The 53,927-nt window shown below is 66.0% G+C and carries 60 protein-coding genes and 1 riboswitch (2 of these 61 cut by a window edge); of the genes, 32 read left to right on the forward strand and 28 right to left on the reverse strand.

Features of this window, described 5'->3' with window-relative positions:
• On the reverse strand, positions 1-365 hold the 5' portion of the coding sequence (locus tag ACX80V_RS12930) for a PTS sugar transporter subunit IIA (RefSeq protein WP_485843464.1). 136 nt of this gene lie to the left of the window's left edge; 365 of the gene's 501 nt are visible here — the first part of the coding sequence; the start codon lies at positions 363-365; the stop codon falls past the left edge of the window.
• Between the two features lie 11 nt (positions 366-376).
• Positions 377-607 carry a PTS sugar transporter subunit IIB gene (locus ACX80V_RS12935; RefSeq protein ID WP_485843465.1) on the reverse strand — a complete coding sequence of 77 codons (231 nt, stop codon included), beginning with the start codon at positions 605-607 and terminating at the stop codon, positions 377-379.
• Between the two features lie 186 nt (positions 608-793).
• Between ACX80V_RS12935 and ACX80V_RS12940 the strand changes: the two genes are divergently transcribed.
• The 5 genes from ACX80V_RS12940 (at position 794) to ACX80V_RS12960 (ending at position 7,210) form a co-directional block, all read left to right on the forward strand.
• Positions 794-2,068 carry a PTS transporter subunit EIIC gene (locus tag ACX80V_RS12940; RefSeq protein WP_485843466.1) on the forward strand — a complete coding sequence of 425 codons (1,275 nt, stop codon included), beginning with the start codon at positions 794-796 and terminating at the stop codon, positions 2,066-2,068.
• Entirely contained in the window at positions 2,058-3,344 is a 1,287-nt protein-coding gene (locus tag ACX80V_RS12945) for an N-acetylglucosamine-6-phosphate deacetylase (protein ID WP_485843467.1), read from the forward strand. The genes ACX80V_RS12940 and ACX80V_RS12945 overlap by 11 nt, the downstream gene beginning before the upstream one ends.
• Positions 3,325-4,137: a glucosamine-6-phosphate deaminase gene (gene nagB, locus ACX80V_RS12950; RefSeq protein ID WP_485843468.1), complete on the forward strand. Its 813-nt coding sequence runs from the start codon at positions 3,325-3,327 to the stop codon at positions 4,135-4,137. Before ACX80V_RS12945 ends, nagB begins: the two co-directional genes overlap by 20 nt.
• Positions 4,138-4,225: 88 nt before the next feature.
• A complete protein-coding gene (gene gdhA / locus ACX80V_RS12955) occupies positions 4,226-5,563 on the forward strand; it encodes an NADP-specific glutamate dehydrogenase (protein ID WP_485843469.1) in 1,338 nt (445 codons plus the stop codon).
• A 357-nt stretch (positions 5,564-5,920) separates the two neighbouring features.
• A complete protein-coding gene (locus tag ACX80V_RS12960) occupies positions 5,921-7,210 on the forward strand; it encodes an ammonium transporter (protein ID WP_485843470.1) in 1,290 nt (429 codons plus the stop codon).
• 191 nt (positions 7,211-7,401) lie between these two features.
• Here ACX80V_RS12960 and ACX80V_RS12965 read toward each other — a convergent pair whose 3' ends face one another.
• The 3 genes from ACX80V_RS12965 to ACX80V_RS12975 form a co-directional block, all read right to left on the reverse strand.
• Positions 7,402-7,725: a glycoside hydrolase family protein gene (locus ACX80V_RS12965; RefSeq protein ID WP_485843471.1), complete on the reverse strand. Its 324-nt coding sequence runs from the start codon at positions 7,723-7,725 to the stop codon at positions 7,402-7,404.
• A 110-nt stretch (positions 7,726-7,835) separates the two neighbouring features.
• Positions 7,836-8,423: a glycoside hydrolase family protein gene (locus ACX80V_RS12970; RefSeq protein WP_485843472.1), complete on the reverse strand. Its 588-nt coding sequence runs from the start codon at positions 8,421-8,423 to the stop codon at positions 7,836-7,838.
• A gap of 92 nt (positions 8,424-8,515) precedes the next feature.
• Positions 8,516-10,105 carry an HNH endonuclease signature motif containing protein gene (locus ACX80V_RS12975; protein WP_485843473.1) on the reverse strand — a complete coding sequence of 530 codons (1,590 nt, stop codon included), beginning with the start codon at positions 10,103-10,105 and terminating at the stop codon, positions 8,516-8,518.
• A gap of 87 nt (positions 10,106-10,192) precedes the next feature.
• Between ACX80V_RS12975 and ACX80V_RS12980 the strand changes: the two genes are divergently transcribed.
• Positions 10,193-10,957, forward strand: a complete 765-nt coding sequence (locus tag ACX80V_RS12980; RefSeq protein WP_485843474.1) for an HNH endonuclease family protein — start codon at positions 10,193-10,195, stop codon at positions 10,955-10,957.
• Between the two features lie 13 nt (positions 10,958-10,970).
• Here the strand turns inward: ACX80V_RS12980 and ACX80V_RS12985 are convergent, their stop codons facing one another.
• Entirely contained in the window at positions 10,971-14,423 is a 3,453-nt protein-coding gene (locus ACX80V_RS12985) for a DEAD/DEAH box helicase (protein WP_485843475.1), read from the reverse strand.
• A 191-nt stretch (positions 14,424-14,614) separates the two neighbouring features.
• On the opposite strand from ACX80V_RS12985, the gene ACX80V_RS12990 reads away from it, so the two are divergent.
• On the forward strand, positions 14,615-15,466 hold the full coding sequence (locus ACX80V_RS12990; protein WP_485843476.1) for a DMP19 family protein: 852 nt from the start codon (positions 14,615-14,617) through the stop codon (positions 15,464-15,466).
• A gap of 71 nt (positions 15,467-15,537) precedes the next feature.
• Here the strand turns inward: ACX80V_RS12990 and ACX80V_RS12995 are convergent, their stop codons facing one another.
• Entirely contained in the window at positions 15,538-15,957 is a 420-nt protein-coding gene (locus ACX80V_RS12995; RefSeq protein WP_485843477.1) for a hypothetical protein, read from the reverse strand.
• A gap of 154 nt (positions 15,958-16,111) precedes the next feature.
• On the opposite strand from ACX80V_RS12995, the gene ACX80V_RS13000 reads away from it, so the two are divergent.
• From ACX80V_RS13000 to ACX80V_RS13010, 3 genes are all read left to right on the forward strand, one after another.
• On the forward strand, positions 16,112-16,747 hold the full coding sequence (locus ACX80V_RS13000; protein WP_485843478.1) for a protein tyrosine phosphatase: 636 nt from the start codon (positions 16,112-16,114) through the stop codon (positions 16,745-16,747).
• A gap of 155 nt (positions 16,748-16,902) precedes the next feature.
• Complete coding sequence (locus tag ACX80V_RS13005; RefSeq protein WP_485843479.1) at positions 16,903-17,481, forward strand: RNA polymerase sigma factor; 579 nt, start codon at positions 16,903-16,905, stop codon at positions 17,479-17,481.
• A complete protein-coding gene (locus ACX80V_RS13010) occupies positions 17,474-18,289 on the forward strand; it encodes a hypothetical protein (protein ID WP_485843480.1) in 816 nt (271 codons plus the stop codon). The genes ACX80V_RS13005 and ACX80V_RS13010 overlap by 8 nt, the downstream gene beginning before the upstream one ends.
• Positions 18,290-18,363: 74 nt before the next feature.
• Here ACX80V_RS13010 and ACX80V_RS13015 read toward each other — a convergent pair whose 3' ends face one another.
• A complete protein-coding gene (locus ACX80V_RS13015) occupies positions 18,364-18,891 on the reverse strand; it encodes a COG4315 family predicted lipoprotein (RefSeq protein ID WP_485843481.1) in 528 nt (175 codons plus the stop codon).
• A 190-nt stretch (positions 18,892-19,081) separates the two neighbouring features.
• Between ACX80V_RS13015 and ACX80V_RS13020 the strand changes: the two genes are divergently transcribed.
• Positions 19,082-19,582, forward strand: a complete 501-nt coding sequence (locus tag ACX80V_RS13020) for a sigma-70 family RNA polymerase sigma factor (RefSeq protein WP_485843482.1) — start codon at positions 19,082-19,084, stop codon at positions 19,580-19,582.
• Positions 19,579-20,244: an anti-sigma factor family protein gene (locus ACX80V_RS13025; protein ID WP_485843483.1), complete on the forward strand. Its 666-nt coding sequence runs from the start codon at positions 19,579-19,581 to the stop codon at positions 20,242-20,244. Before ACX80V_RS13020 ends, ACX80V_RS13025 begins: the two co-directional genes overlap by 4 nt.
• On the opposite strand, the gene ACX80V_RS13030 is transcribed toward ACX80V_RS13025, so the two are convergent.
• Both ACX80V_RS13030 and ACX80V_RS13035 read right to left on the reverse strand, forming a co-directional pair.
• Entirely contained in the window at positions 20,245-20,727 is a 483-nt protein-coding gene (locus tag ACX80V_RS13030; RefSeq protein WP_485843484.1) for a type II toxin-antitoxin system RatA family toxin, read from the reverse strand. It abuts the gene before it with no gap.
• Between the two features lie 78 nt (positions 20,728-20,805).
• Entirely contained in the window at positions 20,806-21,684 is an 879-nt protein-coding gene (locus ACX80V_RS13035) for a DUF1206 domain-containing protein (protein WP_485843485.1), read from the reverse strand.
• Between the two features lie 188 nt (positions 21,685-21,872).
• On the opposite strand from ACX80V_RS13035, the gene ACX80V_RS13040 reads away from it, so the two are divergent.
• Positions 21,873-23,465 carry a hypothetical protein gene (locus tag ACX80V_RS13040; protein ID WP_485843486.1) on the forward strand — a complete coding sequence of 531 codons (1,593 nt, stop codon included), beginning with the start codon at positions 21,873-21,875 and terminating at the stop codon, positions 23,463-23,465.
• A gap of 63 nt (positions 23,466-23,528) precedes the next feature.
• Complete coding sequence (locus ACX80V_RS13045; protein WP_058930916.1) at positions 23,529-23,975, forward strand: hypothetical protein; 447 nt, start codon at positions 23,529-23,531, stop codon at positions 23,973-23,975.
• Between the two features lie 72 nt (positions 23,976-24,047).
• Here ACX80V_RS13045 and trmB read toward each other — a convergent pair whose 3' ends face one another.
• Together trmB and ACX80V_RS13055 are read right to left on the reverse strand one after the other, a co-directional pair.
• Positions 24,048-24,971 carry a tRNA (guanosine(46)-N7)-methyltransferase TrmB gene (gene trmB / locus ACX80V_RS13050; RefSeq protein WP_485843487.1) on the reverse strand — a complete coding sequence of 308 codons (924 nt, stop codon included), beginning with the start codon at positions 24,969-24,971 and terminating at the stop codon, positions 24,048-24,050.
• A 116-nt stretch (positions 24,972-25,087) separates the two neighbouring features.
• Positions 25,088-25,483: a hypothetical protein gene (locus tag ACX80V_RS13055; RefSeq protein ID WP_485843488.1), complete on the reverse strand. Its 396-nt coding sequence runs from the start codon at positions 25,481-25,483 to the stop codon at positions 25,088-25,090.
• A 124-nt stretch (positions 25,484-25,607) separates the two neighbouring features.
• On the opposite strand from ACX80V_RS13055, the gene ACX80V_RS13060 reads away from it, so the two are divergent.
• Together ACX80V_RS13060 and ACX80V_RS13065 are read left to right on the forward strand one after the other, a co-directional pair.
• On the forward strand, positions 25,608-26,948 hold the full coding sequence (locus ACX80V_RS13060) for an MFS transporter (RefSeq protein WP_485843489.1): 1,341 nt from the start codon (positions 25,608-25,610) through the stop codon (positions 26,946-26,948).
• Position 26,949: 1 nt separating this feature from the next.
• Positions 26,950-28,332: an MFS transporter gene (locus ACX80V_RS13065; protein WP_485843490.1), complete on the forward strand. Its 1,383-nt coding sequence runs from the start codon at positions 26,950-26,952 to the stop codon at positions 28,330-28,332.
• 67 nt (positions 28,333-28,399) lie between these two features.
• On the opposite strand, the gene ACX80V_RS13070 is transcribed toward ACX80V_RS13065, so the two are convergent.
• Positions 28,400-29,125, reverse strand: a complete 726-nt coding sequence (locus ACX80V_RS13070; protein WP_485843491.1) for an SAM-dependent methyltransferase — start codon at positions 29,123-29,125, stop codon at positions 28,400-28,402.
• Between the two features lie 325 nt (positions 29,126-29,450).
• Here ACX80V_RS13070 and ACX80V_RS13075 point away from each other — a divergent pair, with 325 nt between their 5' ends.
• The gene (locus ACX80V_RS13075; RefSeq protein ID WP_485843492.1) at positions 29,451-31,382 is read left to right on the forward strand and encodes a DEAD/DEAH box helicase; all 1,932 of its coding nucleotides are present in this window, start codon (positions 29,451-29,453) and stop codon (positions 31,380-31,382) included.
• Positions 31,383-31,515: 133 nt separating this feature from the next.
• Here the strand turns inward: ACX80V_RS13075 and ACX80V_RS13080 are convergent, their stop codons facing one another.
• From ACX80V_RS13080 to ACX80V_RS13090, 3 genes are all read right to left on the reverse strand, one after another.
• Positions 31,516-32,166, reverse strand: a complete 651-nt coding sequence (locus ACX80V_RS13080) for an MBL fold metallo-hydrolase (RefSeq protein ID WP_485843493.1) — start codon at positions 32,164-32,166, stop codon at positions 31,516-31,518.
• Positions 32,167-32,176: 10 nt separating this feature from the next.
• Positions 32,177-33,172 carry an aldo/keto reductase gene (locus tag ACX80V_RS13085; RefSeq protein ID WP_485843494.1) on the reverse strand — a complete coding sequence of 332 codons (996 nt, stop codon included), beginning with the start codon at positions 33,170-33,172 and terminating at the stop codon, positions 32,177-32,179.
• Positions 33,173-33,258: 86 nt separating this feature from the next.
• On the reverse strand, positions 33,259-33,897 hold the full coding sequence (locus ACX80V_RS13090; RefSeq protein WP_485843495.1) for a nucleoside/nucleotide kinase family protein: 639 nt from the start codon (positions 33,895-33,897) through the stop codon (positions 33,259-33,261).
• Between the two features lie 190 nt (positions 33,898-34,087).
• Here ACX80V_RS13090 and ACX80V_RS13095 point away from each other — a divergent pair, with 190 nt between their 5' ends.
• The 5 genes from ACX80V_RS13095 (at position 34,088) to ACX80V_RS13115 (ending at position 37,348) form a co-directional block, all read left to right on the forward strand.
• Positions 34,088-34,534: a hypothetical protein gene (locus ACX80V_RS13095; protein ID WP_485843496.1), complete on the forward strand. Its 447-nt coding sequence runs from the start codon at positions 34,088-34,090 to the stop codon at positions 34,532-34,534.
• Positions 34,535-34,637: 103 nt separating this feature from the next.
• On the forward strand, positions 34,638-34,964 hold the full coding sequence (locus tag ACX80V_RS13100; protein WP_485843497.1) for a hypothetical protein: 327 nt from the start codon (positions 34,638-34,640) through the stop codon (positions 34,962-34,964).
• Positions 34,965-34,966: 2 nt separating this feature from the next.
• Entirely contained in the window at positions 34,967-35,650 is a 684-nt protein-coding gene (locus tag ACX80V_RS13105; protein ID WP_485843498.1) for a CPBP family intramembrane glutamic endopeptidase, read from the forward strand.
• Positions 35,634-36,569 (forward strand): ABC transporter ATP-binding protein, encoded by a 936-nt coding sequence (locus ACX80V_RS13110; RefSeq protein ID WP_485843499.1) that lies wholly within the window; start codon positions 35,634-35,636, stop codon positions 36,567-36,569. Before ACX80V_RS13105 ends, ACX80V_RS13110 begins: the two co-directional genes overlap by 17 nt.
• Positions 36,566-37,348 (forward strand): hypothetical protein, encoded by a 783-nt coding sequence (locus ACX80V_RS13115; RefSeq protein ID WP_485843500.1) that lies wholly within the window; start codon positions 36,566-36,568, stop codon positions 37,346-37,348. Before ACX80V_RS13110 ends, ACX80V_RS13115 begins: the two co-directional genes overlap by 4 nt.
• Here ACX80V_RS13115 and ACX80V_RS13120 read toward each other — a convergent pair.
• From ACX80V_RS13120 to ACX80V_RS13135, 4 genes are all read right to left on the reverse strand, one after another.
• Positions 37,326-37,688: a DMT family transporter gene (locus ACX80V_RS13120; protein WP_485843501.1), complete on the reverse strand. Its 363-nt coding sequence runs from the start codon at positions 37,686-37,688 to the stop codon at positions 37,326-37,328. The two genes, ACX80V_RS13115 and ACX80V_RS13120, sit on opposite strands and share 23 nt — an antisense overlap.
• Positions 37,688-38,011 carry a DMT family transporter gene (locus ACX80V_RS13125; RefSeq protein WP_485843502.1) on the reverse strand — a complete coding sequence of 108 codons (324 nt, stop codon included), beginning with the start codon at positions 38,009-38,011 and terminating at the stop codon, positions 37,688-37,690. The genes ACX80V_RS13120 and ACX80V_RS13125 overlap by 1 nt, the downstream gene beginning before the upstream one ends.
• 9 nt (positions 38,012-38,020) lie before the next feature.
• Positions 38,021-38,086, reverse strand: a riboswitch (guanidine-III (ykkC-III) riboswitch).
• Positions 38,087-38,181: 95 nt separating this feature from the next.
• Positions 38,182-38,712 carry a ferritin gene (locus ACX80V_RS13130; RefSeq protein ID WP_248763759.1) on the reverse strand — a complete coding sequence of 177 codons (531 nt, stop codon included), beginning with the start codon at positions 38,710-38,712 and terminating at the stop codon, positions 38,182-38,184.
• 84 nt (positions 38,713-38,796) lie between these two features.
• Positions 38,797-39,462: a HutD/Ves family protein gene (locus ACX80V_RS13135; RefSeq protein WP_485843503.1), complete on the reverse strand. Its 666-nt coding sequence runs from the start codon at positions 39,460-39,462 to the stop codon at positions 38,797-38,799.
• A 73-nt stretch (positions 39,463-39,535) separates the two neighbouring features.
• Here ACX80V_RS13135 and ACX80V_RS13140 point away from each other — a divergent pair, with 73 nt between their 5' ends.
• The 3 genes from ACX80V_RS13140 (at position 39,536) to ACX80V_RS13150 (ending at position 41,570) form a co-directional block, all read left to right on the forward strand.
• Positions 39,536-40,375, forward strand: coding sequence for an aminoglycoside phosphotransferase family protein (locus tag ACX80V_RS13140; protein WP_485843504.1), 840 nt, complete (start codon positions 39,536-39,538; stop codon positions 40,373-40,375).
• Positions 40,376-40,464: 89 nt separating this feature from the next.
• Positions 40,465-41,064, forward strand: coding sequence for a phosphoribosylanthranilate isomerase (locus ACX80V_RS13145; protein WP_485843505.1), 600 nt, complete (start codon positions 40,465-40,467; stop codon positions 41,062-41,064).
• 104 nt (positions 41,065-41,168) lie between these two features.
• The gene (locus ACX80V_RS13150) at positions 41,169-41,570 is read left to right on the forward strand and encodes a YccF domain-containing protein (RefSeq protein ID WP_104061535.1); all 402 of its coding nucleotides are present in this window, start codon (positions 41,169-41,171) and stop codon (positions 41,568-41,570) included.
• Here ACX80V_RS13150 and ACX80V_RS13155 read toward each other — a convergent pair.
• From ACX80V_RS13155 to ACX80V_RS13165, 3 genes are read right to left on the reverse strand one after another with little or no spacing between them, the layout of a single operon-like run.
• Positions 41,567-42,001, reverse strand: a complete 435-nt coding sequence (locus tag ACX80V_RS13155) for a VOC family protein (RefSeq protein WP_485843506.1) — start codon at positions 41,999-42,001, stop codon at positions 41,567-41,569. The two genes, ACX80V_RS13150 and ACX80V_RS13155, sit on opposite strands and share 4 nt — an antisense overlap.
• A 59-nt stretch (positions 42,002-42,060) precedes the next feature.
• Positions 42,061-42,930, reverse strand: a complete 870-nt coding sequence (locus tag ACX80V_RS13160) for a DUF4031 domain-containing protein (protein ID WP_485843507.1) — start codon at positions 42,928-42,930, stop codon at positions 42,061-42,063.
• Between the two features lie 32 nt (positions 42,931-42,962).
• On the reverse strand, positions 42,963-44,297 hold the full coding sequence (locus ACX80V_RS13165; RefSeq protein WP_485843508.1) for an FAD-binding oxidoreductase: 1,335 nt from the start codon (positions 44,295-44,297) through the stop codon (positions 42,963-42,965).
• Between the two features lie 180 nt (positions 44,298-44,477).
• Here ACX80V_RS13165 and ACX80V_RS13170 point away from each other — a divergent pair, with 180 nt between their 5' ends.
• From ACX80V_RS13170 to ACX80V_RS13190, 5 genes are all read left to right on the forward strand, one after another.
• The gene (locus ACX80V_RS13170) at positions 44,478-44,888 is read left to right on the forward strand and encodes a TOBE domain-containing protein (protein ID WP_056341185.1); all 411 of its coding nucleotides are present in this window, start codon (positions 44,478-44,480) and stop codon (positions 44,886-44,888) included.
• A gap of 44 nt (positions 44,889-44,932) precedes the next feature.
• The gene (gene modA / locus ACX80V_RS13175; protein ID WP_485843552.1) at positions 44,933-45,697 is read left to right on the forward strand and encodes a molybdate ABC transporter substrate-binding protein; all 765 of its coding nucleotides are present in this window, start codon (positions 44,933-44,935) and stop codon (positions 45,695-45,697) included.
• A gap of 22 nt (positions 45,698-45,719) precedes the next feature.
• Positions 45,720-46,586 carry an ABC transporter permease gene (locus ACX80V_RS13180; protein WP_485843509.1) on the forward strand — a complete coding sequence of 289 codons (867 nt, stop codon included), beginning with the start codon at positions 45,720-45,722 and terminating at the stop codon, positions 46,584-46,586.
• Complete coding sequence (locus ACX80V_RS13185; protein WP_485843510.1) at positions 46,583-47,644, forward strand: sulfate/molybdate ABC transporter ATP-binding protein; 1,062 nt, start codon at positions 46,583-46,585, stop codon at positions 47,642-47,644. The genes ACX80V_RS13180 and ACX80V_RS13185 overlap by 4 nt, the downstream gene beginning before the upstream one ends.
• 68 nt (positions 47,645-47,712) lie before the next feature.
• A complete protein-coding gene (locus tag ACX80V_RS13190; protein ID WP_485843511.1) occupies positions 47,713-48,387 on the forward strand; it encodes a hypothetical protein in 675 nt (224 codons plus the stop codon).
• 19 nt (positions 48,388-48,406) lie between these two features.
• On the opposite strand, the gene ACX80V_RS13195 is transcribed toward ACX80V_RS13190, so the two are convergent.
• Both ACX80V_RS13195 and ACX80V_RS13200 read right to left on the reverse strand, forming a co-directional pair.
• Positions 48,407-48,745, reverse strand: a complete 339-nt coding sequence (locus tag ACX80V_RS13195; RefSeq protein ID WP_485843512.1) for a YciI family protein — start codon at positions 48,743-48,745, stop codon at positions 48,407-48,409.
• Between the two features lie 98 nt (positions 48,746-48,843).
• A complete protein-coding gene (locus ACX80V_RS13200; protein WP_157768977.1) occupies positions 48,844-49,239 on the reverse strand; it encodes a hypothetical protein in 396 nt (131 codons plus the stop codon).
• 261 nt (positions 49,240-49,500) lie between these two features.
• Between ACX80V_RS13200 and clpB the strand changes: the two genes are divergently transcribed.
• Positions 49,501-52,158, forward strand: coding sequence for an ATP-dependent chaperone ClpB (gene clpB / locus ACX80V_RS13205; protein WP_485843513.1), 2,658 nt, complete (start codon positions 49,501-49,503; stop codon positions 52,156-52,158).
• Between the two features lie 25 nt (positions 52,159-52,183).
• Here clpB and ACX80V_RS13210 read toward each other — a convergent pair whose 3' ends face one another.
• Both ACX80V_RS13210 and ACX80V_RS13215 read right to left on the reverse strand, forming a co-directional pair.
• Positions 52,184-52,579, reverse strand: coding sequence for a VOC family protein (locus ACX80V_RS13210; RefSeq protein WP_485843514.1), 396 nt, complete (start codon positions 52,577-52,579; stop codon positions 52,184-52,186).
• Complete coding sequence (locus ACX80V_RS13215; protein ID WP_485843515.1) at positions 52,576-52,725, reverse strand: ribbon-helix-helix domain-containing protein; 150 nt, start codon at positions 52,723-52,725, stop codon at positions 52,576-52,578. Before ACX80V_RS13215 ends, ACX80V_RS13210 begins: the two co-directional genes overlap by 4 nt.
• Before the next feature lie 67 nt (positions 52,726-52,792).
• Here ACX80V_RS13215 and ACX80V_RS13220 point away from each other — a divergent pair, with 67 nt between their 5' ends.
• Entirely contained in the window at positions 52,793-53,314 is a 522-nt protein-coding gene (locus ACX80V_RS13220; protein ID WP_485843516.1) for a GNAT family N-acetyltransferase, read from the forward strand.
• A 153-nt stretch (positions 53,315-53,467) separates the two neighbouring features.
• On the opposite strand, the gene ACX80V_RS13225 is transcribed toward ACX80V_RS13220, so the two are convergent.
• Positions 53,468-53,927, reverse strand: partial view of a DUF4166 domain-containing protein gene (locus ACX80V_RS13225; RefSeq protein ID WP_485843517.1) — the 3' portion only. It continues 224 nt past the right edge of the window; the window shows 460 of its 684 coding nt (coding positions 225-684); the start codon falls outside the window, past its right edge — the gene reads right to left on this strand; the stop codon is at positions 53,468-53,470.

Consider the following 53,927-nt stretch of genomic DNA (forward strand, 5'->3'; position numbering starts at 1 on the left):
GTGACGTCCACGGTGATCATGGGGTCGCCGGCGCGGACCTGGTCACCCTTCTGCGCGAGCACGGTGAAGCCCTCGCCCTTCAGGCCGACGGTGTCGATGCCGACGTGGACCAGCACGGCGGGCCCGGACGCGTGCTGGACGATGTAGGCGTGCGGCATGACCTTGATGACCCGGCCGTCCAGCGGTGCGACGGCGGTGAGGACGCCGGCGTCGTCGTCGGGAATTACGGCGGCGCCGCCACCTACAAGCCCCTTGGCGAACACGGGGTCCGGCACCTCGTTCAGGGGAATGAGCTGGCCCGGCAGGGGGGCAACAACGCTGATGAACTGGGCCGGCGCTTCCGTGCCCACGTCAGGCGTGCTCACCTCAGGACTGCTCACATCAGGTCCTGGATGTCTTCGGCGAGGCTTTCGGCCTCCGGCCCCACAACCACCTGGACCACCGTGCCGGACATCATGACGCCGTGGGCACCCGCGGCCTTGAGGGCGGCCTCGTCAACCCGTGAAGAGTCCACCACCTCGGTGCGAAGGCGGGTGATGCACCCTTCGATATCTTCGACGTTGTCGGCGCCGCCAAGGGCGGCGAGGATGATTTCTGCTTTGGACATGTCCACTCCTGAGTTCGTTTCGCGGTGAATGACGCCGGGTCCGGAAGCTTTTTTACGGCTTGAGGTTGACAACTGAGGTCGGCGCCCTTCACAGTGATGGTTGTCACTGGTTATAACCAGTTAGCTAGACTCTACTGAATCAAGCAACCCCGCACAAGCACCACCCTCTTCGAGACGAGGAACATTATGACCACGGAAAACCCATCAGCTTCCGCCGGGGCCGGCCCGCTGGCCGCCCCGGCACCGGGCAAGGGCAAGGGCAGCGGAAAAGCGCTGCAGAACATGCAGCGCTTCGGCCGCAGCCTTATGCTCCCCATCGCCGCCCTCCCCGCGGCGGCGCTGCTTTTGCGCCTGGGCCAAGACGACCTGCTGGGCAGTTTCGAATCCCTGACCACCGTCGCCCAGGTCATCGGCGCCGCCGGCGGTGCCCTGTTCGAGAACCTGCCGCTGCTCTTCGCCGTCGGCATCTCCTTCGGTTTCGCCAAAAAGGGTGACGGTTCCACGGCCCTCGCCGCCGTCGTCGGCTACCTGGTCCTGACCAACGTCTTCAAGGTCATGGCCCCGCTGGTGCTGGGAGCCGCCCCGGAGGGCGGCGAGGATCCCGTCATCAATTACGGCGTCCTGGCCGGCATTGTGATGGGCCTGACGACGGCGTTGTTGTGGCAGCGTTTCCACCGCACCACCCTGCCGGACTGGCTGGGCTTCTTCGCGGGCCGCCGCCTGGTGCCCATCCTGACGTCCTTCGCCGCGATCGTGATCGGCGTCGCCATGGCGCTGCTGTATCCGCTGTTCAACAACGGGCTGACTGCCGTGGGCAATACGGTTGCGGACAACACCGTGGTGGGCGGCGGAATCTACGGCGTCATCAACCGCCTGCTCCTCCCGCTGGGACTGCACCATATCCTGAACTCCATCCTCTGGTTCATTGTCGGTGACTACAACGGCGCCCACGGTGACCTGAACCGGTTCTTCGCCGGGGACCCCACCGCCGGCGCCTTCATGACCGGGTTCTTCCCCATCATGATGTTCGCCCTGCCCGCGGCCGCCCTGGCCATCTGGCACGAAGCCAAGCCGTCGCAGAAGAAGATTGTCGGCGGAATCATGCTCTCGACCGGCCTCACCGCCTTCATCACCGGGATAACCGAACCTCTGGAATTCTCGTTCATGTTCGTGGCCTGGCCGCTGTACGTCGTCCACGCCTTCCTGACCGGGACGTCCATGATGCTGGTCAACTTCCTCGGCATCCATCACGGGTTCGGATTCTCAGCAGGAGCGATCGACTACGTCCTGAACTTCGGCATTGCACAGAATCCGCTGTGGCTGATCCCCATCGGGCTGGGCTACGCCGCCGTGTACTACGTGGTGTTCCGCTTTGTGATCCGTCGCTGGAACCTGCGCACCATGGGCCGCGAAGATGAAAACGACGAGAACGGCTCAATGGCCAAAGCCGATGCCAGCTGAACGGCCGGTGACCCTGGACGCCGACACCAACGGCGGGGTGGGGCTGCGGGGCCGCCTCGTCACCGGACTCCCCGGTGCTGCGGTGATCGACGACGGCACCGTGGTGATGGCCGGAGGGAACATCGTGTGGTGCGGCCCGACGTCGGACCTGCCGGAAGGTTTCGACGCCGACCTCCGGCAAGTGCCGCTCATCCTGCCCGGACTCGTGGACGTGCACTGCCACGGTGCCGTGGGGCACACTTTCTCCGCGGATGCGGACGGCGCGCGCTTGGCTGCCGGCCACCATGCAGCGCAGGGCACGACGTCGGTACTCGCCTCGCTGGTCTCGGCGGCGTCGCAGGTACTGCTGGAACAGGTCGAGGCGCTGCGGGACCTGGTGCAGGATGGCACCCTGGCCGGCCTGCACCTGGAAGGGCCCTTCATCACCACAAGCATGTGCGGGGCCCAGGACCCGGCAGCCATCATCGACGGAGACCCGGCGCTCCTGCAGCAGTGGCTTGAGGCGGGACGAGGGGCCGTGCGGTCAATGACTCTTGCCCCCGAAACCCCGAACTTTGCCGAGCTGGTGCAGCTCTGCCGGGATCACGGCGTCGTGCCTTCCCTTGGCCACACCGCCGCTACGGCTTCCCGCACCCGGGAAGTCCTGGGCGGCGCAAATGGTGGGGTTGGCGGCCCGTGGTCGGCCACGCATCTGTTCAACCGGATGCCCCCGCTGGGCCACCGCACGCCCGGACCCATCGCGGTTCTGCTGCAAGCGGCCGAGGAGTCACCCGGGCAGATGGTGCTGGAACTGATTGCCGACGGCGTGCACCTGGACCCGGAGATCGTCCGGATGGTCTTCGGGCTGGTGGGACCCCGCTCCATTGCGCTCATTACGGATGCGATGGCAGCGGCGGGCATGTCCGACGGCCATTACACTCTCGGCAGCCTGGACGTGCTGGTCCAGGACCGCGTGGCGCGCCTGGCCGGTCCCGCCGACGCCGGTCCCAACGCCGGTCCCGGGGCGATCGCCGGCGCGACGAGCCACCTGCTGGAGAACGTACGCCGCTGCGTTGAGTGGAGCGTTCCCCTGGCCGATGCCGTCGTCGCGGCATCCTCCACTCCGGCGCGGCTGATGGGCCTGGATCGGCCTGGCCCCAACCGGGTGGGAGCCATTGCCCAGGGTTTCCGGGCGGACGTGCTGGTGACAACCGAAGAACTTGAACTCGTGCAGGCCTACCGCGCCGGCACACCACAAACACAGGGAAGGAATGACCGTGCAGATAGTTCTGTGTGAGTCCGCCGATCACGTAGGAGCCCGGGCGGCCGACATCATCGAGGCCAGGGTCCGCCAGGGTCCTGCCGTGCTGGGGCTGGCCACCGGCGGCTCCCCGCGATCCACCTACCAGGAGCTCATTCGGCGGCACCGCGAAGAGCAACTCAGCTTCAGCCAGGTCACCGGCTTCACGCTGGACGAATACGCGGGCCTGCCGCCGGAACACGGCCAGTCGTACTACTCCACCATCCGGCGGGAGTTCGTCGACCAGGTGGACCTGCCTCTGGAACGGCTCTTTACCCCGCAGGGAGACGCGTCGGACCTGGTGGCCGAAGCTGACCGTTATGACGCAGCCATCGCCGCCGGCGGGGGTGTGGACATTCAGATCCTGGGCATCGGCGCCAACGGCCACATAGGCTTCAACGAGCCGACGTCGTCACTGGCTTCCCGCACGAGGGTGAAGACCCTCGCCGGGGCCACTCGGGCTGACAACGCGCGGTTCTTTTCCGACGGCGATGTTCCGCGGCTGTGCCTGACGCAGGGTCTCGGGACCATCCGCGAAGCCAAACTGGCAGTGCTGGTGGCGATGGGCGAGAACAAGGCCGCCGCTGTCCAGGCCATGGTGGAAGGGCCGGTCAGCGCCCACTGCCCCGCGTCGGTGCTCCAGCTGCACCGGAGGGCCGTGGTCATCCTGGACCCGGGAGCCGCTTCCCAGCTGAGCCTGCTGGATTACTACCGGGAAGCCCAGGACTTCAACGACAGGCTGGGCCAGACACCCACAAGGCCCTGGCTTCAGCAGCCGGTCAGCCGTTGAGGGGTGTGTGACGCTCGTCGCATAAAATTCCGCAAAATGAAATTTTGCTATCATGACATGGAATAACTGCTGAACTAGAGGAGGCGGCGTGGACGCTCGGCTTGAGGCCATCCGGAATACGGTACTGGCGCGGAACCCAGGTGAAGCTGAATTCCACCAGGCGGTGACCGAGGTCTTTGAGAGCCTTGGCCCCGTCCACGACCGGCACCCCGAGTTGCTCGAAGCCGCCATCCTGGAGCGGCTCTGCGAGCCCGAACGCCAGATCATCTTCCGCGTCCCGTGGACCGACGACTCCGGCCGCGTGCAGATCAACCGTGGCTTCCGGGTCGAATTCAGCTCCGCCCTTGGTCCCTACAAGGGCGGCCTGCGCTTCCACCCCTCTGTCTACCTCGGCATTGTGAAGTTCCTGGGCTTCGAGCAGATCTTCAAGAACGCCCTCACCGGCATGCCCATCGGCGGCGGCAAGGGCGGCTCGGACTTCGACCCTCGCGGCCGCAGCGATGCCGAAGTGATGCGGTTCTGCCAGTCGTTCATGACCGAGCTCTACCGGCACATCGGCGAGTACACCGATGTGCCGGCCGGTGATATCGGCGTCGGCGGCCGTGAAATCGGTTACCTCTTCGGGCAGTACAAGCGCATCACCAACCGCTACGAATCCGGCGTCCTCACCGGGAAGGGCATGTCCTGGGGCGGCTCCCTGGTGCGGCCGGAAGCCACCGGCTTTGGCACCGTCATCTTCACCCAGGAGATGCTGAAAACCCGTGGATCCTCCTTCGACGGGCAGCGCGTGGTGGTGTCGGGTTCCGGCAACGTGGCCATCAACGCCATTGCCAAGGCGCAGACGCTCGGTGCCAGCGTGGTGGCCTGCTCCGACTCCTCCGGATACATCGTGGATGAGGCGGGAATCGACGTCGCGCTCCTCCGCGAGGTCAAGGAAGTTGAACGCGGACGCCTCAAGGATTATGCAGTGCGCCGCCCCGGCGTTTCCTATGTGGAAGCCGGATCGGTGTGGGATGTCGACGCAACAGTGGCGCTGCCCTGCGCCACGCAGAACGAGCTCGACGGCGATGCTGCCGCGCGGTTGGTCCGGAACGGCCTGGTCGCGGTCGGCGAAGGCGCCAACATGCCCTCCACCCGCGACGCTGTCTCGGTGTTCCAGGATGCCGGCGTGTTGTTCGGGCCGGGCAAGGCCGCGAACGCAGGTGGCGTGGCGACGTCGGCGCTCGAGATGCAGCAGAACGCCAGCCGCGATTCCTGGTCCTTCGAGCACACAGAACAGCGGCTCACCGAGATCATGGTGGGAATTCATCACCGCTGCGCTTCAACCGCGGACGAGTACGGCGACCCCGGCAACTACGTGCTGGGCGCCAACATCGGCGGCTTCGTCAAGGTGGCTGACGCCATGCTCGCGCAGGGGCTTATCTAGCGCACACCCCACACTGACGCTCATAGCGGCCACCGACCCAGGAAGGGTCGGTGGCCGCTTGCGTTGTTCCAGCGTCCGGCCACGGAGTTTACCCATCAGGTTCCTGGCCGTGTCCGCCAAGTAACCGGAATTCCCTGAATCCAAAGTTCGTTTGAGTGACCTGTGAAACTCGCGTGCCCGTGACTGAAACGTTGATTTAACCAGCCAGAAACCCATCGCGGAACTGCAGCCATACTGTTGGAATCAGACGGCAATAGCTGCCCTCCGATGAACGTGGTACTGACTCCGCGTCCCTCCTCCGGAGCGGCTCTGACGGGCAATTTCCGTTCTCTCTTCGCATCACGAAAGGGGTTTCCCATGGATTCGGGAAATGTCGCTTGGATTCTGGCCAGCTCAGCGCTGGTCTGCATGATGATCCCCGCCCTGGCCCTGTTTTATGGGGGTATGGTGGGGTCTCGTCGCATTCTCAACATGATGATGATGTGCTTTGGCGGCGCGAGCCTGGTGGCAGTACTCTGGGCGCTCTTCGGTTATTCCATGGCCTTCGGAAACTCCGTGGGCGGCCTCGGACTCATCGGGGACATCACGGAATTCCCGGGCATGGGACAGTTGCTTGCCGAAGACGAGGCAGCCTCCATTCCAGTGGTCCTGTTCGCCGCCTTCCAACTGTTCTTCGCCTGTGTCACTACGGCCCTGGTTGCGGGAGCGGCAGCCGGACGTATGAAGTTCGGCGCCTGGATGCTGTTTGCCGGAATCTGGGCAACCATCGTCTACTTCCCCATCGCACACTGGGTGTTCGCTTTCTCCTCTGCTGACGGCAGCGTCACGGGCGGCTGGATCGCGAGCGGCATCAAGGCAATCGACTTCGCCGGTGGAACCGCCGTGCACATGAACGCCGGCGCCGCGGCGCTTGCACTGGCACTCGTGCTCGGCAAGAGCTCCGGCTGGCCCAAGATGGAGCACACCAAGCCGCACAGCCGGCCGCTTGTGCTCGTGGGCGCGGGACTGCTCTGGGTGGGCTGGTTCGGCTTCAACGCAGGCTCCGCACTCTCGGCCGGGCAGTCCGCCTCCGTTGTATTCCTGAACACCGCGGTGGCAGCGTCGGCCGGCCTCCTCGCCTGGGCGCTGATTGAGCGCCTCCGCCACGGCGCAGCCACCAGCATGGGAGCGGCATCCGGCCTGATCTCGGCCCTGGTTGCCATTACGCCTGCTTGCGGCGCGGTCAGCCCGCTGGGTGCACTGGCCATCGGCGCCATCGCCGGTGCCGTCTGCTCCCTCGCTATCGAACTGAAGTTCCGCCTGGGCTACGACGATTCGCTCGACGTCGTGGGCGTTCACCTCGTGGGCGGCATCATCGGCACCTTGTTGATCGGCCTGTTTGCCACCGACGCTGCTCCGAACGCCGTCAACGGTCTGTTCTATGGCGGCGGCGTTGAATTGCTGGGTGTCCAGGCGCTGGCCACAGTGACGGTCCTGGCGTACTCGTTCGGCATCACGTGGATCCTGGCCAAGATCCTCGACCGCGTTGTCGGCCTGCGGATCAAGCCTGAGGACGAAATGCGCGGTATCGACATCGCCGCGCACTCGGAACTTGCCTACCTCACTGATGAAGACCCGGTGGAGCTCGGTTCGCCGCAGCGGGCCTGATAACCAGTGGGGGCTGAACTCAAATAGGTATGCCCGGGCGGCGCCCATTGGCGCCGCCCGGCGCGAGCCCGGCTAAGGGCCGAACATCGGACCGGTGTCAGCAGCCGCTGGCTTATAGTTCCGCAGTTCGGCCTTTTGTCGTGCCGGCCTCGATACCCTGTGCTCGTGCCCTGGCTTCGGATGCTTCGGCGTCAGATGTTTGTGCAGACGAGGTCGCCATTGTGAACTTCCAAGACGGCCGCCCGAATGTGGCTGAGGTGGTTCTTGGGGTCCGCTGTCATGCCGTCGATATCCTCGCCGTTCCAGTGCGGATGGGTGAAGTACACGATGAGCGCCCGTTCCTTACCGTCTGCCGTGGCCTCCAGCGGCACCACGTCCGCGTGCCGTCCTACTACTGGACCGCCGTCGGCCGTTTCAGGGGCTGTAAGGATGAGCCCGTCAGAATTCTCCTGCCGCGTCCAGCCGCCTGAGGCGTCCTCGGACCGGTAGATCGCCTGGCCACGCCATTCGTCCACGATCATCCAGAACTGCCCGTCGAGCTTGAAGACTTTGGGTCCTTCGTGCGGACGCCCGGCGATGGTCAGGCCTTCAAGAACCCACGACGACGGATCTGTCGGGGTCCTGCTTACCGCACTGTACGTGTCTGATCCCCGGGATTCATCCTTGTACCAGAGCCGATGCAGACCGTCTCCGCAAAGGCCACTGCCGCGTCGATGACCCGCGGAGACTTCAGGTCGATGGAACCGAGGAACTCCCACGTAACCAGGTCCGGGCTGGTCAATTGGACGATCGAGGCGTTGCCGGTCCAGTCAGTCCGCACTCCGCCGAGGACTGTGAGGTACATGATCCATTGATCGCCGATTCGGACGACGTCGGGCGCCCAGAGTGTGGCGGGCAGTTCAGTTCCTGGCGGGACCAGTCCGTCCAACGTGCCCTGATACTGCCAGTTGAGTCCGCCATCGGACGAGCGGGCCATCCCGATTGCCGTGCCGTGCACCCACTCGACACCCGTCAGGCCGGTTTCCGTCGCCCTGCGTTGGGTGTAGAAGAGTACCCATTCGCCGGTCAGGTGGTCCGATACCAGGATGGGGTCTGTGGGGCCGTCCCAGATGGGATCCCGGTAGGGAGTCTTGAAGGCGTCAGCGCCGAGCGGCGAGACGCTGGGTGCTGCAGGTTCACGGGATATACGGGAAGCGGTGGCTTCGGTGTGCACGGGAAACTCCAGGTGGCTGCGAAGTCGGAATTCCCTTCAGCATATGCGGGAAAGTGCTTTCCCGCAGCTGCTTCCCGGCTGCGTGACATGGCTCAGCCGGTGTTAGCGCAGGGGACTGGAGGTGCCGCACCGGCCCCAGGCTGTTGTGTCAGCCAGAGGAAGTCGGGTACGGATGGGTAAGGTGCCGGGTCTGGTTCTTGGAGGCAGCGCAGCCATTTCCGCTCCGGCCCTGGGTCTGCCGGTAGATGGCTTTCGGGCAGGGCAGGGCCAGGTTCCTTATGGGGAGGGAGTTGGTTCAGTATCTGGTTTGGCCAGATTGGTGGTTCCCAGTCGGGGTGTTCGCTGGCGTAGTGGCGGCCTGTGGGTGAAATCCAGCCGGGTGGTTCGGTGGAACTCGCCGTGGTGGGTTTCCAGGGTGTGGTGTGTTTGAGCCGGTGGTGCTTGGGGCAAGGCTGACCGAGATTACTGATCCCGGTGGTTCCGCCCTGGTGCCAGGCGAGGAGGTGGTCGGCTTCGTTGTCCAGGGACTGGTTGTTGCAGCCGGGGAAGGGGCACTTCCCATCCCGCAATCTGAGCCATTGGCGCATCGCTTTGGGGATCCGGTAGCTGTCACGGCCGATTTCCAGCGGCGCTCCGTCGCGGGGGTCCGTCAGGACGCGGTGGAACGAATCGGCGCCGTCGGCGACGAGGGCACGGGCCAAGGACGGCGGGATGGGCCCGTACCCATCGAGCATCGCGGGTTCATCAGTCAGGCCCATCAGCGCAAACACCGGCACAGTCACGAGGACCTGGGCCTTGGGTGACGGGATCAGATCGGCATGCCCGCCCAGAAGCCAAGCCGCGGCGCTGTCGGCGCGGAGTTGGGTGAGGGTCCTGGACTCGCTGGGTCCCTGCAGGGCGCGGGCGGCGGTGGTGGCGCGGTCCCAGATCCCGGAGGCCTGATCGGCCGGGAGGTAGGCGGAGAGCCAGGCCATGCCGTCCCGGTCCGGGGAGTACTCAAGCCGCCGGTCCGCCGCGCTGCGGGTGTGGCGTTTTTCGATGCTGTCCGGGTGGTGGCGTTCGCGCCAGGTCCGGGCCTTGTGACGGAACCGGGACGGGACCATCTCTCCGGCCGGGCCACCCCGTGCCGGGTTGGGTTCGTCCGGGTCCAGGAAATGCGCCTCCAACGCGTGCGCGGCAGCAGGATTCAGGTTTAGGGTTTCGTCCACCATGATCCGGGCGTGCTGCCACGAAATGGTCCCTGCTTCCAGGGCGGCGAGGGTCAATGGCAGAGCGGTGGTCAGGCGGTGTGCTTCGGCCAGCAGCGCGTCACTCGTGCGTTCACTGACGGTCAGGGCGCAGGCGACCTCGGCCACGATGCCCATGTCCTGGGCTGTCTGCTCCTGAGGGGAAGTGATGGGGCCCGCGACGGCCTGTGCGGCCTCGTCGTAACCGCTGGCGGCATGGACCTTCACGGCGGCGAACATGGCTTCCATCCCGACGGTTCCGGACAGGACGGTCAGGCAAAGCTCAGCCTGCCAGCGAGCCAGGTCCCCACACGTCGCGGACGGACCAGGTGCTGAAGGGCAATCAGCCGGACCAGCTGCAGCCGGGCTGGCGGCCGTCCCACGAAGCACACCGGCCATCTGCAAAGCAGAGGCCGCGATGGTCTCCAGAATCTCTGCCGATGCCGTGTTGTCCATACTTCCATCATGTCGAGGGGGTACGACATTTTAGGGTGACAGACTCCACACCCGGCATGACAGATCAGAACGCCCCGCGCTAGTAGCGTGTTCACCTCCGCCGCACTCCTGAAGGACATAACGATCAACCGCTCCGCCGCCACCAAAGCACTGACGCTGTTCACCACGCTGTTTCTCGCCAGCGCCCTCACCGGTTGCGACGCCGCAGCCCAGGCCGCAAACAAGGTGGCCGAAGCGGTCAGGGAAGCACCGCCGTCGGGCAACTCCGGCGAATCATCTGTGAGCCCAGCCGACGTGGCAACGGCCCTCGCCCAGCTGGAGACTATCCCGGTGAAGGGGCGCGCACCCAAGACCGGCTACACCCGCGAGGAATTCGGCCCCGCGTGGGCGGACGTCGACCGAAACGGCTGCGATACCCGAAACGACATCCTCGCCAGGGACCTCGACGGCGAGACGTTCAAGCCCGGCACGCAGAACTGCGTCGTTACGACCGGTACGCTGGCCGACAAATACACCGGCACGACCATCGACTTTGTCCGTGGCAACACCACCAGCTCCGCCGTCCAGATCGACCACCTGGTTGCCCTCAGCGACGCCTGGCAGAAGGGCGCCCAGCAGCTCAGCGCCGAACAGCGCAGGCAGTTGGCCAACGATCCCCTGAACCTCATGGCTGCCGACGGGCCCACCAACAGCGCCAAGGGCGACAAGGATGCGGCCACCTGGCTTCCGCCAAACAAGGCGTTCCGGTGCGAATACGTAGCCCGCCAGACCGCCGTGAAAGCCAACTACAGCCTGTGGGTCACCCAGGCCGAGCGGGACGCGATCGCAGGTATCCTAGCAGCCTGCAGTTAGGCTTTGACCGCGCTCAGTCCTTGAACAGGCCCGCGAGATCCTCGGCCGTGATCGAACCGCTGGACAGGGCGTCGCCTTCCATCACATCCGCGAACAGCTGCGACTTCCGGGCCTTCAGGGCCATGACCTTTTCCTCGATCGTGTCCTTGGCCACCAGCCGGTAGACCATCACATTCCGCGCCTGCCCGATCCGGTGCGTCCGGTCCACGGCCTGCGCCTCGGACGCGGGGTTCCACCAGGGATCGAGTAGGAAAACGTAGTCGGCCTCGGTCAGGTTCAAGCCAAAGCCGCCGGCCTTCAGCGAAATCAGGAACACCGGCGCGCTGCCGTTCTTGAATTCGTTGACGACGTCGGTACGGTTCCGGGTGCCGCCGTCGAGATAGCAGAACTCGATCTTCTCCTCCACAAGCCGTTCGCGGACCTTGCCCAGGAATCCGGTGAACTGGCTGAAGATCAGTGCGCGGTGGCCCTCGGCCACCAGGTCCTCCAGCTGCTCGAACAGCACGTCCAGTTTGCTGGACCGGACGCCGGACAGCGACGGATCGACCAGCGACGCGTCCAGGCTGAGCTGACGCAGCAGGGTCAGGGACTGGAAGATGGTGAACCGGTTCTTGTTCACGTCCTCGATCAGGCCCAGGATCTTCTGCCGCTCGCGCTGCAGGTGTGTCTGGTAGACCTTCTGGTGGCGCGGGTTCAGTACCACCTCTAGGATCTGCTCCTGCTTGGGCGGCAGGTCCTGGATGACCTGGTCCTTGGTGCGGCGCATCATCAGCGGACGGACGCGACGGCGGAGCTTGTCCAGCTGCCCCTTGTCGCCGTTCTTTTCCACCGGCTTCTGGTAGTACTCGGCGAACCGTTTGGGGCTGGAGAAGAGGCCCGGCGCCACGATGGATGTCAGCGCCCAGAACTCCATGAGGTTGTTCTCCAGCGGCGTGCCGGTGATGGCCAGCTTGAACGCCGCGGGCAGCTTCCGGGCGCACTGGTAGGCCTTGGACTGGTGGTTCTTCACAAACTGGGCTTCGTCGAGCACCAGCCCGGCCCAGGTCTTGGAGGCATAGGAATCGTAGTCGATCCGGAACAGCGCGTAGGACGTGATCACGATGTCCGCGCCGGCAAGTTCAACGGCCGCGTCCTGGCTGTTTTTGGCGAACGTTTCGCTCACGATACGGACCGTGAGGCCGGGAGCGAAGCGTGCGGCTTCCGCCGCCCAGTTGCCCACGACGCTGGTGGGGGCAACCACCAAAAAGGGAGTCACGCCGTCGGGCGCTGGAACGTCGGGCGCTGGTGTTTCAGCACCCTCAGACACAGACGCAGCCTGCTCCTTCGCGGCGCACATCAGGGCGAGTGCCTGCACGGTCTTGCCCAAGCCCATGTCGTCGGCGAGGATCCCGCCGAGGCTGTGCCGATACAGGAAGGTGAGCCAGTTGTAGCCCTCGAGCTGGTACGGCCGCAGCTCCGCATTGAGCGAGGGAGGCAGCGGCAGCCCGTTGATCCCGCCTTCGAGCAGCCCGCCCACGGCCTCACGCCAGGCGGCGGCCTGTTCATCGACAATGCCAAGCTGCGCGAGCTCGTCCCAGAGCCCGGCCTGGAAACGGCTGATCTGCAGCGGGGCGTCCTTGTTGTCCTGCAGCGAGCGGGCCTCCTCGATGAGGGCGCGCAGCTGGTGCAGTTCCGGCAGGTCCAGCGAGAAGTAGGCGCCGCTGGGCAGGAGCATCTTGGTCTGGCCCGCGGCCAGCGCGGAGAATACGGCGGCGAAGGAAACCGGCTGCCCCTCCAAAGAGATCTGGATGCCAAGGTCGAACCAGTCGCGCTGTTCTGTGGCCTTGGTGGAGATGGAAACGACCGGCGCTTCCTCGGCCTCGCGGTAGTCGGCGATGTCGCCGGCAGTGTCCACTGATACGTCCGGCGCGTTCCGGAGTTCGGGCAGGACGTCTTCCGTGAAGGCCAGGGTATCCAGGCCGTTCAGTTCGGCGGACGCGGACAGGCGTGGCGTGCCCCAGCCGCCGGTGGCCGATTCGCCCAGGGCCGGAACAACGTTCCACGGCTGGCCGATGCCCTCCAGGATGCGGGCCTCGGCGGTGTCGTCGCGGTAGCCGTGGTCGCCGGGGTGCCGCCACAGCGGTTGGGCCGTGACCAGGTTTCCGGACTTGTAGTGCCATTCCCAGTGCAGCCGGACGCGGTGGTCCGCGCCGTAATTGGCCAGCAGGGAAAGGGTAGGGAGGGCCAGGGCGGGCAGTGCCACCGACTCGTCCGTCGCCGTGACCCGGGCAGCCTGCTTGAGCTTCGGGTAGAAGCCCGTGAGGAAACGCGTCTCGTCCTTCGCCGGAATGTGCAGGGTGCTGCCGGCAGTCACGAAGGTCAGCAGTTCCTCGCTCAGCCCGTTTTCCAGCGGGGCCAGCGTGATCACATTGTCCGCGGAAACACCGGGCAACGCCTCCCCGCCGGTGGTCAGGAAAATGCCGTGCGCGGGGCGGCCAATGGTCCCCACCGACGCCGGATCAACGTCTTCCCCCTCAACGGTGATGGTGGGCGCGAGCTCCAGCCCGCCGTCGTCGTGCGTTGCGCCGGGAGCCGCAGCGTCCCCACTCACAGGCGAGCCGTAACGGCTCAAATTAAGCCCGACGGCGGCGGGAGACTCCGCGAGCCGCACCGGCTCGGTGCCGCGGCTGTGAACCAGGGCGAGGCCGATCTTTTTGGCGTCGACGAGCAGGCTCCACATGTTCTTCCCGGCGAACGTGTTCAGGCCCAGCCACAGCGCGGAGGAGTTATGAACCCGGTTGGCGGCGGCGGTGTGTGCGGCCAGGAACGCCTGCATCCACTCGATGTGCGCCTCGTTGCATTCGCGGCGGAAGTTCAGGTAGCTCAGGGTGTTCCAGGAGACGTCGCCGCGGATCCACTTGCCCTTGGCGCCCATGATCACGGGCCGGGCCTTGAGCTGGCGGACGCTGCGGAGCGGGTCGCGGCGGCCTGTGTAGGAGAAGTGCGGCGCCGGTTCCTCGATCTCGAACTGGAGTGCCAGCGGGATGCCGCTGATGGACTGGGTGATGCCCGGCTGCGAAATGAGCGGGCTGAGTGCCTGCTCCCAGTCGGCCAGGTCCAGGCTGGCGGGCTGGCGGGAAAGCCGGGACACTTCAGCCGGGGCCAGGAGCTGGACGCGGATGGCCGGGTTGTCCTCGGCGGCGAACAGCAGCGCGGCCACGTGCTTGCAGTCCTTGCGGACGGGGCAGCTGCAGACACCCACGGTGCAGCTCCAGCCGCCCGATTTCCGCACCAGCTTGGCCGTGGTGGAGTACGGGACGTCGGCACCTCCCCGGACCTTGCCCAGCATCAGCCCGGTGGCGGCGTCGAACGACATCCCGGAAACCCGGCTGCCCATGGCATACGCCAACCCGGCCGCGAGGGAGCGGTCGTTAATGGCGGGGGTCTGAATTGCCAGTGCCGCACTCTCGTCCGGTTGGGATGGCATGGTGCGCGCTACTTTCAGCTGGCCACGGGGGTGCCGTGTCCGATCGGAGGTTATCTGCTTCATCTTAGTTCGCCCGGACGGAGCCTGAAACTTCGCCTGACGTTCACTTCCGCCTCAACACGGCGCCGCCCCCGCCGACGTAGCGTGAAAGTGTCCCTAGCAGCACCCGGCATTCAGCAGTGAGGAATCCCATGACCAAGAGCCAGAACCCTGTCGTCCTGACCCAGGCCAGCATCGAAGCAGGCAGCGAGGAGGTCGTAGATGCCAACGTTCACGTGGTGAACGCCATGTACGGGAAACTGCTCGACGCCGGCGAGATCGCGCCCGCCGCGCTCGGCAGCTACTACGCTGACTTCTACGTCACGCAGTCCTTGGAGGGCGGCTTCGCCCAGTACGTGTTCACTGCAGACCGCGACGAAGTGGACCCGCTCATCCGCGAGGGCCTCGCCGGGATGGGCGCAACGGCCCACCTGGAGCTCTTCAACCGGACCGTTGCGGCGTTTGATGCCTTGTCCGAGGAAGACGAGGAACGCTACCTCGACGGCGACCTGGACACCGAGGAAGAGTCCAACGACGCCGTGCGCACCATCGAAGAGCTCGACGGCGAGTTCGAGGAACTGTTCGAAACTGAAAACATCACAGCGCTCAACGCCGCGTGGCTCCTGTCCCAGGAGGGCCTGCTGGTGCTCGACGAAGAAGAACTCGACGCCTACATCGAGCGTCAGGTGGCGCTCATCCCCAACCTGGAGGAGCGCCAGGCCGCGGCCGACGAGGAAGCGCTGGAGGACGCCCCGGACTTCGAGGTCATCATCCGCGAACTGTGCGACATCGCCGGCTACACGCTCCAGAAGATCACCATGGGCGACCCCAACTACATGCACGACGGCGAGAAGACGCTGGCCTGGCACTTCACCACGGACCACGGCGACTTCATCATGGTCGAGGACGACGAAGAGGCGTTCATGATCAACCCGGAGACCCAGGAAATCGTCGCCGCCGTTGAGTTCGAGGAAGCGGACGACGACGAGATGATCGACGCGTAGGACCCTCACCACGGCTGCGGGCCGGGTTCGTCGGAGGTTTCCGGCGACCCGGCCCGCTGTTGTTCCTGCCGTTAAGTGTTCTGGTCCAGCGCCCTGGCGAGGATTTCCAGCAGTTCGTCGTCCACCTGGTCCACAGCCGTGAGCCGGACGCGGCGGTCAAAGGGATCATCGGCCCGGAGCGCATCGGCGATGGGCCGCAGCTCCGGGTGGTTGATGTACTGGCCATCGATGAGCTCGTCGGCGTCGCGCAGCATAAAGTCCGGATAGCCGAACAGCTCCCACGAGACGGCGTACTGCGCGTAGCCTGTGACGCCGTGCTCGTCGCGCATCCAGTGGCGGAGCTCGGCGTCGTTCTTCAGCCCGGCGGAGCGTGCCAGCCCTGCCCAGTAGCCGACGTCGTGCCCCGTCTTTCGCAGGAGCAGGGCTTTGTTGCTGTCCACCATGGTCTGCCAGGTCTTGGCCGTTTTCTGCTGTTCCGGAGTGATCGCCATGCCCCGATGCTAGTGCGGTCCATAGGCCGGCGCCGGGCCCTGGAAAAGAAAATTGGGAGGCGCCGTAACTTTCCCGGTCCGGCCAACGATGAAGGGGGTGAAGGGTTCCTCACGGAGCCGGATCTGAATTGTTCTCTAGGTTTTGGAGTTTCATATGTCGTTGTTCACTGTTCTCGCCACCAGCAAAATCGCCGCCGGAGTACTCGCCGCGGGCACCCTGGCCGTCGGTGGAACCGGCGTCGCAGCTGCTTCCGGCGCCCTCCCGGCCGATGCACAGCAGACCGCACACGAACTGCTCGGCGCCCCGGCCCCCAAGCTGGCCGCTGACGCCACCGAGTCGGCTTCCGCAAACGCTTCCGGCGATGCAGCAGTAACCGGCGAAGCAGCCGTCTCCGACGATGAGGTCGCAGCCGAGGCCAATGCCTCCGCCGCTGCCGGCACCGCAGTGGACGCAGCTGGCGCCGCAGCCTTTGGCCTCTGCACCACCTTCGCCAACGGTGGACTGAACGAAGCCTCCGAGGGCTTCTCCTCGCTGGTCATCGCCGCCGAGGGTGAAACCAACGTTGACGCCTTCTGCGCCGATGTTGTTGCGAAGGGTGCCGGTTCCGCTGACGCCGACGCTTCCGGCGAGGGTTCCGCCACCGTAACGGCTGAGCGCCCCGAGCTGCCCGCTGTTCCTGCCGTACCGGCAGTTCCGGGTGTCGACGGCGTGCCTGCCGTTCCCGCCGTGCCTGCTGTTCCGGCCGTGCCGGGCGACGTTGTAGACGTTCCGGCCGTTTCGGGCCACTAGGACCTGCTCAGCTAGTGTGGACTGCGGGAACCGGCTCCGGACGGACCGGATTCCCGCAGTCCACATGGCAGCCAGATAGCTGACCGACCGCAGCTGACCGACAGCAGCGGAGCACGCCGCGCCGAATACCGGGATGAGCGACTACGCTGCCCGGGATGGAGGAGCCACTGGTGCTAGACACTTTGGCCGAAGAAGACATAGATACATTTGCAGACACAGCCGGTGCTGATCCGGCTGTGCTGTTCGGCGCTGTCTATCGAACCTTGTCCGGAGCGGTCCTGGGTTACCTCAAGGCCCGCGGCGTGGATGATCCCGAGGCTGTCACCCAGGATGTGTTCCTGGCGTTTTTCCCCAAGATTGGTGAGCTGACCGGCGGCCTTCAGGGCGCCAAGTCGTTGGTGTTCTCCATCGCCCACGCCCGGATGGTGGATTACTACCGGCGGGTTGAACGCAGGCCGGACTTCACTCCGTACGACCCCCTGCAGGACGGGCGCAGCACGGCGTCCGCGGAGGACCACGCCTTGGGCCACAGCGGCGGCGCGACTGCCCTGCTTGAAGGCCTCGCCGATGACCACCGCGAGGTCCTGACGCTGCGGGTGGTGGCGGACTTATCCATCGAACAGGTGGCCGGCATCATGGGCAAGTCCCAGGGTGCCATCAAGCAGCTCCAACGCAGGGCGCTGCAAAACCTCAAGGACCAGACTCTTAGAAGAAACCAGGCAGATCATGAGTGATACCGCAGGCACACGCATCGGTTCCCGCGACGACGCCTCTGTTGACCGGCTGCTGCTGGAGGCAGGGTTCGACGACGACGGCGGCCTCCGCCCCGCGCTGCTGGAACTCCGTGCGCTCGCAGCCGAGCAGCCGGCGCCCTCCGCTGCCGTTGCCGCGCTCATGATGCCTGCCGTGACACAGACTCCTGCCGTGACACAGACTGTTGTCCCGACGCCTGGACCGAGCCACGCGGCAGCGACCCGTCACCTGGCGGTGGCGGCATCCCCTCAATCAGAGCCCGCCGTAGGCCCCGCCGAGGCAGCCGGCCAGGTCACGGCGGCCACCGACGAGCTTGCCGCCCGCCGTCGTGCCAAGCGCAGAATCACCCTCACCACCCTGTCCGTAGCGGTTTCGCTGGCGGCCGGCGGCGCCGTTGCCGTGGCCTCCGACCAGGGGATCCGGGATTCCATCGACCAGGTCAACCACGCAGTTACATCCTTCGTGTCCACCGTTGGCGGCGGGCCTGCGCCCGCGCCGGTGGAGACCCCGGCTCCGGGACCGGGCCAGCCCGCCGTCCCCGCCGTAGGACCCACCGGCACGGCTGACACTGTGCCGGTTCCGGCCGTCCCGGGATCCGGTTCCAGCCAGGCCACGCAGCCCGCTCCGGCCCCATCAGGTTCAGGTCCGGCAGTGCCCCTGCCGGACCTCCCGCTACCTGAAAACGTCACGCCGGGTATGCCGGGTGGGCCGCTGAACGGCGAGGGACAGCCCCCGGCTCTGCCCCTGCCGGCCACGCCTCCAGTCCCGCTGCCCGGCCTCCACCCTTAGGCGGTTCGTCCATGGGCGGTTCGTCCGTGGGCCCCAGAACTGCCAGTAGCCAGAACTGTCGGTAGCGAGAACTGTCAGTAGCCTGACGCCGCTGTCCGGATCATTTCCCCGGCCGGCGTGGCCAGGTACCAGACGTTGTTGACGCCCTGCCCCAGCACGTCGCCGGGCTTCTTGTCCTGCGCGAAGTAGTACAGCGGCAGTCCATTCAGGGTCACCTGTTTGGCCCCGTCCGGCGTCGTGATTGTCCCGAGCGTGCCGGTGACGCCTTCGGCGGCGGGCTTGGCCGCCGTGGTGAGGAGCGGTGGCCACGCGGTCAGGCACGCCCCCGTGCAGGCGCTGGTGCCGGAATCCTTCACGTCCTTGGTGAAGAAATAGACGCTCATGCCCGAGGCATCCACCACGATGTTGCCGGCGCTGGAGGATGCTGTCTTGAGGTCGACGGCGGCCGCGGCGGTGGGGGAGCCGGCGGTCGGGGCGGCGGACGTGGCGGCCGGGCTGGTGGCCGCCGGAGTGGTTGTGGTGGTTCCGGGGCTGCCGCCGCAGCCGGAAAGTGCGGCGATGAGAGCCGCTGCGGCAAGACCTGTGCACAAATGCTGTTTCATGGGATGCTCCTCGGCTGGGGCCCGGCGTAGGTCACCGGACGCTAACCGGTACGACGCACCAGGGTGAAGAATGGTTCAAAGTGAACCGTTTTCCGTCCGCCGACGTTATATCGCATGAGTGCTCGGAGCTTCAGCGTCGTTGTAGTCGCGCATTTGTAACCGCAGGCCGGATCAGGGACAGGAGGGCGGCATGCCGCTGGACGAGGACGTGGTGGCTGCGATCTACCGCGAACACGGCTCCGCCCTGCGCCGTTTTGTCCTCAGCGCCTCCCGCGACCCACAGCTGGCAGAGGACGTGGTCCAGGAGACCGTGCTGCGCGTCTGGCAGCAGGCCCCGGACATCACCGGAAGCCTGCGCAGCTACCTGTTCCGTACAGCGCGGAACATCATGATCGACAACTACCGCAAAGCCCAAAGGCGCCCGGCCGAAGTGATGGAACGCGAACTCGCCGATCCCGCCGAGGCCGTGGAACGGGTGGATGAACTCCTGAACCGTGTGCTGATGGAAGAGGCGCTGCTGCGGCTCAGTACCGAACACCGCGAGGTCCTCGTCGCCCTCCACTACCGCCGTTTCACCGTCAACGAGGCCGCCGTGCAGCTGAACATCCCCAGCGGAACCGTGAAGTCCCGGGCCTATTACGCCGTTAGGGCGCTGCGGACCATCCTCGACGAGATGGGGGTGGAGCGGTGAACGCCTCTGAGCTGCACCAGCTGCTGGGCGCCTACGTGCTCGGCGGGCTTGACCCCGCGGATTCGCAACGTTTCGAAGCCCACCTCGAGGACTGCGCGGACTGCCGCACCGAACTCGCCGAGCTTGAAAGCCTGCCGGCCCTGCTGGATGCGCTTCCCGTCCCGGACGCGGTGGCGCTCACCGGGAGCGCCCGCCCCGGGGTGGCCCCCGAGCCGGCCAGCTCCGTGCCCCGCAGGGTCCTCGATGAACTGGCCACCCGGCGTCGTAAATTACGACGGCGGTGGGCGGCCGTGGTGGGCGCCGTCGCCGCGGCGTCCCTCGCCTTGGGGGTGGCCGCGGCCCCGCTGCTCAGCCGGCCGCCGGAGCCGGACGCCAGCTACTCGGTCCAGTCCGGCAACGGCCTGCAGTTCAGCATCGACCTTGCCCGGAAAACATGGGGCACCGAGCTTGCCGTGAACGGCAGCAAACTGCCGCTGGACGGAACCCTCTCGCTCTGGATCCGGGACCGCGACGGCGGCGAGGACCGGGCATGTGCCTGGACGGCCACGCCCAGCGGGAGGGTGAAGGTCATGGGCGCCACGCCCGTTCAGCTGGCCAGCATCGCCAGCCTGGAACTGCGGGACGAAACCCAGCACGCCGTGGCTGTGATTACGGTGCCGTGATTATTGTGCAGTGAGGGCGCGGAACTCGGCCACCAGGGCCGGATCCTCGCAGGCGCGGGCAAACGCTTCGATCCTCTTATTGATCTCACGGCCCAGGAGCCAGGCGCCCATCCGCTCCGCCACCGGCCGCAACCAGGCCGGGCGGCACGAAAAGGTGTACTTCCAGACGGCGCGCGTGCCGCCGTCGTCCGCGGTGAAACGCCAGCCGCCGCCGAAATTCCCGAAGAACCACGGTCCGGACACCATGGTCATACCGACGTTCCTGGGTGGCGCATAGGAAACGTACTCGCTCACCATCACCAGGCCCAGGCGGGACACGGTCCGAGTCCGGACGCCCTTTCCGGCGGACGTTGCGCCGTCCAGGAAACCTTGGGCAGAGATGAACGGGTCCCACTGGAGCCGGAACGCGCCCGTGGTCTGGGAGAGGGCAAAGACTGTCTCCGGATCGAGGCGGATGAGGCGTTCGGCGCGTACCTGGGGCATGGACCCACCCTAACCGGAGGCCGGGTGGGCCGGGTGGGGGCGAGTATTCCGGAACGGCCCCGGAGACGGCGTCCAACCCTACATTCTGGCCAGGCGAGCCCGCACCACCATGAACACGCCGTAGCAGATGAGGCCAGCGCCCACTGCGGCCAGTAGGTACACGCCGAAGGGCTGGTCGCGGAGGGCCCTGAGTCCGCCGTCCAGGCCCGTGGATTCATCCGGATGGGCGCCCAGGGTGGCGATGGTGATGAGCATCCCGGTCAGCAGCAGGACTATGCCTTTGGCGACGTAGCCGGTCACGCCCAAGGCGGAGACGGCCGTCCGGGCAGGGGGGGAAACGGGCATCGTGAGGTGTTTCTCGAAGGTCTTCTTGATGCCGCGGATGCCGTAGATGATCCCGGTGATGGCCATGCCCAGACCCACGAGGACCAGCAGCGCTACGCCGCCGGGGGCCTTCATGACGGCGACGGTGAGGTCGCTCGCCGATTGCTGGTTGTCGCCCCCGGACCCTGTGCCCATGGCGAAGCTAGCCAGGGTCACGGCGAGCCCGGCAAACACCACGGCCTGCGCTGCCGCTTTGGCCTTCTTACCGACTTTGGCCTTGGTGGGCAGTCGGTTGTAGTCGAAGACGGCGTCGCTGGCCTGCCAGACGGCAAGGGCCGCGCAGGCGGCAAAGCTTGCCCACAGGAGGAACGGCCCGGCGGGCTGGCTGGCCAGTTCGGAAACAGCGCCGCTGAAGTCAGCATTCCCCGAACCACCCATGGCGAGGCGGATTGCGATGGCGCCCACCAGAAAGTGCAGTAGGCCGCTTACCGCGAAACCCACCCTCGCCAGCAACTCCAGTGCGCGTGAGTTGGTGACGTCCTCCGCCGCGTCTGCGGCGTCTTTGAGTTCTCTTTTGATGGCGCTTCCTTCGGGCCAGCGCCGCAGGGGCGCAGATTTTGCGTGCCCCCGCACAACCCCATCGTGCCACGCGAGGCCGGCCGCGAACAGTAGCAACTTTTGCGCACCGCGGACCGACAGCAACTGCGTGTGCGTTGGTGTGCCCGGCGATGGGGAGTGTTCCCCATCGCGGGAGAATTGCCACCATGCGACGATATGTCCAGCGATAGAACTAACTCGTAATACTCTCCGGGGGAGACACCATGACTTTTTACGGCGCGGACGTCAGCCAGCTGCGGGAGCTGGCGAAGGCCGTTGACAAGGCGGCCGCGCTGCTCAGCAGCCGGGCCAGCTCCCTGCAGGGCCAGATTCAGTCCGCGCCATGGAAGGGTGCCGACGGCGAGCTGTTCCGGCAGGACTGGTCCGGCAACCACCGCCCCAGCCTGGAGCGGGTGGCATCCAGCCTCCGCCACAACTCCAAGCTCCTCCTGCAGCACGCAAACGAACAGGAACAGTCCTCTGCCGCTACCGCCGGCGGCAGCAGTGGCGGTGGCGGGACCAGCGTCCTGGACAAAATCAAGGACTTGGGCAGCCGCGCCCAGAACTGGCTGGAGGAACAGGTAGCGAAGGCAGCAGCGGCTGAGGCCCATCGCCAGGATCTGAAGCAGGGCATGGATGACATGCTCAAGGCCGGCCCGGAAGAGCAAGCCAAGTGGTGGGCCAGCCTGTCCGAGGCGGACCGGAAATACCTGATCGAAGGCGAAGACGAGAACGGCCCGTTCGCCGAGGACCTCATGAGGATGGATGGCGGGATTCCCCTGTCCGCCCAGGATCAGGCGAGCGCCCACCTCCGGGAACTCGCCAAGACAGAAACTCCTGTATACACGGAGTCTGGCACGGCCTCCCTTGATGCCCGGGTTGCCTGGTTCCACGCCGGCGCGGAGGTAGGCACCGTCGTCGTAGAGAATGCAGACGGTTCGGCCACCATGAAGGTCTACGGGAACGTGGGCGTAGGAGTGAACGACACCACCGGAACGGCCGGGGTCACGCTGAACGGAGAGGCCTCGCGCGAGTACAAATTCGGCAGCCTGGAGGAGGCCATGGCCGCCCGCAACCAGATTTACACGGATCTCCCGCCGGACAGCGTCGGTGAGATCAAGGACGTGGCAGGCAACCCGCCTAGCTACGTCCTGGACACCATCAACGATGCTGCGGACGACAACGGCTCCACCGGCCACGACGACAAAGCCAAGGGAACCCTCTCCCTCGAAGCCAAAGGTGAATCCGGCCCGGCTTCGGGCTCGGCGAAGCTGGATCTTGCCTACGAGCGGAACCTGACGGACGGCACGGCCACCGCCAGCGCCGAGGTGTCGGCCCAGGGCAAGCTGGACCTTGACGGCAAGGTGTTCGAGGCCTCGGGCAAGGGCGGCCTGGAAGTGAACCTGGATAAGAACGGCAACATGGAATCGGTCGCCGTATCCATGGAGGGCACGGTTGCCGCGGGCGCCAGCACGGGTGTCGACCTCCAGGGCGCAAAGGCTGAGTCCAGCGTGACAGTGGGCACTCAGGGCACCGTGAAGATCAATGTTGAGTACTCACCGGAGAACGCGCCTGTGATCGATAGCTACATGCGCAATATGGCGTTGGGAGACACGGTTGCGGCCGGCCACGACGCCGCCAAGCTCTACGCGGCAGGTTCCGCCACGGTCCAGGTGAACAGTGTGGTGACAGCATCCAACGAGTTCGGCGTTGACCTCAAGGCCGGCGAGGTGGAGGTCAAAACCGAGAACAAGGCAACCACCAACGTGTCCACGTACTATAAGGTCCCGAACGACACCAAGCTCGAGAAGCTCTGACGTCCCGTGCCGGATCCGCACGTGCCAGCCAGCCCAGCCAAGACTTACCGCTAAGGAGCAACCATGTCAGTTCATATCGAGTCCCCGCTGGGATTCACGGCAGACTTCCCCGAGCACACCCAGGTTCTGGAGGACTCCGCCGCCGGGCCAAACACCGAGCAGTATGGCCTGCTGGGCGGTGTCCTGGTGACGGTCATCAAGGACGACACCTCCGTGACCGGCGCCGCGCAGGCTAACGGCTGGGCACACCTGATGTCAGGCTTCTACCTTGAAGACCGGGCCGGGACCATCCTCACCGAAGGCGAACTGAACGTACCCGGTAAGTCCTCGTACGCCGTCGTGGTTGGATACACGGATCCGGCAGGCGAGGCGAGGGTCGCGGCCACTGTGGGTGTTTGGGAGAACAACCGCTTCATCGGTGTTGTGGTGATCTGGCCGTACGTGAACCCGGAGATCGAGCCGCGGCTGGGGATGCTCAAGGAGATCGTCGCCTCCATCAGCGTGAACTGACCCCAACTAAGTAGCGCTAACTGCCGTTTTGAGCCTTCAAAACGGCAGTTGGCGCTACTTACATTTCAAGGCTCAGCGCCGGCGGTAGCAGAGGTCGAAGATCAGCCGGCCGGCCTCGTGGGCCTTCGCCTCGAAACTCGTGCGGATCCGGCCTTCAAAGCGTGGCGCCCAGCCGCCCGTTTCATCAACACCCTCGTTGGGACCTGTATGCGCGGTACTCACCGGCGCCCGGCCTTCGCGGACGGGCGCGCCGCCCACCAGGGTTTCGACGCCGGATTGCCACACCTGGGTGAGCGGACTTTCCGGGCCGTGGCGCTCGCCGGTGTGGAGGTTTTCGAAGTCTGGGGAGTCCGCGAGGACGTCGCGGACGTGGACAGCGTAGTTGGACCAGTCCGTGGCGACCCGCCACAGTCCGCCCTTGGTGAGTGCACGTGCCGCCAGTTCGGCGAACTCCGGCTGGATGAGGCGGCGCTTGTGGTGCCGTGACTTGTGCCAGGGATCGGGAAAGAACACCCAAAGCTCGCTGACGGATCCTGCCGGCAGCATGGTGGCCAGGACCTCGGGCGCGTTGGCTTCCACCACCCGGACGTTGTTCAGCCCGCGGCTGTTGATCTTGATGATGGTGTTGGCCAGCCCCGGTGTATAGACCTCGACCGCCAGGAAGTTCGTGTCCGGGTTTTCCTCGGCCGCGTGGCAGATGGCATCGCCCAGCCCCGAACCGATTTCCACGATCAGAGGTGCCTTGCGGCCGAACTCGGCCTCAGCGTCGAAGGTGTAGTCCGGGTGGACTGACGTGTTCGCAATGTGCCGGGGGACGTCCAGCGCCCACCGGTCCGAGTGCTCTTCCCAGGCCGTCTGACGGCGCCCCTGGAGGCGGGTTCCGCGGCGCACAAAGCTCACCGGCCTGCCGCCGTAAGTGCCGAAAGACGCCTGGGTACCGGGCGTCACCGGGCGCGGGACATGCGGAGGCTGGGGAGATTCTGGGGATTCGCTCATCCCTTCCAGAATACCCGGGGCCCACGCCCACGGCTTGGGCACTCACCTGAGCCTCGAACGGGACGCGATGGAACGCGAAAATGGTCGCCCTGCGAGGTCGGAAAGGAAATGAAATCTCAGAAGAGGATCATAAAGTCCCCGTCCCTGAGCACGAGCACCAGGCCCACGGCAACCTCGGCCGCCGATATCCACAACGCAGCCACACCAGCCCGCCAACCGTTTGACCGACGCACAAATACGCGGAGCGAAACAATGCCGAGCGTCACTGCGAGCAGGCCAAACAGCGCCGGATAGCTCCACAGCACCAACGGTGCGACCCAGTCCAGCCGGCCAGGCCCTTCCGAAGGCCTCGTAAAGAAGGCCGCCAATAGGCTGAAGGGCACAGTCAGAAACATGCTCGCCGGGGCGATGAGGCTGAAAGCGAGGCTGGCTGTGCCCTCGCCACTGCCATGCGCCTTCGGCGAGGCCGGGGCGGACGCAATGGACGGATCGTGCAATGGTGCGAGGCTCATGGCTTCTCCCGAATGTTATGGCTGGGTACCGCATGCTGATCCCACGGTAGGGTCGCTCCAGGCGGGCATCCAGCCCTTTTCTGGTCTATGTGGATAACTCCGCGTGGCAACGAAGCCTGACAGAATGGGTCCCGTGACCCGTGCTGACAACGTTGACGTGCCTGGACTGCTGATCGACGCCGAAATCGACGACATCCCCCCAGCCGCCCCGACGCGCCTTCCGGGCCAGTCGGGCAGCGGTCCGGAGAGCCCGCAGGGCAGCCGACGCGCGCTCGTGTACCTGGGCCTCTGCCTGGTGCTTATCGGGCTGAACCTCCGCACGGTTTTCTCCAGTTTCGCCGCGGTTCTTCCGGAGATCACGTCCGACGCCGGCCTGCCGGGCTGGGCGGTCGTGGTGCTCACCACCGTGCCCGTCACACTCCTGGGCGTCTTCGCGCCGCTTGCCCCTGTCCTGGCCCGCCGGTTCGGCGCCGAACGCGTCCTTCTTGGTGCCATGGCAGTACTTACGGCAGGGCTGCTGCTGCGGCCCGCGGACATCGGCGGCCTGGTTCCCGCTGCCGGGCACCTCCCAACCTTGCTGGCGGGAACTGCTGCCTGCGGTGCCGCCATCGCCCTGTGCAACGTGCTGCTGCCAGGGCTGGTGAAGCGCGATTTCCCGCACCGGCTGGGTCTCATGGGCGGCCTGTACACCACGGCCATCTGCGCGTCGGCCGCTCTCGGCGCCGGCTTTACCTACCCGGTCTTCACGGCGACGGGGGAGTGGGCCTCGGCACTGTGGTTCTGGGCCGTTCCTGCCGCCGTCGTACTTTTGCTGTTCCTTCCGGTGGCGCTGCGCCAGCACCCCGTCCGGCACCAGGCCGCCAACCTCGGCGTCAACGTGTGGCGTTCGGCGGTGGCGTGGCAGGTGACCATCTTTATGGTGCTGCAGGCCATGATGTCCTTCAGCGTTTTTGCCTGGCTGGCGCCGATCCTGCGCGAACGCGGCGTGGACGGCGGCACGGCCGGCCTGATGGTCTCTGTTTCTATCGTGCTCCAGATGACTGGTTCGCTGTTTGCCCCTGCACTGGCGGCGAGGTTCCGTGACCAGCGGGCCATCGCTGTAGTGGTGGCGCTAATGACCGGCGGCGGGTTTGCGCTGAGCATCTTCGGACCCCTGGAACTCATTTGGGTGTGGACCGGGCTGCTGGGCCTGGGGCAGGGAAGCCTCACCGCGGTGGCCCTGACCATGATCATGCTGCGGACCCGCGACGGGCACACGGCGGCGCACCTGTCCGGGATGATGCAGGGCGTGGGCTACGGGCTGGGTTCCACCGGCACGCTGATGGTGGGCCAGCTGCACCAGGCCACGGGATCGTTCACGGCCGCCGGGGTGCTGTTCCTGGTGGTCGGTTCGCTGGCCGCGGTGTTCGGTTACCGCGCGGGCCGGAACCGCTACATCGGCGGCTCCAGCCGATCGGGCCATTAGCGTGCCCGATTCCGCCCTGCCGGCCACGCATTCCGCCACCACAGCCGGGATCCTGCAGCGACCGTACCTGTGGGTGACCATCGGCGCATGTGCCCTGGTGTTCCTCGCGGCCTTCGAATCGCTCGCCGTGACCACCATCATGCCCGTCGTCAGCCGCGAGCTCGACGGCGCCAGCCTGTATGCGCTGGCCTTCGCCGGTCCGCTGGCCACGGGCGTGATCGGCATGGTGGCGGCCGGAAACTGGTCGGACCGCCGCGGCCCAACAGTCCCGCTGTACGCCTCCGTGGCGTTGTTCGTGCTGGGCCTGATCATCGCGGGCACGGCCGTGTCCATGCCCATGCTGGTTGCGGGCCGCCTGGTGCAGGGGCTTGGCGGCGGTGCGCTGACGGTTGCGCTCTACGTGGTGGTTGCCCGCGTCTACCCGGCCGTCCTGCACCCGGGGATCTTTGCCGCCTTCTCGGCCGCGTGGGTGATCCCGTCCCTGGTGGGCCCGTTCGCGGCCGGCATCGTGGCGGAGGTCCTGAGCTGGCACTGGGTGTTCCTGGGCGTGGTGGGCCTGGTAGTGCCCGCCCTCGTGATGATTGTTCCGGTGCTCCGCGGCATCGACCGGCCTTCTGAGCAGGCCACGGTCCCGCCCTGGGCGCTGGGCCGCCTGGCCTGGGCGGCGCTCGCCGCGCTCGCTGTGCTGGGCCTGAACCTCTCCGCCGGAGTCACTATCGCGGGCATTCCCGCAGCCCCGGCACTCCTGGCCGCGGCCGCCGTCGTGAGTGCCCTCGTAGCCGTGCGGCCGCTGGTACCGCACGGAACACTGCTCGCCCGCCGCGGCCTGCCCAGCGTGATCCTGACCCGCGGCCTGGCGTCCGCCGCATTCTTCGGCGCCGAGGTCTACCTGCCGTACCTGCTGATCGAGGAGTACCAGTTCCCGCCGACGTTCGCCGGCCTGGCACTCACCGGAGGCGCGTTGTCGTGGGCAGCCGCGGCCGCCATTCAGGGCCGCCTCGGCACCCGGCTGAAGCACCGGGCGGCGGTGCGCATCGGCTCAGCGCTGGTGCTGGGAGCCATTCTCCTCACGTTGGCGACGTCGGCGCTCCACTGGCCTGCCGCCGTCGCGATTGCCGGCTGGCTCTTCGCCGGCGGCGGCATGGGGCTGCTGTATCCGCGGCTCAGCGTGATGACGCTCGCCATGTCCACCAAGGAAAACGAAGGCTTCAACAGCTCGGCGATGTCCATCTCGGACTCGCTGGGCGGGGCGCTGGCGCTCGCCGCCACGGGCATCGTGTTCGCGGCATTTACGACGACGGCGGAATCGTTCGCGGGGGTCTTCGCACTGACGGCGGTGGTGGCCGTCGCCGCGGTTGCGGTGGCGCCGCGGGTTTCCCGCTGACCGCCGGAGTTTTTGTCCACATAATCCGAGTTGCGCGCCCGGGAAGGCGCTTTATCTGGACAAAAACTCAAGCCAGCCGGGTGGCGCGGAGTACGGTGTCGCCGATGATGGCTTCCTCGCCGTCCGGACCCGAAGCCGTCCGCTCCCGCGTGGTGTTGACCTCCAGCTGCCAGTCCGGCGAGTCCAGGCCGAGCTCCGCCACGAGCTGCGCCGGGGTGTAGAACATCTCCGGTCTGGTGTGGTTTCCCCACGGCGGCAGGTGGTCCGGATGATGGCCCACGATCAGCAGCGTGCCACCCGGCTTGACCGCCGCAGCCGCCGTCCGCAACGGACCCTGCCACGCCAGATGCGGGGAATGCAGGAACTGGGAGGTCACCAGATCGAAGGTTGCCGTGGGCTGCCACTCGTTCAGGTCGCACTGTTGCCAGTGGATGCGGCTGGGAATTTCACCGGCGCCCTCGGCGTGCACGCTCTCGCGGTCCAAGGCATCCTTTTCGTGGGTGGCAGCCCGTTCCAGCGCGACGGCGGAAACGTCGACGGCGGTGACGGTCCAGCCCTGCTGGGCGAGCCAGATGGCGTCGGCACCTTCGCCGCAGCCCAGGTCCAGGGCCTTGCCCGGCCTCAGTCCCGCGCCTTCGCGCAGCAACTGGGGGTTTGGCTTGCCGCTCCAGAATTTAGGCTTACTCCGGTACCTTTCGTCCCACGCCTCGGCGGCACTGCGCTGCGGTGTATCCCCCAGCCGGGTGCCGCCGTCGTCCGTTGTGTGGTGGTGGTCCGCGCCCTGTTCAGTCATGCCTCAAGCCTGCGCCTGCCGGGCACCCAAAGGCAACGCCAGCCCCCCAGCACCACCTGCCTGAAAGAGGCCAAGGCGCGGGGATGGTACGCTTAGGGGACTTGATGTGCAGTGATGCCCGCTCGTCCCTTCATTTGGGAAGCGGGTTTTTTCATGTGAGAGGCACATCCTGCGTCGATGAACGCGTTCCATTTGGTCCCAGCCGCCGCCCAGAATTGGGCAGCAGCACGGTTGATCACCTGACTTTTCTTCGGCGAAACCCTTGAGCCAACCGGCATCGGGGGCCGATATCCGCACGGATACCGCCTGAAAGACCATGAAATATATGACTACTTTTGCTGCCCTCGGCACGCCCAAAGAACTTGCCGACACCCTCACCGCACAGGGAATTGTTGAGCCGTTCCCCATCCAGGTCAAGACCCTCCCGGACACCCTGGCCGGACGCGACGTCCTGGGCCGCGGCCGCACCGGCTCCGGCAAGACCATCGCTTTCGCCATCCCGCTTGTAGCACGACTCGCTGAGCGGGAAGCGAAGCACTTCCGCAAGCCCGGCCGCCCCATGGGCCTGGTCCTTGCGCCGACCCGTGAACTGGCCACCCAGATCAATGCCACCATCGAGCCGATGGCCAAGGCCATGGGCCTGACCACCACCGTGATCTACGGCGGCATCTCCCAGGCCCGCCAGGAAAAGGCACTGCGCGCCGGCGTCGACATCGTCATCGCCTGCCCGGGCCGCCTGGAGGACCTGATCCGCCAGCGCATCCTGACCCTCGAAGGCGTCGAGATCACCGTACTGGACGAGGCCGACCACATGGCCGACCTCGGCTTCCTCCCGGTGGTCAAGAAGCTCATGGACATGACCCCCAGCCAGGGCCAGCGCCTGCTGTTCTCCGCCACCCTGGACAACGGCGTGGACAAGATCGTCCAGCGCTACCTGTCCAACCCGCTGACCCACGCCGTGGACGAATCACAGGCCGCCGTGACCACCATGGAACACCACGTCCTGGTGGTCAACGACCAGACCGTCAAGAAGCAGCTGATCGTTGAGCTCGCCTCAGGCGCCGGCCGCCGCGTCCTCTTTATGCGGACCAAGCACCACGCCCGCAAGCTGGCCAAGACCCTGACCGACGCCGGGATCCCCGCCGTCGATCTGCACGGCAACCTCTCGCAGAACGCCCGGGACCGCAACCTGGCCGAGTTTTCCTCCGGTGACGTCCGCGTCCTGGTGGCCACCGACGTCGCAGCCCGCGGCGTCCACGTGGACGACGTCGAACTGGTGATCCACGTGGATCCGCCCACAGAGCACAAGGCATACCTCCACCGCTCAGGCCGTACGGCCCGCGCAGGTTCGGACGGCACCGTTGTCACGCTGACCCTCCCGGAGCAGCAGTCCGACGTCAAGAAGCTGATGAAGGCTGCCGGCGTCGAGGTTAACTTCGAGCGCGTCACCGCCAACTCCCCGCTGGTTGCTGAGCTCGTGGGCGAAATGGCCGACAAGATCGATCCGCGCACGCGCGCCGCTCTTCTCGCCAAGAAGTCCGCACAGCAGGGTGGCGGCACCTCCACTGGTGCCAACGCCGAGCGCAAGCGCGCCCGCCGCAGCCAGGAAGGCCCCACCGCCGGTGGCCGTGGCGGCCGTGGTGGACGTGGACGCGTCTCCGCTGAGCCGACCCGCACCGATCTTCCGCGCGCCGAGCGCCGCGCTGTTGCCTACGAAGGCCGCACCGAGGCACGGGCAGCATTTGACCGTGTAGCCGAGCAGAACGAGGACCGCGCCATTGCAGCAGCTGCTGCTCGCCGCAATTCCCGCGGCCACGGCGCCACAGGCTCCACGCACCGCAACGACGTCCCCGCAGCAGGTGGCCGTGCAGCGGCTGGCCGCGGTTCAGACGGCCGTTCCGATTCACGCGTTACCCGCAGCGATGCCCCCCGTGGCGGCACGGGACGTCCGGCTACCACTGGCGGACAGCGCGGCGGACGTCCGGCAACGGGCCAGCGCGCAGCCGGGGCCCGCACCGCAGGCGCCGGTGCAGGTGCCCGCACGGGTGGATCCGGCCAGCGCGCCGGAGCCTCCACAGGCAACTCGGGCAACGGCGGCAACGGCGGCAATGCCGGCAACAAGGCTGTTTGGTCCTCCAACACCGGCGGCACGTCCGGTGGCTCGTACGCCGGTAACGGTGGCGGCAGTGGCCGTCCGGCACGCAGCGGTCCCCGCCGCGCGTCGGCTCCGGCCTCGAACGAACGCCGCAGCCGCTAAGATTCGTGTTTTCGCTACGTAAAGTAGCTGGCGATACGCAGAATGCCGGCCGCGACGGATATATCCGCAGCGACCGGCATTTCGCGTAGCGCAAATCACGAAGCGCAGCGCCAGCCTGAAAGCGTAGCGAAAGTTACCAGCCGCGGGCGCGCCACTCCTCAAGGTGCGGGCGTTCCGCGCCGAGAGTGGTGGGGCTGCCGTGGCCCGGGTGCACCAATGTGTCATCCGGGTAGGCCTCGAACAACCGCGCGGTGACATCGTCCAGCAGCGACGTGAACCGCTCGGGATCATTCTGGGTGTTGCCCACGCCGCCCGGGAACAACGAATCCCCGCTGAAAATGTGGGCAGGCCCGTCCAGGTCCTGGTACACAAACGCGATCGATCCCGGGGTATGGCCGCGCAGGTGCACGGCGGTGAGCTCGAAGCCGTCCACGGCGCAGGTGTCCCCGTGCTCCAGGAGCCGGTCCACGGGCACTGGCAGCGCCTCGGCGTCGTCCTTTCCGGCAACGGTTGGGGCGCCCGTGGCTGCCACCAACGCCGGCAGTGCCCGGACGTGGTCCCAATGCTGGTGCGTCGTTGCAATCTGCGCCAGTTTGGTTGTGGCCGAGGTATCCGCAGCGGCGTCCTGCAGCATCGCCTGGATGGCCGGAAGGTCGTCCGCGGCATCAATCAGCAGCTGTGCGCCGCTGGCTTTCGCGGTCAGCAGGTACACGTTGTTGTTCATCTCGCTGACGGAGATGCTGCGGATGGTGATGTCGCGGAGGTCGTGAATGAGCGTGTCCATGGGCTTCAGTTTATTCACGCCCCTGTGACACCCAGTTGGGGTCCGCCGAGCGGGAGCCGACGACGGCGTCCGCAGCCTGGTCCAGCGCCTCCAGTTGCGCCGGGGTCAGGTCCAGGGACAGTGCGCCCAGGTTTTCGTCGATCCGGTGCGTCTTGCGGGTGCCGGGGATGGGGACCACGGCCAGTCCCCGCCGTTTGCCCTGCTCCAGCAGCCACGCGAGTGCAACCTGGGCGGGCGTTGCGGACAGCTCGGCCGCGACCGACCGCACGGCGGCCACGACTCCCTGGTTCGCGTCAAAGGCGTCCGCGGCGAACCGCGGGATCCGGCGTCGGAAGTCGTTGGCTCCCAGGCTGGAAGCGTCCACCGTGCCGGTGAGGAATCCCCGGCCCAGTGGCGAATACGGCACAAAGCCCACGCCCAGGCTGGCCGCGGCCGGAACTACGTTGCGTTCCACGTCGCGGCTCCAGATGGACCATTCGCTTTGGACCGCGGCGATGGGGTGCACGGAGTGGGCTTCGGCCAGCTCCTGCGCGGTCACCTCTGACAGGCCAAGGTGTTTGACCTTGCCCTGCTGCACCAGCCCCGCCATGGCCTCCACGGTTTCCACAATCGGAACGCGGAGGTCACGGCGGTGCATGTAGTAGAGGTCGATCACGTCCGTGCCAAGCCGCTTTAGGCTGGCGTCGACAGCCTGCCGGACGTAGGCGGCATCTCCCCGGACATCCGTGTAGCCATCAGCCGGCGAGCCCACCAGGGAAAACTTGGTGGCGAGCTGCACTTCACCCCGCCGGTCCTTGAGCAGCTGCGCGATGAGTTGCTCGTTGCTGCCTCCGCCGTAGATGTCCGCGGTGTCAATGAAGCTGACGCCGGCATCCACCGCATGGTGCAGGGTTTTGAGGGCCTCGTGCGGGTCAACTTCGCCGTAGACCGGGGTGAGGGCCATGCCGCCGAAACCCAGGGGGCTGACGTTGAGGCCGTCGCCGAGGTGTACCAATGGTGCAGTCATGAGTGCTCTCCATTCGTTTGTGGATTCTCGTCCCAGCCAAGAACCCCGGCCCTTGCCCCAGTATTCCTAGAGGGTGTCCTGTATTCCTAGCCGGTGTCCTGGCCCCACGGGATGATCCGGTCGGCGCCCCGGCGCGTGGCCTCGATCATCACCGCGTTGGCCTCATCCGGGCCCGCCGCCCATGCCTCCGCTGCGGCCCGCTCCATACCGAACTCCACGTGCCGGTCCACCAGCCGGGCAAGCCGCAGCGCGGGAGGGGAATCCATGAACCAGACCTCATCCAGCTGCGCCCGGACATCCTTCCACTCAGGTGTCTCCGCCAGCAGATAGTTTCCCTCGGTGATCACCAGCGGCACGGACGCGGGGACTGCGATGGACGCGGCCACCGGTTCGTCCAAAGTCCGCCGGAACTCGGGCGCGTACACCACCGCCTCATCCCGCCGCACAACCCGCCGCAACAGCGAGAGATAGCCGCCGACGTCGAACGTGTCCATTGCGCCCTTGCGCTGCCGCAGCGGTGTGCCGTTGATGATCGCGTTGCCCAGGTGGAATCCGTCCATCGGCACCACGACGGCGGTATCAGGGCCGAACTCCCGCTGCAGCCGGGCCGCGAACGTGGACTTGCCGGAGCCGGGTGCGCCCGTGATGCCCAGGAGTAGCCGCCGGCCGCCGTCAAGCCTGTGCTGCAGGGCGTCGAGTGCCTGCTGTACTTCGGGGGAGTCCATGGCAAAAGCCTAAACCGGAGGCCGGAATTGGCCCAATGAAGTGAGGGAAGAATGCGTCCTTCTGCCCATATCAAAAGAATCGAGCGAATCGCAAGTCACAAAAACTGCGGTTAATCAAACGTCTTTAGTGATACCTTCAACGAGGTCGCGCCCGACTAATTGATTGAATGTGAATATTTGGGGGAATTACATGTTGAAGAGAAAGTTGCCGTTTGCCCGCAAGGCAATCATTGGCGCTGCACTGATCCCGGGCATTCTGCTCGGCGGGGTTGTATCTGTTTCGGCGGCGCAGGCTGCGCCGGCCATGTCCTCCTACAGCGCGACCTCGCTCGAAACGCGGGAACCCAGGTTGCCGTCAGGCACTGCCTCGGCACTGACAGGCGCCACGGATGTGGCTCCGGGCACCACGGCGTCAGGTGAAAAGCGGATCAACATTGGTCCGGTTGTCAGCTGGATCAAGAACAACGTGGGCTGGCTCTGGAACAGTCTCGTCAACGCTGTTAAAGCCGGCTGGGGTGCCTTCCTGAACTGGTGGAACAGCCTCGCGGGCTGGATCCGCTGGTCGATCGAACAGGTCGCCGGAGCAGGTGTCGGAGCGATCTTCGAGGCCCTGCGGCATTACCTCTTCGGTTGGTAGCCTGCAGGGATTCCCTGCAGGACTGAGGTAAAGCCGGCACGGCGGCGGGGATCCACGCCGCCGTGCCAGCTTGCCCCCAACAACAGCTTCGAACGAAAGCGCTATGAAATTGGAACAGAACAACTGGCGCGGCCAGAGCGACACCATGCAGGTCAATGGCGCCACGGTCGCCAAGAAAACTTCCCTTCGACGGTTCCTGGCTTTCACGGTGCTGGCCGTTTCGGGGGCTCTGACCTGCCTCATCCGCTTTGAGTTCTTCGACCTGATCTACTTCGCTGGGTTCATCGCGGCCATAGTTGGTATTGTCGCCAGCCACGGATACAGGCAGTATTCGCACTGGATTGGCCTTGCCGTTGCCTTGTCCAGCTTCGGGACGCTTGTTTTTGGGACACTGCGCTTCATTGGGCGGCTCATGGGGGCAGCGGCCTGACCATGCGCCCGAAGGCCCTGTACCTCGTCGCGTTCCATGGCGGCACCATCCTCGTCGCCGGGGCCCTCGCAGGGTTCCTGGACCCAGCATCGCCGGTAGCGCCGGAGGCCTGGACCTGGATGGCGGCGACAGTGCTGTTCGCCGGCGTGTGGTGGCTTTACGGGAACGACTGTGGGCCGTCAGCCGGGCGGCACCGTTCCGTGTGGGGGATTCCCGCCGCAGCCGCCGCCTGCCTAATAATCAGCCACCTTATTAGTAACCGCGGAGTGGCAGGAGTTTCCCTCTTCGCCGGGATAATTCTCGTGGCGCTGGGCGAAGAATTGGTTTTCCGCTTTGCACCTTTTGTGTTATTGGCGCACTTCCAGAAAAAATGGCGCAATATGACAACTGCCATATTTGGTATTATTGTTTTTGTTGCCGCCCATATGCCATCACTGGATATCCTGCTGATCGACAAGCTGTGTTTTGCGATAGCCGCCACAGCTTTGGTGATGGCTTCCGGGGGGATTTGGCTGGCAGTTGCCCTCCACGTTTTATCCAATCTGCTGTGGCACGCCATGGTGGTCATCGGTCAGCAGGGCCACATGGGCTACTTCATGGCGGACCTTGTCCTGGTCCTGGCGGCGTTGTTACTGGCGCTGCGCTTACGTATACGGAAGGAATTGTCCATTGGGGTTAGCGTCTGAGGCTGTTTCAGGGATTTCCTTCGCGGGGGTCACCAAGGCATACGCCGGGCGGAACGTGGTGGACTCCGTCAGCTTTGACTGCCCGCGGGGATCCATCACTGGATTCCTCGGGCCGAACGGAGCGGGCAAATCAACCACGCTGCGCGTTGCGGCCGGCCTGACCCGCGCTGACGCCGGCGAAGTCCTTTTCAACGGACACCGGCGCCAGGACCTGGAAAACCCGGGACGCACCATCGGCTTCGTCCTGGACCCCACGGCATTGCACCCGGGCCGCTCGTTGCAGGAGACCCTGAAGCTGAACGCAATGCTGCTGGGCGCGCCGCGCTCCGCCGTCGAAAATGCCCTCAGCGTTGCGGGCCTTGAGTCAGTGCGGAGAAAGCGGGTGGGCTCGCTGTCCCTGGGGATGCGGCAGCGGCTGGTCCTCGGCATGGCCCTGCTCGCCGGACCCCAGTTCCTGGTCATGGATGAGCCCACCAACGGACTCGACGCCGATGGTGCGCTTTGGGTCCGGAACTTCCTGAAGCATTTCAGCGCCCAGGGCGGCACCGTGCTGCTCTCCAGCCACCTTCTCCGCGACATGCAGGCAGTGGCGGACCACATTGTCATTATCGACCGCGGGCGGATCGTCGCCTCCGGCACCGCCGCAGAGTTCAGCGTCAGCTCCAGGACCAAGGCCACCGCCGTCGAACCGGAGCGCCTCACGGAAGTCTGCAGGAGGAGTGGGTGGGGCTTTGACCTTTCCGGGCGGGAATTTCTGGTTGACGCCACGCCCGAGGACATTGGCCGGGCATGCCTTGAGTACGGGGTGGTGCTGACGCATCTGTCCAACATCACGGAGTCAGCGCTCGAGGAGAAATTCCTTGCCTTGACGTCCGGGGAATTCAGCAGCCGCAACAACAACCTGGAGCAGATCCGATGAGCCAGCACACCCTCCAGCAAACGCCCGTCCGGAACGGCAGGGACCGGCAAGTCGGGTTTGCGCGACTGGTTGCTTTCGAAGTCCGCAAGCTGGTGGACACACGCAGTTCGCTGGCGATCTTCGCAGTGCTCGCTGTCATTGCCGTGGCGCTGGTGGTTGGGCTGGCAGTTGTCGGATCCGGACAAGGCACCCCCGTCACCTTCGCCAGCCTGGCCGGGAGCATCGGGCTTTTCACGGCGCTGGCGATGCCGCTCATCGGCATCCTGGGGATGACGTCCGACACCGCGTACCGGACAACGCTGGTTTACTACCCGCTGCTGCGGGGCAGGACCTCGCAGTTCTGGGCCAAGGTCCTCGCTGCCGCCGTCCTGGCCCTTGCCCTCCAGGTTTTTGTGTTCCTGCTGTCCTCTGTTGTGGCTGCCGCCCTGGCCGGTGCCGGACCAGGTGCCGCTGGTGCATTCGACGGTGTAGGGCAGGAACTGGCAACCGGCCTGGCCTCCTGCTTGCTGAGCACCATGTTCGGTGTGGCCCTCGCCGCGGCGATCCGCCGGACCGCGCTGGCAATCGTCGCCGTCATCCTGGTCAGCCTTGTGGGCAACGGACTCATCCTCACCCTCCTGCCGGATGCCAGCGGCTACCTCAGCACCATTACGGCGCTGGGTGCGCTGATCGGTGGACCGGATGCACCCACGGCGCTGGAAGTGGCGTCGTCCCTAACCCTCTGGTACCTGATTCCCCTCGGCATCGGCTGGTGGATTACGGAGAAGAGCGAGGCGTAGTGTTCCTGCCAGCCGGCAGCGCCTTCAGCCCGGCGGCGCAGGCCACAATCCCCCCGATGAACAGCACCTTCATGACACTGAAGGGTTCGACGCCGGTGGCCATCGCCCAGCCCACCGTCAGGGCAGCGCCGATCCCCACCCAGACGGCGTAGGCCGTGCCGAGCGGGATGCTGCGGATGGCCAGGCCAAGGCCGATCATGCTCAGGGTGGCCGTCACGGTGAAGACAAGTGTGGGCAGGGGCCGGGTGAAACCGTCGGACAGGCCCAAGGCGGTGGCCCAGACGGCTTCCAGCACGGCAGAAGCCAGCAGCATCAGCCAGGCAGCAGAACGCTTATTCATTACGCCACCACCTTCAGGCCAACCACGCACGCGGCGATGCCGGTGAGCAGCAGCAGGCGCGCCGTCGTCGGACGTTCCGCCCTGATGGTGATCGCGTAGGCGGACGTCAGCACCACGCCCACGCCCACCCACACGGCGTACGCGGTGCCGGTGGGGATGGACTGCATGGCGATGGCGAGGCCGGCCATGCTGGCGAGGACGGAGACCAGGAAGAGGAGGGCAGGCGCGAGCCGGCGTCGGCCGGAGGCCTGGAATGTCCGGTGCAGAGCTGCGGCCCAGACGGCCTCCAGCGCCCCGGAAAGAATGAGAATTAACCACGACATGACAGATCCTTTGGCCAGTCTTGTCGCGTGCCGGGTACTGAACCGTCGTCCGGAGGGTCCTGTGCGGAGCCTTGTTTCCAGCATAGCAACGCCCGACGGCGGGTGGCCGGGTTGGTGGCCAACCTCACCGCCGGGGTTCCGGCCCAAGTAGGTAGGGGCGGGGCAGGACCTTAGAGAGCGCCGCCGGCAGTCTCAGGCGCGGAGGAGTCGCGGCCCCCGTTGCCCACCGTTTCGCGGGCGATGAAGTTCTCGATGTCGAACAGGTTGTCCGCGCGCTCGGCGATGTTAAAGAGGGTGGTCATGGCGGCGACCTCCTCCACCTGCTCCTTCAGGAACCACAGCATAAACTGCTCGCCCAGGGCGTCGTCCTCGGAACGGGCGGCGCGGAACAGGGCCTCGATCGCGGCTGTCACTTCCTTCTCCTGCTCCAGCGCCAGGGCCAGCGGCTCGGTCACGGAGGAGAAGTCGTTGCGCACGGTGGGGACGCCCGGGATGGTGAATTCAATGTCGCGGTCCAGCATGTACTGCACCATCATCATGGCGTGGTTCCGCTCCTCCACCGACTGCCGGTAGAAGTAGCGGGCCAGCTGCGGGAGGTCCTGGTTGGCGAACCAGGTGGCCACGGCAATGTACTGCTGCGAGGCCGCGAATTCGTTGCCGATCTGGGTGGACAGGAGCGCATTAAAGGGTGTGGAAGTCATAGCCAGAGTCTAGGAGCGCCCCGCGCCGCTGACCAGTCTGGAAAGGCTCAGATAACGAAGGCGAGGCTAGCCTGCAGCGCTGGATCAGGCAGTCACGCGGTCGATTGAAACCACGGCCAGGAAGCCGCGGCCCAGGATTTCGGGGGTCCCGGTATCGGAGCCGACGACGGCGTCATACCTGTTGAGTGCCTCGGGTTCCGTGGGGCTGGGGGCAGCTTCCTCGGCGTCGGCTTCTGCGGCGGCAGCGGCTCCCGCGGCCTCCGCGGCTTCCGCGCTGACGCTGACGCTGAGGTTGCCAGCGCTGACGGTGGCCTGGCCCTGCAGCAGCACTGCGAGCTGGCCCTCAAAAACCGGGTGTGCGCGCTTTTTGGAGAGCTCGATGATGGACGTGAAGCCCTTGAACGAACCCGTCCGGGCGATGACATTCAGGTCGCGGATGTCCCCGGTGGGCAGGGCCCCGTGCGCGGCAGCTTCGCCGGAGAACCTGAACGGCCGGTACTTCTCCAGCGGGTGTTCGTCGCCGTCCACGGTGAGCAGGAGGAGTTCCCCGTCGATCACGGTCAGCACGCGTTCCATGCCCGGGAACGCCGAGAAATCCCCGGACTTGCTGACGTCGGCGATGCTGACGCGCCAATCCCAGGCGCCGTCCTGCGCCGAGGCGGCCTTCGGGTGGCTGGCAAGCTCCCGGGTCACCCCGCCGCCGTTGCGCCACGGTTCGGACCTGAGTTCTGCGAAGCGGATGATCTCCATCGGACCAGCCTAGTTTGTTTGGGCGTCCTCTCCAGTGTTTGGGCGACCCCGCCACGCGTGGCATGCTGGGCAAATGCGCCAGGGGATCACCGAGGAACAGAGCCGGCTGCTGACGTCCTGGCTTGGGGAATTCAGTGTGGTGCGGGATTACTCCTGGCCCCTGCAGGACACCAATGTCCTCCACGTAGTCACGCCGTTGGGCGAAGGATTCATCGTCAAGGCGAGCACCACAAGCCACCATATCCACCGCGAGATCGGCGCCCATGCCGGCGGGTTCGACGGGCTTCACGGCCGGGTCCCCACGTTGCGCCATGCCTCGGCGAAGGCCGGGATCCTGGTGACGGAATTCCTGCCGGGGATCCGGGTTGAGGGGACACCGGCCGAGGATGAGCCGGAAACGTACCGCCAGGCGGGGGAGCTGCTGGCGACGATTCACCGGCCCGCCGGGGAATCGTCCACTTATGCAGAAGCCCTCACGGCAAAGACCAGGGCGTGGATGGACCGCGCCCACGGACTGCTGCCCGAAACGCATCTGGATAGCTTTGAGCGGGAGCTGGAGGCACTGCAGCCGGGCGTGGTGCAGCTCGTGGCAACGCACGGCGATTACCAGCCAAGGAACTGGCTGCAGGACAACGGTCAGATCAAGGTGATCGACTTTGGCCGAGCCGAACTGCGTCCGTGGGTGCACGATCTGGTGCGCATCAGCCACCAGCAGTTCGTCCACCGGGCCGACCTGGCGGACGCGTTCCATGCCGGCCTGGGCAAAACGGTGGGACCGGCGGAATTAGACGTTTGGCGGCTGGAGAACCTGAACCACGCCATCGGCACGGTGGTGTGGGCCAACCAGGTGGGCGACGCCGCGTTTGAACAGACAGGCCGCATCATGGTGGAGCGTTTGCTGTCCGGCGCCTGAAATGGAACCGGCCCACATCGGCGCAGGGGGCACTTCCCTGCTAATCTCCTCCCGGGGGACGTCACCAAGACAGCCTGAAGGAGCCGGAAATGTTCGTCAAAGTCTGTGGTCTCAGTACGCCCGAATCCGTCCGTGAGGCCGTGAAGGCCGGGGCGGACGCCGTCGGCTTTGTCCTGACGGCCAGCCCGCGGGTGGTCTCGCCGTCGCAGGTTTCCACTCTTCTAGCCGATGTGCCGGAAGGGGTGCTTGCCATCGGCGTTTTCCGGCATGAACCTGTCGCCGATGCCATTGCCATCGCCCGTGCCGCCGGACTCCAGTGGGTCCAACTCCATGCGGACCTCACCCTGCAGGACGTCACAACAGTGCACGACGCCGGCATGAAGCTGATCAGGGCGGTCACCATGGCAGCCACTGCGGAGGCGTTCGCCGACTGGGGCGAGGAAATCCTGTTGATTGATGCCGCCGTGCCCGGCTCCGGAGAAGCCTGGGACTACGCCTCCATGGTGGACGTGACGGCGCTCCAGGACCGCAAGTGGCTGCTGGCTGGCGGATTGGATCCGGACACCGTGGCGCACGCCACCGCAGCCTCAGGCGCCTGGGGCGTGGACGTCAGCTCCGGCGTCGAGGTTTCCCGTGGCGTGAAGGACCTGGAGAAGATCCGGGCCTTCGTGAAGGCCGCCAAGGGCTGAGGCCCGGTCCAGGTTTTAGGGTCCAAGTTCCGAGGCCGAAGATCAGGGGCCAATCAGGGCAGACCCCTACGTTTTTGTCAGACCCCGCGGGGCACAATGGACAGATGAAGACTCTGCTCAACATCATCTGGCTGGTTTTCGGCGGACTCTGGCTTGCCCTGGGCTATTTCCTGGCCGGCATCATCTGCTGCTTGCTCATCGTCACCATTCCGTGGGGCATCGCGTCGTTCCGGATTGCGGCGTACACGCTCTGGCCGTTCGGGCGCATGGTGGTGGACAAGCCGGGCGGAACGGGCGTTTTCCCGCTGCTGGGGAATGTCATCTGGCTGGTGGTGGCCGGCATCTGGATCGCGATCGGCCACGTGGTCACAGCCTTTGCCATGGCGGTCACCATCATCGGCATCCCGCTGGCCATCGCCAACCTCAAGCTCATCCCGGTCAGCCTGATGCCGCTGGGCAAGCAGATCGTTCCCACCAACAGCCCGTTCGTTACCGCGTACCGTTAGCCGGCGGCCTTCCCCGGGGTTTCGGTATACCCGGGGACTAGTCCCTGGGCTTCGAGCTCCTCTGACCGGAGCGCCCGCAGCACGCAGAATTCGTTGCCGTCCGGGTCAGCCATGACCACCCAGGTCACCTCCGGCCCCTGCCCGACAGAAATGCGCGACGCGCCAAGGGCTTCCAGCCGCTGCACCTCCTCGGCCTGGTCATCCGGACGCAGGTCCAGGTGCAGCCTGTTCTTGATCTCCTTCTGCTCCGGCACCTTCACGAACAGCAGGTCCGGGCTGACGCCGTCGGCCGGGCTGCCTGCGGGCGGCTCCAGCACGATTTCGTCTTCCACCTCGTAGGTGCGGCGCCAGCCCAGGGCCTTCTCCCAGAAATCGGCTGGCACTTTGGGGTCGGTTGAATCGATGCTGACGGCTTGGATGCGCAGGTTCATCCGAGCAGTCTTGCACCGGCCGGGTCGCCCGTAAAGGCTCCTGGCGGTTGCGCGAAGAGTCAGGCCAGCTCGCCCCGCAGGTTCCGGCGGGCGGCATCGAGCCACAGCTCCCGTGCGCGGTCGCTGTGGAACAGAGGGTCCAGTTCCAGCAGGTGACGGACGACGGCGGCGCGGCCGGCTGCGAAGTCGGCGTCGCCGATGTGCGCGTAGTCTTCCCGGACAGCCGCCACATACCGGGCGTACGGCTCAGGTTCGCCGCCGAGGACTGACAGGTCCGCGTCGCACAGGAGTGCCCCGTCGTCGTCCCCTGGCTCCGAGCGGTGGTCCGATGTCAGCCGCACCAGCCGCGCCACCTCGTCTATATCGTCGGCCGGGAGACCGGCGTCCGCGAGACGATCTTCGGCGAGACGGGCCGATTCCTCTTCGTCCTGACCGGCAACCCCGCGGTACACGGCATCGTGGAACCAGGCTGCGAGCAGCACGGTCCGCGGCGGATCTGCGGGGTCCACGAGCAGGTCCAAGGCCTCCAAAACTGCCAGCAGGTGCGTGCAGCCGTGATACCGGCGGTGATCCTCGCTCCAGCGGTCCAGCAGGTCCAGGAAGAGGGCGTCATGACCCGGCATGATGGCTTCCCAGCGTTTCAGCAGCGGGACCTTGAGTGACTTGTTGCGCTGCCGGGCCGGGATGCGCAGCCGGCTGGCGATGAGCTTGCGGACCAGGATCCGGGCTTCCACCGGGATGGCGCCCGCGGCCGCCAGGTCGTCAAACCGGCGCTCGGCGACGTCGTAATGGTCGCCGTCGAACGCCCGGTCCGGGATGCCGGCCGCGGCAGCGAAGGCGTGCAGTTCCGCCAGCGACGTGTCCGAGATGAGGTGCGAAAAGTGCGTGCCGTGGGCGGGCCACAGCGGCGGATCAAGGTAAATCGCCATGGGGGAAGTCTAGTGCGGCTCTCCGGGGCCGGTCAGGAGCCGGCCGGCAGGATGTTCTGGTTTCCTTGGAAAACGTTCCGCGGATCGAAGTCCCGCTTGACCCTGGCCAGCCGCGCGTAATTCCCGTTTCCGAACGCGGCCCGGATGCGCTCCTGGCCTTCGTTGCCGATGAAATTTAGCCACACCCCGCCCGAGGCATAGGGCGCAATTTTGCCGCGGAAGTCCTTCACCCAGGCCTTGGCCAGCTCGCCTTCCTCGGGCGTTGGCGAGATGCCGTAGGGGTGGCTCACCCAGGCCGCGTTTCGATTGATCAACGGCGTGGCCGCCCCAGCGTTCCCGCCCACGGCGCCGCCCCAGCGGGCGATGAGCTGCTGGGACGTGGCATCGGGCAGGTTCCGGGCCGACTCCACAAACAGGTCCAGGGCCGCATCGGGAAGTTCGTCGTGGTAGTCCGCGCTCCAGTAGTTGTAGTGGTCCGGCGGATCGTCGATGGAGCCGTTGAACTCTGCATACGGTGTGTCAGCCACCAGGTCAACGGCCGGCCCGAGCTCGCGGAACGGCCGGGCATGTTCGGAGCCCTCCTCGGGCTCACCCGCGTAGACGTACGCGATGAGGGTGGCCATCTTTCCCACCAGGTGCTCCGGAACAAACGGCTCCGGCGGCGCAGTGAAATACAGGAGCCCCAGGCCCACGCCATCAGGGGCGGCCAGAGCCAGGTCCCGGAACGCCCGGGAAACATCAGTGGCCGCCTCCCCGGGCCACAGCCAAAACCCGGCGTGGACCACCGGGCCAAGCCGGTGCGCCTGGAACGTGAAGGACGTGGCCACGCCGAAATTGCCGCCGCCGCCATGGAGGGCCCAGAAGAGTTCCGGGTTTTCCCGCGCACTCGCGGTGACGCGCTCGCCGTCGGCCGTCACCAGGTCCACCGAGACGAGGCTGTCGCACGCGAATCCGAAGGACCGCTCCAGCCACCCGGAGCCGCCGCCCAAGGTGAAACCGGCCACTCCGGTGGTGGAGGCCCGCCCGCCCGTCACGGCCAGGGCATGTTCCTGGGTGGCGTGATCGAACTCGCCCCAGGTCACGCCGGCCCCCACGGTGACGATGCCGGATTCGGGGTCCACATCGATTGACTTCATGGGCCGGACATCGATCACCAGGCCGTCGTTGTTCATGGACATGCCGGCCACTGAGTGGCCGCCGGCGCGGACAGCAATGGCGAGGGAATTCTCCCGGCCATAGCGTAGGGCTTCGGCCACGTCCGCATCATTGGAACACTGGGCAATGACCGCCGGACGCCGGTCAATCATGGCGTTGAAGATTTTCCGGGCCGGGTCATAGTCGGGGCTGTCAGGCCTGATCCACTTCATCACAAACGCTCCTCAGCGACTGCGGCCCCTCCCCTCCACATAGCGTAGGACTTCGGCCCACCACCTTCCAGAGGCAGCCCAACTGATGCCACGAGCGGGAGCGAAGAAGCGGCAAAGTCATATTCTGATACGCGGCGAAAACTACTAAGAAAACCCGCAAATGCGGACTAGGATCATGAAATGCCCACTATTCGCGTATCCGAAGCCGCGCGGTTCCTTGGCGTCAGTGACGACACCGTCCGGCGCTGGACTGAGAACGGCAGCCTTACCCCCGTCAAGGACGACGCCGGCCGGCTGGCCGTGGACGGCCTGGAGCTGGCCAGGCACGCCCAGAAGCTCGCGCAGCTTCCCGAGGACCCGCACCGCTCAGGGAGTTCGGCGCGCAACAGGTTCGTGGGCCTGGTCACGGGCATCACTGCGGACAAGGTCATGGCCCAGGTGGAACTCCAGTGCGGGCCGTTCCGGGTGGTGTCGCTGATGAGCAGCGAAGCCGTCCGGGACCTGGGCTTGGAACTCGGCTCCGTGGCCACAGCGGTGGTCAAAGCAACCACAGTCATCATCGAAACCCCGCATGGAAAGAGCATCATTTGAGCACCCGCAAACACGCCAGCGCCACCATCATCACGGCCGCCCTCATGCTGGGCCTCGCCGCGTGCGCACCGGCTACGACGCCCGCGGCCACACAGTCCGCCGCGTCGCAGTCCCCGGGCGCCGCCGGTCAGGTCTCGGGGACCATCACGGTCTTCGCAGCCGCGTCGCTCAAGGCCACGTTCACCCAACTGGCCAGCGACTTCGAGGCGAAGAACCCCGGCACCAAAATCGTATTGAGCTTCGCCGGCTCCTCGGACCTGGTCACCCAGATCACCCAGGGCGCACCGGCCGATGTTTTTGCCTCCGCCGACACCAAGAACATGACCAAACTGGCCGATCCCAAGCTCCTGGACGGGACCGCGAAGAACTTCGCCACCAACGTCCTGGAGATCGCCGTCCCGCCGTCCAACCCGGCGTCGATCGCGTCCTTCGCCGACCTGGCCAAGCCAGGCGTCAAGGTGGTTGTCTGTGCCAGCCAGGTTCCGTGCGGGGCGGCCGCGGACACGGTGGAAAAGGCCGCGGGCGTGACCCTCTCGCCGGTCAGCGAGGAGTCATCGGTGACGGACGTCCTGGGCAAGGTCACCTCGGGCGAGGCCGACGCCGGCCTGGTCTACGTCACCGACGTCAAAGGCGCCGGCGGCAAGGTCAAGGGAATCCCGTTCGACGAATCCGGCAAGGCAGTCAATACCTATCCCATCGCCGCAGTAGGCTCGAGCCGGAACCAGGAACTGGCGGCAGCCTTCATCGCCATGGTGACCGGCGCCGACGGGCAGAAAACCCTCGGCGAGGCCGGCTTCGGCGCACCGTAAGCACGCGGCCCCCAAGGAGACCATGAGACAGGCCAGGAACGGCGGGTACGGCGGCGTCCCACGCTGGATTTACGTCCTCGCGGCTGCCGGCGGACTGTTCGTGGTGCTGCCGCTGGCGGCCATGGTGGGCAAGGTCAACTGGACCCAGTTCATCCCGCTGATCACCTCGGAAGCGTCGCTGCAGGCCCTTGGGTTGAGCCTGCGCACATCCGCGGCCAGCACCGTCCTCTGCATCGTGCTGGGTGTGCCGCTCGCCCTGGTCCTGGCCCGCGGCAGCTTCCCCGGCCAGCGCGTCCTCCGCTCACTGGTCCTGCTGCCGCTGGTGCTTCCGCCGGTGGTGGGCGGCATCGCGCTCCTGTACACGTTCGGGCGGCAGGGGCTGCTGGGCCGGACGCTGGAAGTGGCTGGCCTGCAGATCGCCTTTTCGACGACGGCGGTCATCCTGGCCCAGACGTTTGTGGCCCTTCCGTTCCTGGTGGTCAGCCTCGAGGGTGCCCTGCGGACCGCCGGGAACCGGTACGAAGCGGTGGCGGCGACGCTCGGCGCCGGGCCCACCACAGTGCTCCGCAGGGTCACCCTCCCGCTCGTGCTGCCGGGACTGGCGTCCGGCGCGGTGCTGTCCTTCGCGCGCAGCCTGGGCGAATTCGGCGCCACGCTCACGTTCGCCGGCAGCCTGCAGGGGGTGACCCGGACCCTGCCGCTGGAAATCTACCTGCAGCGGGAAACGGACGCCGATGCCGCCGTCGCGCTTTCCCTGGTCCTCGTGGCGGTGGCGGTTGCCGTGGTGGCGCTCGCGTACCGCAGTCCCCGCGCCGCCGAACGGGCCCCCGCGCTTAGCAGGGAAGGCACGACGACGGCGCCGGCCCAGGGAGGAGGTGCGGTCCGGTGACGTTCTCGGTTCAGGCCGCCGTGGCTGGCCGTGGGTTTGACGTCTCCCTCGCGGTGGGGCCGGCCGAAACGGTGGCCGTCATGGGAGCCAACGGCGCGGGCAAATCGACCCTGCTGAACGTCATCGCGGGCCTGCTGCACCCGGACTCGGGCACGGCCCTACTGGACGGCAGGACCCTGTTCGACCTCACCGCCGGGCGTGGCGAATGGACGGCTCCCCACCGGCGCGGCACGGCGCTCCTGGCCCAGGAACCGCTGCTTTTCCCGCACCTGAGCGTGCTGGAGAACGTGGCCTTCGGGCCCCGGAGTGCGGGGGCTTCGAAGCCGGCCGCGCGGGAGTCCGCCCTGCGGTGGCTCGCGGAAGTCGAGGCGACGGAGCTGCAGTCTCGCCGCCCGGCCGAGCTTTCCGGCGGCCAGGCGCAGCGCGTTGCGGTGGCGCGGGCGCTCGCTGCCGCCCCCGGCCTCCTGCTCCTGGATGAACCGATGGCCGCGTTGGATATCCATGCCGCGCCGCTGCTCCGGCGCCTGCTCAAGCGCGTTCTGACGGGCCGGCGCGCCATCATCATCACGCACGACGTCCTCGATGCCCTGATGCTGGCCGACCGGGTGGTCATCCTCGAAAACGGGCGGATCAGCGAGGAAGGCCCAACGCGGGACATCCTCCAGCGCCCGCGCAGCCGGTTCGCGGCCGGACTCGCCGGACTCAACTTTGTGGCCGGCCACCTGACCGAACACGGTCTGCGGGCCGGCGCCCTCAACCTCTATGGCCACCACGACGTAGACGGCCCGCTCCTCACCGGACAGCCGGGCGTGGCTGTCTTCCCGCCGTCGGCCGTTTCCGTTTTCCTCACCGAAGCGCATGGCAGCCCGCGGAACTCCTTCGCCGTGACCATTACCGACCTGGAGCCCCACGGGGACGGGATCCGGGTCCGCGCCGGGGAGGGCGGGCAGCTGAGCGCGGACATCACTCCGGCTGCCTCTGTAGATCTCGGGTTGGCGCCGGGCATGCAGGTGTATTTCGTAATCAAGGCCGGTGCCGTGGCCATCTACCCGGGCTGAAGGGGCGGGAATGCGCGGGTAGGCTGGTCAGCGTCGTCCGGACGCGGCGGCGGTATTGGGGGAGAACCATGAAGAAAATTACGACGGCGGCTGCCGTCCTGGCGCTGCTGGCGGGCCTGTCCGGGTGCAGCCTGTTCCCGCCGCCGACGCCGCTGCCGGACATCGCCCCGGCAACGCCCGCGTCCGTGCTTCCGCCGGATTGCCCGTTTGTGGGCCGGGACGACGTGTCGCCGGTCCGGATCCCCAAGGGCACGCCGCGCGAAACCATCGGCAGCGTCCTGAACGCCTACAGCGGCTGGCTCAACGCCGGCTCCGAGCTGGTCACGGCGTGGAGCCCGGGCACGGCTGTGCCGGCAAACTGCGTCGCCGATCTCGCGGCGAAAAACGCGGAGGCCTATTCGAGCACCCTGTTCACCACCCACAGCGACGTCGCGTGGCAGGAATATTTCGCGGCGGTGAGGGTGATGAACCAGCAGAACCTGGCGGCGGTCCGGACGGCCGGGCCTGAGACGGGCGGGCGCGGCACGTTTGCGCTGCTGCAGGAGATCGATTCGAGCGCCACGGACAGCGGCACGTTCCTGAAGTTCGACGCCGTCTACCGCCCCACCGTTGCCGGGCAGGGCAGCTGGGAGGACCTGGACAAGCCCACCCGCTGGTATGTGGAACTTGTCCCGGCGGGGGAGTTCCTGGTGATCAACTACATCGAAACCAAGCCTGCGGCCGGCTATCCGGCAATGCCCTAAACCGGCCGCAGACCGCTGGCTACATCCCCGGGATGTCGAGTGTTTCGTGGATCTGGATGGTGGCGCCTTCGCCGGACATGAAGTGAGGGTGGCCGTCCATCAGCGCAACAGCGGCGTCCAGATCCTCGGCCTGGATGACGCTGTAGCCGCCCAGCGTTGCCTCGGCGTCTGTGACTGCCGAACCGTCCAGGACCTTGGCGGCGCCCAGCGGCGTTCCGAGGTCAACGATGCCGTCACCGGCCCTGGTAGCCCAGTCCATCCACATTTTCATGCCGGCCTCGGCCTCTTCGGGGCTCGCTTCCGCCATGGCTTCTTCGGCTGGCTTGGGCGATTTGTACAGAACCACAAATTTCTTCACGGTACGTCCTTGTCTTCGTGCGCCGCTCCGGCAGGGGGCGACGGACCCCGACGAAGGAGCCACGTCGATAAATGTCCGGCGTTCGCCTCCCCGGGGTGCTAGCAGCTCGAATGCGTCTTCTCCCTGCGCGTCTCACCGTTCGTGACGACAACCTGGGAGTTGGCGCGGCACGTCACGCCATCCTCGGTAAACGTGTTCTGGCTACTCAACTTTGTCAGGTTGTCCGTCAGGGTGTAATGCGTTTTATAGTCGAACGACGACTGGCCGTCAGTCGTCTGATCGCGGGTGTTGGTCGTGTAGTGACCGTCGACGTTTCGAGTCGCGCCGCGGTACTCATAGGTGTACGACCCATCGGGGTTGCTGGTTTCGGTGTGTTCCACCTGGGCGCGGTTGCTGCCCGGGTCGGACGGCGGCGCGGCCAGCGCCGGCGAGGCAGTGAGGGCGAGAGCCAGGCCAGCGCCGGAGGCGACGACCAAGCGGGTCAAACGGTTCATTGTTAGGGTCCTTCCGCTTCTTTGTCGGGCGGCCCCAACCGCAGTGAGTGGATTCTACTGATTGCCTACAGCTCCGCACAACACTTTCGCGAGCATCTTGTCGCTACGCCAGTCCGTGGACACGGATTTCCACATAGGCGTGGTGCGGCTCTGGACAGGCAGTTCGCCGTCGGCAAACATGGGGCGTAGTGGGCATTTCCTCAAAGTTGAGCGTTGTAGACTCAACTTAGCGAAAAGTGCATATCCCGGAAGGAGCTCTCTTTGGACGTCAAATTCACCACCAAGAGCCAGGAGGCTCTTTCGGCAGCAGCCATGAACGCCTCCACGGCAGGAAATCCCCAGGTGGAACCGGCCCACCTGCTCAAGGCGCTGATGGATCAGCGGGAGGGCGTCGCCGTCGCGCTTCTCCGCGCCACGGGCGCAGACCCGGATACCGTCAGCGTGCAGGCGAGCGGCGCCATCAAGGCGCTGCCGGCAACGTCGGGCGGCTCCACGCAGCAGGCTCAGCTGTCCCGGCCCGCGCTGCTGGCCATCCAGAACGCCAAAAACGAGGCCGACCGGCTGGGTGACACGTATGTCTCCACCGAAGTGCTGTTGTTGGGGCTCTCAGCCGGGAGTGACGCCGTCGGGCGGTTAATGCGCGACGCCGGTGCCTCCCATGAAGCGCTGCTCGCCGCCCTGCCGGGTGTCCGCGGCGACCGCAAGGTCACCACACCGGACCCGGAAAACACGTTCCAGTCGCTGGAGCGGTTCGGCACTGACCTCACCGCGATGGCGCGTGCGGGCAAGCTGGACCCGGTGATCGGGCGCGACGCCGAGATCCGGCGCATCATCCAGGTGCTGAGCCGCCGCACCAAGAACAACCCCGTCATCATCGGCGAGCCTGGTGTGGGCAAGACTGCCGTCGTCGAAGGACTCGCCCAGCGGATCGTGGCCCGTGATGTCCCGGAAAGCCTGCGGGGCAAAACCCTTATCGCCCTGGACCTCGCCTCCATGGTGGCCGGCGCCAAGTACCGCGGCGAGTTCGAGGAGCGGCTCAAGGCCGTCCTGGAGGAGATCAAGAATTCGGACGGCCAGATTGTCACGTTCATCGACGAGATCCACACGGTGGTGGGCGCCGGTGCCACGGGGGAGTCGTCGATGGATGCCGGCAACATGCTTAAGCCCATGTTGGCCCGCGGTGAGCTGCGGCTGATCGGTGCCACCACCTTGGATGAGTACCGCGAGAACATCGAGAAGGACCCCGCGCTGGAGCGCAGGTTCCAGCAGGTGTACGTGGGCGAGCCCAGTGTGGAGGACACCATCGGTATTCTCCGCGGCCTCAAGGAGCGCTACGAGGCGCACCACAAGGTCACCATCGCCGACTCCGCGCTGGTGGCGGCCGCCACGCTGTCCAACCGCTACATTTCCGGCCGCCAGCTGCCGGACAAGGCGATCGATTTGGTGGATGAGGCAGCTTCGCGGCTGCGGATGGAGATCGACTCCGCGCCGGAGGAGATCGACCAGCTGCAGAGGGCCGTGGACCGGCTTACCATGGAGGAACTGGCTCTTGCCGGTGAGAAGGATCCCGCGTCCGTGGAACGCCTCGCCGCGATCCAAGCGGACAAAGCCGACAAGACTGAAGAGCTGGACGCATTGAACGCCCGCTGGGCTGCCGAGAAGGCTGGGTTGAACCGGGTGGGTGACCTGAAGGCGAAGCTGGACGAACTTCGCTCCCAGCAGGAAAAGGCCGAGCGGGAAGGCGATCTGGAAACAGCCTCGCGCATCATGTATGGCGAGATTCCTGCGCTGGAACGTGAACTGAACGCCGCCGCGGCAGCCGAAGAGGCGGTAACGGACAAACCTGCCCCGATGGTGGCTGACGAGGTCACGGCGGACGACATTGCGGACGTCATTTCCGCGTGGACCGGCATCCCCGCCGGGCGCATGCTGCAGGGCGAAAGCCAGAAACTGCTCCACATGGAGGAGGAGATCGGCAAACGCCTGATCGGCCAGGCCAAGGCGGTGGCCGCGGTGTCCGACGCCGTCCGCCGTGCGCGGGCCGGCATCAGCGATCCCAACCGGCCCACGGGTTCGTTCCTGTTCCTGGGGCCCACTGGCGTGGGCAAGACCGAGCTGGCCAAGGCGCTCGCGGATTTCCTGTTCGACGACGAACGCGCCATGGTGCGGCTGGACATGTCCGAGTACGGCGAGAAGCACTCGGTGGCGCGGCTGGTGGGCGCCCCTCCGGGATACGTCGGCTACGAGGAGGGCGGCCAGCTGACGGAAGCCGTCCGCCGTCGGCCGTACTCGGTGGTCCTGCTGGACGAGGTGGAAAAGGCCCATCCGGAGGTTTTCGACATCCTCCTGCAGGTGCTCGACGACGGTCGCCTCACCGATGGCCAGGGCCGGACCGTGGACTTCCGCAACGCCATCCTGGTGCTGACGTCCAACCTGGGCAGCCAGTTCCTGGTGGACCAGTCACTGGACGCGCAGGCCAAGCGGACCGCGGTCATGACCATGGTCAACGCCTCCTTCAAGCCGGAGTTCCTGAACCGGCTGGACGAGATTGTGCTGTTTGAAGCCCTGACCGTTGACGAGCTGGCGGAGATTGTGGAACTGCAGGTGGCCGAGCTCGGCAGGAGGCTGCGCGATCGCCGGCTCTCCCTGGACGTGTCCGACGGCGCCCGCGCCTGGCTGGCCATGTCCGGCTTCGACTCCGCGTACGGTGCCCGTCCACTGCGCCGGCTAGTGCAGCGGGAGATCGGCGACCGCCTGGCCAAGGCCATCCTGTCCGGCGACATCGCCGACGGTGACACGGTGCTGGTGGACACCGCGGCCGACGTCGACGAACTCACGATCGAAGGGCTGGAGGCGCTTGCGGGACCCGACGGCGATGCTCCCGCTGGCACGGGCCTGGTGGTGCGGCGGAAGGAATAGCGGTCCTGCAAGGCTCGGGCGAAGCCTATTTCAGGGCAGCAGATTCCCGTATTTCATAGCTGAGGTTTTGGTGGTCCGTATCCATTTCGTTGACTTGGATGCGGTATCCGTCGGGGTCATTGACAGTGATGAAACGGCCGAACGTTTCGTCCATGATGTCCGACGGGGCATATCCGGCAGCTCTTAGTCGCTCTGCGGTGAGCTCCAGCCTTTCGTCGGTGGAGAAGTGCAGCCCTACCGCTCCGGCATCTGAGTGTGTGGTTCCCGCCTGGGCAATGTGGAGCCCAAGTTGCCCGCCGTTGCCGTGCAGGTCCGCCCAGGTTCCGCTTGTTGCTGCTGCGTTCTCGTTCAACCCAAGGGTGGAATAAAACTTGTTGGCGAGCTCGATGTTCCGCACGAAGCGGATCGGTGTAACTCTCATTTGGTTGAACCTTCCTTGTTGAGGGCCTGGGTCAGCGTTTCTTCGACGAACGACGACAGTGATAGTCCGCGTTCGATTGCTGCGTGTTTGACCTGCTTGACTAGGTGTGTTGGCAGGTAGATGTTGAATTGTGTCTTGTCGGCCATGGCTAGAATGCTAGCAATCTAGCATTCGGTCCGCAAGAGGGATCCGGGTGGCCTGTAGGCTTCGTGGGTGATTCCAGGAAAGACGTCCCGGCTTCGATTCCGTCAGATGACTTCAGCGGACCTCGACAAAATGACTGCGCTTCTGAGTGATCCTGCTGTCATGGCGTATTACCCCGCACCCAAGACGCGGGAAGAGGCCGCGCAGTGGATCGCCTGGAGTGAAGCGAACTACGCCACGCATGGTTACGGCCTTTGGCTTGTGGAAACTCTCGATGGCGAGTTTCTGGGTGACTGCGGACTTACCTGGCAGCAGGTCAATGGTCGCAGCGAGTTGGAGGTCGGCTTTCACATTCGCGCGGACTCGTGGGGCCGGGGATACGCGACCGAAGCGGCCGCGGCGTGCAAGGAATTCGCACGCGACGAGCTCGATGTTAAGCAGCTCGTCGCCATCATCCATCCAGAAAATATGGCTTCTCGTCGGGTGGCGGAGAAAATTGGCATGAGCTACATCGAGAACGATCATGGCGGCACCATCGCGACCCGGATGGTTCTCGGAGTTCAGCTCGCGGCCGGTCGGGGTTCCACGTGAACGCTGGGCTGCGGGGAATTAGCATCGTGCTTACACAAGAGCCGCAGATATGACACCAGAGTGCTAGAAGCATCCGGCTGGACAAGAATTCACGACAACATCCTCGTCGCCGACGGTTAGCGCCGCTCAACTATTTTCGCGGGCAGCAGGCTGTTATTCGCGGCTTTCCTCCCTTTGCGGCTTGAGATGCGCCGGGATCGCTGTGCCGGAAAGAGGCGGATACGTGCACGTGAACTCGCCCCGGTATCCGAAGAGAAATCCGACGACGGGGTTCCGCACCTGCATCTGAATCGTGAACATCCCGCGACTGTCATCGAAGCTCTCGTACAGGTCTGCGGTACCTGTGCAGAAGGCCGGAAACGTGAATCCTGCGAAGCCTTCGTAGAACCGCTGCGCCCCCGATTGCAGGTGCAGCGATCCATCGGCCAAGACCTCCAGCGCGAGGTCGGTGGCCAGATGCTGGTGGGTGCCGAGGTAGTCGACAATCCCACCACTTCGTTCGCTGTGCACCATGGTGGCGTCGAATCGGCGTCTCTTGGACGAGGGCAGTTCCAAAGTCCTGACGAACGTGACGGTAGGGCGGCCAAACCCGTCAATGTAGGGATAGTTCTCG

The organism is Pseudarthrobacter arbutini (assembly GCF_054510915.1).

What these genes read in the sequence shown, in the direction of transcription:
- ACX80V_RS13060 (WP_485843489.1), top strand. Translation starts at nt 25,608, where the DNA reads ATGGGTCCCGTGACCCGTGCTGACAACGTTGACGTGCCTGGACTGCTG.
- ACX80V_RS13085 (WP_485843494.1), bottom strand. Translation starts at nt 33,172, where the DNA reads ATGACTGCACCATTGGTACACCTCGGCGACGGCCTCAACGTCAGCCCC.
- ACX80V_RS13000 (WP_485843478.1), top strand. Translation starts at nt 16,112, where the DNA reads ATGTCGTTGTTCACTGTTCTCGCCACCAGCAAAATCGCCGCCGGAGTA.
- ACX80V_RS13090 (WP_485843495.1), bottom strand. Translation starts at nt 33,897, where the DNA reads ATGGACTCCCCCGAAGTACAGCAGGCACTCGACGCCCTGCAGCACAGG.
- modA (WP_485843552.1), top strand. Translation starts at nt 44,933, where the DNA reads ATGCTGGGCCTCGCCGCGTGCGCACCGGCTACGACGCCCGCGGCCACA.
- ACX80V_RS13135 (WP_485843503.1), bottom strand. Translation starts at nt 39,462, where the DNA reads ATGGAGATCATCCGCTTCGCAGAACTCAGGTCCGAACCGTGGCGCAAC.
- ACX80V_RS13115 (WP_485843500.1), top strand. Translation starts at nt 36,566, where the DNA reads ATGAGCCAGCACACCCTCCAGCAAACGCCCGTCCGGAACGGCAGGGAC.
- ACX80V_RS13075 (WP_485843492.1), top strand. Translation starts at nt 29,451, where the DNA reads ATGACTACTTTTGCTGCCCTCGGCACGCCCAAAGAACTTGCCGACACC.
- ACX80V_RS12975 (WP_485843473.1), bottom strand. Translation starts at nt 10,105, where the DNA reads ATGGACAACACGGCATCGGCAGAGATTCTGGAGACCATCGCGGCCTCT.
- ACX80V_RS13215 (WP_485843515.1), bottom strand. Translation starts at nt 52,725, where the DNA reads ATGGCCGACAAGACACAATTCAACATCTACCTGCCAACACACCTAGTC.
- ACX80V_RS12985 (WP_485843475.1), bottom strand. Translation starts at nt 14,423, where the DNA reads ATGCCATCCCAACCGGACGAGAGTGCGGCACTGGCAATTCAGACCCCC.
- ACX80V_RS13150 (WP_104061535.1), top strand. Translation starts at nt 41,169, where the DNA reads ATGAAGACTCTGCTCAACATCATCTGGCTGGTTTTCGGCGGACTCTGG.
- ACX80V_RS13120 (WP_485843501.1), bottom strand. Translation starts at nt 37,688, where the DNA reads ATGAATAAGCGTTCTGCTGCCTGGCTGATGCTGCTGGCTTCTGCCGTG.
- ACX80V_RS13100 (WP_485843497.1), top strand. Translation starts at nt 34,638, where the DNA reads ATGAAATTGGAACAGAACAACTGGCGCGGCCAGAGCGACACCATGCAG.
- ACX80V_RS13160 (WP_485843507.1), bottom strand. Translation starts at nt 42,930, where the DNA reads ATGGCGATTTACCTTGATCCGCCGCTGTGGCCCGCCCACGGCACGCAC.
- ACX80V_RS12995 (WP_485843477.1), bottom strand. Translation starts at nt 15,957, where the DNA reads ATGGCGATCACTCCGGAACAGCAGAAAACGGCCAAGACCTGGCAGACC.
- ACX80V_RS13040 (WP_485843486.1), top strand. Translation starts at nt 21,873, where the DNA reads ATGACTTTTTACGGCGCGGACGTCAGCCAGCTGCGGGAGCTGGCGAAG.
- trmB (WP_485843487.1), bottom strand. Translation starts at nt 24,971, where the DNA reads ATGAGCGAATCCCCAGAATCTCCCCAGCCTCCGCATGTCCCGCGCCCG.
- ACX80V_RS12945 (WP_485843467.1), top strand. Translation starts at nt 2,058, where the DNA reads ATGCCAGCTGAACGGCCGGTGACCCTGGACGCCGACACCAACGGCGGG.
- ACX80V_RS12990 (WP_485843476.1), top strand. Translation starts at nt 14,615, where the DNA reads ATGACCAAGAGCCAGAACCCTGTCGTCCTGACCCAGGCCAGCATCGAA.
- ACX80V_RS13155 (WP_485843506.1), bottom strand. Translation starts at nt 42,001, where the DNA reads ATGAACCTGCGCATCCAAGCCGTCAGCATCGATTCAACCGACCCCAAA.
- ACX80V_RS13045 (WP_058930916.1), top strand. Translation starts at nt 23,529, where the DNA reads ATGTCAGTTCATATCGAGTCCCCGCTGGGATTCACGGCAGACTTCCCC.
- ACX80V_RS13055 (WP_485843488.1), bottom strand. Translation starts at nt 25,483, where the DNA reads ATGAGCCTCGCACCATTGCACGATCCGTCCATTGCGTCCGCCCCGGCC.
- ACX80V_RS13210 (WP_485843514.1), bottom strand. Translation starts at nt 52,579, where the DNA reads ATGAGAGTTACACCGATCCGCTTCGTGCGGAACATCGAGCTCGCCAAC.
- ACX80V_RS13070 (WP_485843491.1), bottom strand. Translation starts at nt 29,125, where the DNA reads ATGACTGAACAGGGCGCGGACCACCACCACACAACGGACGACGGCGGC.
- ACX80V_RS13140 (WP_485843504.1), top strand. Translation starts at nt 39,536, where the DNA reads ATGCGCCAGGGGATCACCGAGGAACAGAGCCGGCTGCTGACGTCCTGG.
- ACX80V_RS13200 (WP_157768977.1), bottom strand. Translation starts at nt 49,239, where the DNA reads ATGAACCGTTTGACCCGCTTGGTCGTCGCCTCCGGCGCTGGCCTGGCT.
- ACX80V_RS13010 (WP_485843480.1), top strand. Translation starts at nt 17,474, where the DNA reads ATGAGTGATACCGCAGGCACACGCATCGGTTCCCGCGACGACGCCTCT.
- ACX80V_RS12940 (WP_485843466.1), top strand. Translation starts at nt 794, where the DNA reads ATGACCACGGAAAACCCATCAGCTTCCGCCGGGGCCGGCCCGCTGGCC.
- ACX80V_RS13170 (WP_056341185.1), top strand. Translation starts at nt 44,478, where the DNA reads ATGCCCACTATTCGCGTATCCGAAGCCGCGCGGTTCCTTGGCGTCAGT.
- ACX80V_RS13095 (WP_485843496.1), top strand. Translation starts at nt 34,088, where the DNA reads ATGTTGAAGAGAAAGTTGCCGTTTGCCCGCAAGGCAATCATTGGCGCT.
- ACX80V_RS13125 (WP_485843502.1), bottom strand. Translation starts at nt 38,011, where the DNA reads ATGTCGTGGTTAATTCTCATTCTTTCCGGGGCGCTGGAGGCCGTCTGG.
- ACX80V_RS13145 (WP_485843505.1), top strand. Translation starts at nt 40,465, where the DNA reads ATGTTCGTCAAAGTCTGTGGTCTCAGTACGCCCGAATCCGTCCGTGAG.
- ACX80V_RS13020 (WP_485843482.1), top strand. Translation starts at nt 19,082, where the DNA reads ATGCCGCTGGACGAGGACGTGGTGGCTGCGATCTACCGCGAACACGGC.
- ACX80V_RS13180 (WP_485843509.1), top strand. Translation starts at nt 45,720, where the DNA reads ATGAGACAGGCCAGGAACGGCGGGTACGGCGGCGTCCCACGCTGGATT.
- ACX80V_RS12935 (WP_485843465.1), bottom strand. Translation starts at nt 607, where the DNA reads ATGTCCAAAGCAGAAATCATCCTCGCCGCCCTTGGCGGCGCCGACAAC.
- ACX80V_RS13165 (WP_485843508.1), bottom strand. Translation starts at nt 44,297, where the DNA reads ATGAAGTGGATCAGGCCTGACAGCCCCGACTATGACCCGGCCCGGAAA.
- ACX80V_RS13105 (WP_485843498.1), top strand. Translation starts at nt 34,967, where the DNA reads ATGCGCCCGAAGGCCCTGTACCTCGTCGCGTTCCATGGCGGCACCATC.
- ACX80V_RS13030 (WP_485843484.1), bottom strand. Translation starts at nt 20,727, where the DNA reads ATGCCCCAGGTACGCGCCGAACGCCTCATCCGCCTCGATCCGGAGACA.
- ACX80V_RS13005 (WP_485843479.1), top strand. Translation starts at nt 16,903, where the DNA reads ATGGAGGAGCCACTGGTGCTAGACACTTTGGCCGAAGAAGACATAGAT.
- ACX80V_RS12960 (WP_485843470.1), top strand. Translation starts at nt 5,921, where the DNA reads ATGGATTCGGGAAATGTCGCTTGGATTCTGGCCAGCTCAGCGCTGGTC.
- ACX80V_RS13190 (WP_485843511.1), top strand. Translation starts at nt 47,713, where the DNA reads ATGAAGAAAATTACGACGGCGGCTGCCGTCCTGGCGCTGCTGGCGGGC.
- ACX80V_RS13080 (WP_485843493.1), bottom strand. Translation starts at nt 32,166, where the DNA reads ATGGACACGCTCATTCACGACCTCCGCGACATCACCATCCGCAGCATC.
- ACX80V_RS13015 (WP_485843481.1), bottom strand. Translation starts at nt 18,891, where the DNA reads ATGAAACAGCATTTGTGCACAGGTCTTGCCGCAGCGGCTCTCATCGCC.
- ACX80V_RS13130 (WP_248763759.1), bottom strand. Translation starts at nt 38,712, where the DNA reads ATGACTTCCACACCCTTTAATGCGCTCCTGTCCACCCAGATCGGCAAC.